This window comes from Mariniflexile ostreae (assembly GCF_042427585.1).
GTDB classification, from domain to species: Bacteria; Bacteroidota; Bacteroidia; order Flavobacteriales; family Flavobacteriaceae; genus Pseudalgibacter; species Pseudalgibacter ostreae.
The window spans coordinates 1-57,671 of sequence record NZ_JBHMFC010000074.1; the positions used below are offsets into that span (position 1 = coordinate 1).

At 37.6% G+C, this 57,671-nt stretch carries 34 protein-coding genes; 1 reads left to right on the plus strand and 33 read right to left on the minus strand.

Going from position 1 to position 57,671, the window contains the following annotated elements:
- Nucleotides 1-337: transposase (locus ACFFU9_RS11165; RefSeq protein ID WP_379861520.1), on the plus strand; the 337-nt coding region annotated here is incomplete at its 5' end.
- Between the two features lie 72 nt (nucleotides 338-409).
- On the opposite strand, the gene ACFFU9_RS11170 is transcribed toward ACFFU9_RS11165, so the two are convergent.
- The 33 genes from ACFFU9_RS11170 to ACFFU9_RS11330 all read right to left on the minus strand — a co-directional run bounded on the left by ACFFU9_RS11170 (nucleotide 410) and on the right by ACFFU9_RS11330 (nucleotide 57,670).
- A complete protein-coding gene (locus tag ACFFU9_RS11170; protein ID WP_379861521.1) occupies nucleotides 410-1,900 on the minus strand; it encodes a sulfatase family protein in 1,491 nt (496 codons plus the stop codon).
- A gap of 13 nt (nucleotides 1,901-1,913) precedes the next feature.
- Nucleotides 1,914-4,406 (minus strand): alginate lyase family protein, encoded by a 2,493-nt coding sequence (locus ACFFU9_RS11175; protein ID WP_379861522.1) that lies wholly within the window; start codon nucleotides 4,404-4,406, stop codon nucleotides 1,914-1,916.
- 64 nt (nucleotides 4,407-4,470) lie between these two features.
- Nucleotides 4,471-5,619 (minus strand): right-handed parallel beta-helix repeat-containing protein, encoded by a 1,149-nt coding sequence (locus ACFFU9_RS11180; RefSeq protein ID WP_379861523.1) that lies wholly within the window; start codon nucleotides 5,617-5,619, stop codon nucleotides 4,471-4,473.
- A 30-nt stretch (nucleotides 5,620-5,649) separates the two neighbouring features.
- Nucleotides 5,650-7,878 (minus strand): DUF7133 domain-containing protein, encoded by a 2,229-nt coding sequence (locus ACFFU9_RS11185; RefSeq protein ID WP_379861524.1) that lies wholly within the window; start codon nucleotides 7,876-7,878, stop codon nucleotides 5,650-5,652.
- Nucleotides 7,879-7,965: 87 nt separating this feature from the next.
- Complete coding sequence (locus ACFFU9_RS11190) at nucleotides 7,966-8,766, minus strand: SGNH/GDSL hydrolase family protein (RefSeq protein ID WP_379861526.1); 801 nt, start codon at nucleotides 8,764-8,766, stop codon at nucleotides 7,966-7,968.
- 11 nt (nucleotides 8,767-8,777) lie between these two features.
- Nucleotides 8,778-10,736 (minus strand): right-handed parallel beta-helix repeat-containing protein, encoded by a 1,959-nt coding sequence (locus ACFFU9_RS11195; protein ID WP_379861527.1) that lies wholly within the window; start codon nucleotides 10,734-10,736, stop codon nucleotides 8,778-8,780.
- 23 nt (nucleotides 10,737-10,759) lie between these two features.
- Nucleotides 10,760-12,526 (minus strand): arylsulfatase, encoded by a 1,767-nt coding sequence (locus tag ACFFU9_RS11200; protein ID WP_379861528.1) that lies wholly within the window; start codon nucleotides 12,524-12,526, stop codon nucleotides 10,760-10,762.
- Nucleotides 12,527-13,093: 567 nt separating this feature from the next.
- Nucleotides 13,094-15,157: a carbohydrate-binding protein gene (locus tag ACFFU9_RS11205; RefSeq protein WP_379861529.1), complete on the minus strand. Its 2,064-nt coding sequence runs from the start codon at nucleotides 15,155-15,157 to the stop codon at nucleotides 13,094-13,096.
- A 583-nt stretch (nucleotides 15,158-15,740) separates the two neighbouring features.
- Nucleotides 15,741-17,378 (minus strand): GH39 family glycosyl hydrolase, encoded by a 1,638-nt coding sequence (locus tag ACFFU9_RS11210; RefSeq protein ID WP_379861530.1) that lies wholly within the window; start codon nucleotides 17,376-17,378, stop codon nucleotides 15,741-15,743.
- Between the two features lie 40 nt (nucleotides 17,379-17,418).
- Entirely contained in the window at nucleotides 17,419-18,774 is a 1,356-nt protein-coding gene (locus tag ACFFU9_RS11215) for a family 43 glycosylhydrolase (protein WP_379861531.1), read from the minus strand.
- 41 nt (nucleotides 18,775-18,815) lie between these two features.
- Nucleotides 18,816-20,165, minus strand: coding sequence for a hypothetical protein (locus ACFFU9_RS11220; protein WP_379861532.1), 1,350 nt, complete (start codon nucleotides 20,163-20,165; stop codon nucleotides 18,816-18,818).
- Nucleotides 20,166-20,384: 219 nt separating this feature from the next.
- Nucleotides 20,385-23,477 carry a COG1470 family protein gene (locus ACFFU9_RS11225; RefSeq protein ID WP_379861533.1) on the minus strand — a complete coding sequence of 1,031 codons (3,093 nt, stop codon included), beginning with the start codon at nucleotides 23,475-23,477 and terminating at the stop codon, nucleotides 20,385-20,387.
- A gap of 24 nt (nucleotides 23,478-23,501) precedes the next feature.
- Nucleotides 23,502-23,879 (minus strand): hypothetical protein, encoded by a 378-nt coding sequence (locus tag ACFFU9_RS11230; RefSeq protein WP_379861534.1) that lies wholly within the window; start codon nucleotides 23,877-23,879, stop codon nucleotides 23,502-23,504.
- 17 nt (nucleotides 23,880-23,896) lie between these two features.
- Nucleotides 23,897-25,363 carry a right-handed parallel beta-helix repeat-containing protein gene (locus tag ACFFU9_RS11235; RefSeq protein ID WP_379861535.1) on the minus strand — a complete coding sequence of 489 codons (1,467 nt, stop codon included), beginning with the start codon at nucleotides 25,361-25,363 and terminating at the stop codon, nucleotides 23,897-23,899.
- Nucleotides 25,364-25,720: 357 nt separating this feature from the next.
- A complete protein-coding gene (locus tag ACFFU9_RS11240; protein ID WP_379861536.1) occupies nucleotides 25,721-27,178 on the minus strand; it encodes a hypothetical protein in 1,458 nt (485 codons plus the stop codon).
- A gap of 200 nt (nucleotides 27,179-27,378) precedes the next feature.
- Nucleotides 27,379-28,941, minus strand: coding sequence for a sulfatase-like hydrolase/transferase (locus ACFFU9_RS11245; RefSeq protein ID WP_379861537.1), 1,563 nt, complete (start codon nucleotides 28,939-28,941; stop codon nucleotides 27,379-27,381).
- 10 nt (nucleotides 28,942-28,951) lie between these two features.
- The gene (locus tag ACFFU9_RS11250) at nucleotides 28,952-30,601 is read right to left on the minus strand and encodes a sialate O-acetylesterase (protein WP_379861538.1); all 1,650 of its coding nucleotides are present in this window, start codon (nucleotides 30,599-30,601) and stop codon (nucleotides 28,952-28,954) included.
- A 21-nt stretch (nucleotides 30,602-30,622) separates the two neighbouring features.
- The gene (locus tag ACFFU9_RS11255; protein ID WP_379861539.1) at nucleotides 30,623-32,251 is read right to left on the minus strand and encodes a glycoside hydrolase family 172 protein; all 1,629 of its coding nucleotides are present in this window, start codon (nucleotides 32,249-32,251) and stop codon (nucleotides 30,623-30,625) included.
- Nucleotides 32,252-32,258: 7 nt separating this feature from the next.
- Complete coding sequence (locus ACFFU9_RS11260; RefSeq protein ID WP_379861540.1) at nucleotides 32,259-34,223, minus strand: SGNH/GDSL hydrolase family protein; 1,965 nt, start codon at nucleotides 34,221-34,223, stop codon at nucleotides 32,259-32,261.
- Nucleotide 34,224: 1 nt separating this feature from the next.
- Nucleotides 34,225-36,033: an arylsulfatase gene (locus ACFFU9_RS11265; RefSeq protein WP_379861541.1), complete on the minus strand. Its 1,809-nt coding sequence runs from the start codon at nucleotides 36,031-36,033 to the stop codon at nucleotides 34,225-34,227.
- 60 nt (nucleotides 36,034-36,093) lie between these two features.
- Complete coding sequence (locus ACFFU9_RS11270) at nucleotides 36,094-37,350, minus strand: putative glycoside hydrolase (RefSeq protein ID WP_379861542.1); 1,257 nt, start codon at nucleotides 37,348-37,350, stop codon at nucleotides 36,094-36,096.
- Between the two features lie 108 nt (nucleotides 37,351-37,458).
- The gene (locus tag ACFFU9_RS11275) at nucleotides 37,459-38,742 is read right to left on the minus strand and encodes a putative glycoside hydrolase (protein ID WP_379861543.1); all 1,284 of its coding nucleotides are present in this window, start codon (nucleotides 38,740-38,742) and stop codon (nucleotides 37,459-37,461) included.
- 94 nt (nucleotides 38,743-38,836) lie between these two features.
- Nucleotides 38,837-41,272 carry a carbohydrate-binding protein gene (locus ACFFU9_RS11280; protein ID WP_379861544.1) on the minus strand — a complete coding sequence of 812 codons (2,436 nt, stop codon included), beginning with the start codon at nucleotides 41,270-41,272 and terminating at the stop codon, nucleotides 38,837-38,839.
- 46 nt (nucleotides 41,273-41,318) lie between these two features.
- Nucleotides 41,319-43,820 carry a glycoside hydrolase family 95 protein gene (locus ACFFU9_RS11285; protein WP_379861545.1) on the minus strand — a complete coding sequence of 834 codons (2,502 nt, stop codon included), beginning with the start codon at nucleotides 43,818-43,820 and terminating at the stop codon, nucleotides 41,319-41,321.
- 329 nt (nucleotides 43,821-44,149) lie between these two features.
- Nucleotides 44,150-45,541 carry a right-handed parallel beta-helix repeat-containing protein gene (locus ACFFU9_RS11290; RefSeq protein WP_379861546.1) on the minus strand — a complete coding sequence of 464 codons (1,392 nt, stop codon included), beginning with the start codon at nucleotides 45,539-45,541 and terminating at the stop codon, nucleotides 44,150-44,152.
- A 52-nt stretch (nucleotides 45,542-45,593) separates the two neighbouring features.
- Nucleotides 45,594-48,068 (minus strand): sulfatase-like hydrolase/transferase, encoded by a 2,475-nt coding sequence (locus ACFFU9_RS11295; RefSeq protein ID WP_379861547.1) that lies wholly within the window; start codon nucleotides 48,066-48,068, stop codon nucleotides 45,594-45,596.
- 62 nt (nucleotides 48,069-48,130) lie between these two features.
- Nucleotides 48,131-49,483, minus strand: a complete 1,353-nt coding sequence (locus ACFFU9_RS11300; RefSeq protein ID WP_379861548.1) for a right-handed parallel beta-helix repeat-containing protein — start codon at nucleotides 49,481-49,483, stop codon at nucleotides 48,131-48,133.
- Nucleotides 49,484-49,545: 62 nt separating this feature from the next.
- Nucleotides 49,546-49,932, minus strand: a complete 387-nt coding sequence (locus ACFFU9_RS11305; RefSeq protein ID WP_379861549.1) for a hypothetical protein — start codon at nucleotides 49,930-49,932, stop codon at nucleotides 49,546-49,548.
- Nucleotides 49,933-50,070: 138 nt separating this feature from the next.
- Nucleotides 50,071-52,140, minus strand: coding sequence for a T9SS type A sorting domain-containing protein (locus ACFFU9_RS11310; protein WP_379861550.1), 2,070 nt, complete (start codon nucleotides 52,138-52,140; stop codon nucleotides 50,071-50,073).
- A 256-nt stretch (nucleotides 52,141-52,396) separates the two neighbouring features.
- Nucleotides 52,397-53,782, minus strand: coding sequence for an FAD-dependent oxidoreductase (locus ACFFU9_RS11315; protein ID WP_379861551.1), 1,386 nt, complete (start codon nucleotides 53,780-53,782; stop codon nucleotides 52,397-52,399).
- Between the two features lie 27 nt (nucleotides 53,783-53,809).
- A complete protein-coding gene (locus ACFFU9_RS11320) occupies nucleotides 53,810-55,369 on the minus strand; it encodes a sodium:solute symporter family transporter (RefSeq protein WP_379861552.1) in 1,560 nt (519 codons plus the stop codon).
- A gap of 84 nt (nucleotides 55,370-55,453) precedes the next feature.
- Nucleotides 55,454-56,215 (minus strand): SGNH/GDSL hydrolase family protein, encoded by a 762-nt coding sequence (locus ACFFU9_RS11325; protein WP_379861553.1) that lies wholly within the window; start codon nucleotides 56,213-56,215, stop codon nucleotides 55,454-55,456.
- Nucleotides 56,216-56,227: 12 nt separating this feature from the next.
- Entirely contained in the window at nucleotides 56,228-57,670 is a 1,443-nt protein-coding gene (locus ACFFU9_RS11330; protein ID WP_379861554.1) for a hypothetical protein, read from the minus strand.
- Nucleotide 57,671: the final 1 nt, after the last annotated feature.

Sequence of the window (57,671 nt, forward strand, 5' to 3'; positions counted from 1 at the left end):
GGCAACACTCGAAAAAGCTAATATAAAAGTGGAAGGCCTATTTCTGAACGCAGATGCAGGGTTTGACTCAAAAGATTTTAGAAACTCTTGTGAGAAAAAGGGTACCCATGCCAATGTGTGTTTCAACAAGCGCAATGGGAATACCGATAGGGACGAATATTTTGACCAAGAATTATATAAAGAAAGATATGCAATTGAACGGACAAACGCTTGGATGGACAGTTATCGCTCACTACTAAATAGATTTGACACAACCATTGCAAGTTGGTTGGGTTTCAACTATCTATCATTTATGGCAATATTCCTAAAGAAAATGAAAAGCAAAAAGTTTAAATGACCTCCACATAAAAAAAAGCCCTACATTCTAAAAAGAACGCAAGGCTTTTGTACGCAAAAAATCTATTTTAAATTATTTAATTTGAGGTTGATTCCATAATCTATAAGGATCCTTATACTGCTCCATTTGAGACAGCAGCAAGGCCTCCATTTCTGCAAGCTTATCAGCATATTTAGGATTTTCTGCTAAATCTGTCTCCATTTCATCTGCTCTTTTATGTTCTGGCAAGTATTCATTCGGGTTTTTGGCAATGTTAAAAAGTTGTGTTTCTCTTACCTTTCCATCCATAACATCGTACTTAATCAATTTCCAATCTCCTTTCTTAACGGACCGCATGCCCGGTTTTGTACCTCCAGCATATACGCCATACATCACATCTCTTACCGTTTCTTTTTCTCCTTTAAAAACAGGCACCATACTTTTACCATCAACCGTTTCGGGCGTATCTATCCCTGCTAAATCACATAACGTTGGCAGTACATCTAAAAGATACATATTGCCTTCTACTCGTTTTCCTGAAGGAATTCCTGGACCCTTCACTATAAAAGGCACACGCCAAGTATGTTCATACAAGTTTTGTTTGCCTTGTAACCCGTGCCTTCCAATAGCCATTCCGTGATCGGCCGTATAGATAATATACGTATTGTCTAATTCCCCCATCGCTTCCAACTTTTCAAGCACTTTACCCAGTTGGATATCTATGTTTTCTGAACACGCATACTCCCTTCCCAATTCATTTCTAATCGTATTCTCATCTCTGTTTTTCCATACACCTGACACCCGTTCTTCATCTCTAAGTTCTGGATGCCCATGAAAAAATGGATGCGCCGGAAGGTAGTTGTCTTGAAGTTGTGGTTGCTTAGCATTTGCGGGTGGAAGACTATTTTTATCCGTATGGTTTACTGCACCATATTTTTCTAATAATTCCGGAGTCCCATTACGCACGTCATGGGGGTGTGAAAAACCAAAGTAGATAAAAAACGGATCTTCTTCCTTGCCTTGCTCTCTATCTCCCAAATACTCTAAAACTTGTTTGGCATGCCATGCACTACCGGTCTCTTCTGTTCCGCCTCGTTTTGTAGCATCTCGCACTACAGAAAATTGCTTATTAGCCCCTGGGTACGAATTCCCTAACTTACACGTACGCATAGTTTTATAGCCTGCTCTATTAAAAACAGCTCCTATGGTTTGCTCGTCTAATTCATGTGCCTCTGTTTGTTGCTGAAACTCAGCACTGGGTGGTAAACGCCATAAACTCCGACCCGACATAATCATATGCCTTGAGGGTGTACATACAGCACCATTCATGGATCCCATATGCCTGGCTTGATCCACAACAAGCCCTTCGTTAGCCAGTTTGCTTATGTTTGGCGTTTCTAATATTGAATTTGGGTCATAGGTCTGTAAATCGAATGGTGACTGATCATCTACTAGAACAAACAAAAAATTTGGCCGTTTTTGTTCTTTTTCCGTTTCGTTTTTTGTTTCAGGCTTCTGCTTGCAACTCACAAAAAACAAAGATACTAGGCCTACTACTAAAAATGGTTTAAGGATGTTTTTCATATTTAAATATTGTTTATTTTGACTCATTACTTTCTATTCTTGTTATCTTATTCCCCACACGTTCTTGAATGCTGATTTTAAAATCTGATTGTTTAAAATTTTCAAATTTAACGTGTTGTGTTCGACCATCTTTTAAATAAACGGTTAATTCGTTTTCACTTTTACAGATTATTTTATCTATGTTACTTTCTCCTTGATAAGGTGCCACAACACTTAAAAACACGACTTCTTTTTCATTAACCCTTACGCCATAGGTGTTACGGTCGGGATTATTTCTAATGCCACGTTGGCTGCCACCAATTGGATAGTTACTTAACATAAGGTTTGCCTTCTTAGGCCATAACGAATAGACATCTAGCTTGTTTCCATTATCATTAAACACAACTTTACTGCCTTTATGGGTTTTATACCATTGTGCATTTTTAAAATACTTAAACGGCGAATCTGCATCTGTACTTAATTGTTCTAAAACCGAACCCTGTTTTTTAGCATCTTCGATAGATTCAAAACCAACGGGGTGCACCAACCAATCATAGGTGTGTTTTTTATCGGACTTCATATAATCGGCTATAACCACATAATCATCTGTAACAATGGCCATACGTCTTTGTTGTATGGGTTGAAAACCTTCATCATAATCGGTGTCATCCCAAGGCGGAAATTTTTCCGCATTCCATTTTGGAATTTTTCGCCATCTCGCATGGGTTTCTACGATACTGGCTTGCATCATATCCCCTTTAAAAAAGAGCAATTGTTCAGACGGCACAGCTTCTTGCTGTAACTCGTCAACAATAACCATGTTATGCGTCGCAGAGGTTTGAACACTTTCTTTGTATCCTGGTTTCCCATAGCCATACCACACCATTTCGGAACCAAAGTATTTATGGCCGTTTCTATCTAAAGCCACTAAACTCGCTCTATCAAAATGACCGTGCCACCCGCCATGAGTTCCGTATTTTAGATACGCTTGAATTTGATCTTTTGGATTGTTGGTTTTGGGCTGCGACCTTAAGGCCACCAGACCAACGTTGGGCAAAAAGCTAGATTCTGTTCTGGGATCTTCCACCTTTGGCAATTCGGGAACCCCGTACAATAAAGACACCCACGAATCTCTTTCCGTTTTATTAATGACCCAAGCTAAATCGTCTATTTTGTAGGCACGATACGCAAACTCATAAAACTCGTTAGGCTCCTTTAAATTGGAGTCATTAGTGGATACAACATAGGCGTTTTCATCCATCATTGGGATATATGGTGTTACCATGTCTTTTAAACCTATAGTGTTTTTTCCAGAAGGGCCCCAATTATCAAATTTCATTCCTGTAAACCCCTCTTTTACATCATCAAAATCTACACTCTTAAATTTTACAGGAAAACGCCTGTGATATAGATCCATTCCGTAATTTTCAAAGGCTTGAGCTACTAGAGAGTAACGCTGTGTAACCAAATAACAATAATTGGCCGTACCCTCAAACCACCAACCATCTGCCATAACCCCTTTACCTATTTGGTCTGCCATACCGCCATCGGCTTCTGTTAAAAACTCCACCTCTGGTATATCTTGTAAAAACAAGGCTACCACTATAGCCCCGGCATTCGCACTGGCCTGGTGGTTCATGATACCCAAGGCGTGCATATGACTTTTGTTTTGTTCCAGATAATAACGGAATGTAGCTTTTATGTTTTCTCGATTGGCATCGGTAAAACCAGGGGCATCAAAAACAATATCGCAAGCTGCTGCTAAAAACAAAAAGAAGTTACCTTCATGCACTTGCACACCATTGGTTGCAGCGCCAATAGACAAATAACCTTTATCTACATCGGTAACTGCCTTAATAAATGTAACTAGTTTTTCTCGATAATCAAGAAGTCCTGTTAATTTATAAGCCAAGGCCAACTTAAATGCTTTTTCACCATCACTAGCACTATAATTTAAACTAGACCACACTTTTGTTGGGCGCGGTTTTGTAACAATTTCACGCTTTGGAAATTCAAAACCATCCAGTTCTTTCAGCATATTATCTAAATTTGCTTTTGCCCAATCGTAATTTTTTATTTTTTGTTTGGTTTCTTCAAAAATAGAAGGAGTTGCCAACAAAAAAGGCCGTGGCTTAGTGCGTACTGAAGTAAACGCTAAAGTTTCCAAAGGTTTACCGTCTTTATCTTTTAATACCAGCACACTGGATTCGTACCCACCTATAGGAACCCGATCGCTAATAACCACAGAAAGTGTTCCTTTATAAGCTTTGTTAGGCTCCAATACCAGCTTTACATCGCTCAAGATATAGTTACACGCTAACGCTCTAGGCCTATCCATACTTAAATAAAACGTTTCTGTTGTGTGTTTTTTATTTTCCACATGAAATTCATATGAAATAGTATCTTGAGCTTGAGCTGTTTTTGTTTGTTGACTACTGCTTAATCTTTCATTTTTATTATTTGAAAAAGCTAACAAGCTTGTTAGCATTCCAAATACGAGTAAAAATAGTCTAGGGGTTATTTTCATTTTTAAATCATTATAAGTTTGGTGATTACACTAAAATATGTGGAATTATTAAAACTCCTTTTTATTACCACAGATACCTCACATCTGATGGCCATTGTTTGATATCTGTATAAATTTCATTTCCTTTTTTAAAGCTGTTATTCTCCATCGTAACATCGCACTTTAGCAGACCCATATCTATGTTTTTATTATCGAATGTGCTATTTATTACAAAAGAATCATTTACAGCTCGCCACATAGCGCCCCAAGTATTATTTACGATATTACAACGATTTAAAATCACTTTTTGGGGTGCATACTTTGGGTTTTCAGTGTAAAAATATTTGTTATAATAATCTTCACAAGGAAACCATAAAGCTACCCGCGCACATCCTGAAACATGGTATTTATGAAAAAACAAATATCCTGCTTCTTCATGATCTGCCTGTATTCCGTTAGTCTTAGTGTCTTTTATAGTACAACGTTGTGCCAATACATATTCACAGGACGTGTATTTATTTCCTTTACCCCTAATTGGATAAGACATATCGCAATCGGACTGTAAAATATATTTATTATACAAAAAATAAACATTGTGATATAAGCCTCCAGCCGAACCATTATACTGAAAATTACAATTATCCATCACGATGTTATCGGTTCTTTTCATATGAACACCTTGTGCAGACCAATCGGTTACATCTATATTTTGGAGCATAATACGGGTGTGCCTGCTTTCATTCCGCCCTCTAATAAGAATGCCGTTAGACTTTCCTTTTCGGGTGCCTTTTAAAGTGAGATCCTTTACAACCAGATCTGTTACTTGAGGCTTATCTTCTATATTAAAACCCGACCCTACCATATGGGGACCTTGTAAGAGTATGGTTTTTTCCCTTCCCTCTCCAACTAAGCTTATGTTAGATTTTAAGGTAAGCGTATGCTCTAAAACATGTGTTCCTTTTTTTAAAAACACAACACCGCCCCCTGCAGCATGTACCTCATCAACGGCGTGCTGAATGGATTGCCCAGGGGTTACCTTAACGACTTTGTGCAACCATTGTTTTGGATATTCCACATGCTTAAAACCATCTTGCCACTTCTCTGACATGATTGCGTATACTTCTGCCTCTACAATAACTTTTTTTAGTGCACCCAGACCTTGTTGCGCCCCTAACGTTAGCCCTAACCCAAGCATTATAAGACACATGACCGTCTGTTTTTTTATAGCATCCATTATAATCTAGTTTTTCTCTGTTTTGGTAAATTACTCTTTTTCCAACTCTTCTAAAGTCCAGTACCCCTCCTTATCTGCCGATTGTTTTCTAGCATTTGAAACCACTCTTTTATGCACACCATCTGCATCGTTCATAGCGCGCACATAGGTTAAAACATCTGCAATCCATGCATCACTATTTGTATTTAATGGCATCATAATGCCATAATCTTTCCCGTCAATTGGACCAATTAAACCATTCAGTAATATTTTACTCAACACGCCTTTATCCCCAATAACTCTAGGACTACCTATTAGTGTAGGTGCTATAACGCTCCCCTCTTCGGTTATAACCCCTTTTAAATCGGCACCATGACAGGTTATACATAATTGATTATAAGCATCATAACCTTTAACAATACTCTTTTTATCGCCGAGCGATCGATTTGAAATGCGTTCTTTTAATTGCTCTAATTTAGAATCATCTTTCTTTAAGCTTTCTGTTACAGCATGCGATACTATTTCATGATTCTCATATTTTGAATGAATAGTGTTTAAGAGGGCTGTTGCTTTTTCAGATTTACTATAACGCAAACTTAAAGCCAACTGTTTTACAACATCTATAGAAGCGTCTTGTGCAAGCTTATTCATATCTGAAAACAAATCGGTATCACCTGCTTTTAAGAAGTTTTCGCTCAATCTTATAGCAGTTGCCCTAACCCGTGGGTCCTTATCTGTAAATTTTTCTTTTATAAGATTTTTATCTACAACTCCTAGGCCTTCTAATGTCCATAGCGCGTGAACCCGTTCTATTCCAAAGTCTTTATCGCTATTGAACCATTTGTCCCAAAACGATTGGTTGTTCTGTACTAGCGCTTTTAATTCTGGCACAACAGAAAGGTCATCTTTTAAAATAATCAGTTTCTGAGCTGTATTACGGTACCATCCATTGGGATGCCCTAAATACTCTAATAATTCTGATGCTTTTTTACCTATTAAATTAGGTTTTTTATCTGGCTTGATATCTTTATGTACAATTCTGTAAATTCGTCCTTTACCTATGTTTTTATCTAAGCCTTTTCTAACAATAACGGGCCGAATGGCACTTCCTTTTTTGGTCCAGTTACTTTCTTGAATAATACCTCGATACATATCTACAATGTACAATGCACCATCTGGTCCTGTTTTAGCCTGTGTTGGCCTAAAATTCAAGTCGGTGGAAGCCATAAATTCCGCCTGATCGTACGCGTTATAAAGAACTCTTTTTCCGTCTTCCACCTTCACTTTTGCACGACGGATAAGTCTACCTACAGGTTCTGGAATAAACAAATCGCCATAGGTAGACGGTGGTAGTCTATGACCGCGAAAAATCTCTTGACCTGCAACACCTGTGAAATAATTTAAGGTATTATCTTCACGCAACCTTTTTGGGCCACCCTGAACATCTGGCGTTCCTACTATGGGCCAAGGCTCCATAAAGCCTTCAGACAGTCTCCCTTTTGGGTTATAATCGCCATACACAGCTGGCTGCTGAAAGCCATACGCTGGATTTTCGGCACCAGCAGAAGAATAGTACATAACCCCCATATCATCTTGCGTTAAGCCCCATTGGCCACTTGGCATGTTATCTAATGAATCTACAATAACCTCACCCTTTTTAAACTTAAAACGCATGGGGTTGTATGTTGTGTACACCCAGTTGTCTAAATTCCAAATCAGGCCACTTTGTTGGTGTTCTAGATTCCCGCCCCGACGCTCTGGATTATAATATACACGTTTTTTGGTATCGGCTACACCATCACCATTTGTGTCTTTATAGCTCCAAAGATCATAAGAATAAGTTTCATTAACGATGAGTTCGTTTTCTAGTGGCAAAATCATTCTAGGCAACATCAAACTATCAATAAAAACAGTGCTTTTGTCCATTTTACCATCACCGTCCAAATCTTCAAGCAATTTTATTTTACTAATAGACCTATTGGTTCCTGTTCCATCTACATCTTGCATGTAAGTATTCATTTCCGCCACGTACATTCTACCATTACCATCCCATGCAATGGTTATGGGTTCATCTACCATCGGCTCACTAGCCACAAGCTCTACTTCATAGCCCTCTGGCAAATAAAATGTTTTCATACTTTCTTCTGGCGAAAGAAAACGTGCAGATGCTTCTCTTACTATTTCCGGTTTTTCATATATTTTTTCTGAATACTCTTTGTTTTTGCAATTAAAAAAAACAAGAAGAATGCTTAATAAAGCGAGCTGATTTTTAAACCTCATTTAGTTTTAGTTTTAGTTTTAGTTTTAGTTTTAGTTTTTAAATATAGAGTTCTTTTTTTAGAATGAAATGGTTACACCCATTTAACCTTATAGATGTTGAGATATAGCCTGTGCTACTTTTTTTCCTTGCTCACTACTCCCTAAGGCATTATAATGAACATCTCCAGGGCCTTGCGCCCAGTGTTCTACGTTAGGCTTGGTAAATGCATATAAATCATTTATGGCAATATCTGGATACTTTGACAGAACATCCAAAGCAGCAGCATTAAATTTTATACTATCACCCACAAAACGCCCTTTAGCATGTTCTGGAACTGGAGTTGTTGTGGCAAAAATTAATTTAGCATCAGGCCACGTAGTCTTTAAATATTTGCAAATATTATGCAGATTTGTTTTATAGTCGCTTATAGAGGCGACTTGTTTGCCTGATTTATTTAAATTTTTCCCTTTAAGGTATTTTAAATCGTGTAAACCAATATTAAAATGAATGATATCCCATTTAAAATCCCAACCTGCCTCTAAAGTGGGCTGAAACATGGCCTCTTGCATCTTATCCATATGAGCTATAAAATCTTGACTAGCCCCCCCGTTTTTAAATAGCCGAATGACATTAGCCTTACTCTTTAAACACTCTCTAACTGTAGAAGAATACATTATAGAAATAGAATCGCCATAAATAAGCACGTGTGGCTTCCCTACTACAGGCTCTATATAATGGAAGGCATCTGTTTTATAAACCGCAGCAATATTTCCACATAATGCATCCCAGGCATTTTTACATACCATATGGTTGGTGCCCTTTGTTTTCTGAAAAGCATAAGCCCAAGGATGCAGGCCTACACCTAGCACACCTGTTCCTATAAGTTTTACAAAGGTTTTACGTTTCATATTATCCCTTTCTATTTAGACCATACTTTAATTTTATTCTCACCTATTTTTAAATTTTGAAAAGGGCCAACCCTAGGCGTTTCTGTATCTCTTTTATTTCCAAAAAAATCTTCATTTAACTCTATTGGCGATCCGTCTGCATTTTCAAATGGTGTTTCAGATTGTATAGCCATACCCATTAATGGCGTATCTACAATCTGTGTTCTTACATTCTGAAAACTCTCATCTACCGTGATATTTAGATAGTAACCATCGGTTTCTTCTATTAGTGAAATATTAGGATTTAAAGTTCTGTTTTCAATCGCATTCGATTCGATATTGGACGGTAATGCTTCATTTAAATAGAGATTTGCATCAATATGCATAGGAAACTTCTGCTTATTAATTTTGTTCAAATTCCCAGAGTATTTCTCTTCATTTTCGATGGTAGGAAAATCAGAATAGGCATCCAACCCGCTGTATTGTCCTTTATCTAAAGCCCCTTTAAAAGCAAAAATATTGTTATAGAAACGATCGTCTCCAAGGATAATCGTCATTAAACCCATAACTTGCGTAGAATGTGGAAAATGATAATGTGTAAAACGGTTGCCCGCCTCACGAGTTTGAATTTTTCCGGCCATTAAATTATTCACAATAGCCGAGCCTTGAGACGCATTTAACAAGGATAAGTCTGATAACAAAACATTGTTATCTATAATCATTGGTCCATGATTAACCTCTATAAACAGATCCTCGCTATTAGAATTGTTATATAATAAATTTCCAGTTACACGAGCCCCTTGCGCTTGCCAATCTAACCAAATCCCTCTAAAATTATCGTGAATAAAATTATTTTTAATCACTACATCTATAGCCGCATGAAGCTTTATCCCTCCTACTTCCCAGCCTCCAAATTGACGCTTTACATTTATATTATAAATTTCATTATTACTTATTTCGCTAAATACACATCCCATGTGACCAATGATACCGCCTTGCTCACAATCTTTAATAATATTGTTTCTTATAATATGCGAACCCACCATCTCTTTAGACCAGCCAAGTTGCAACGCTTTAAACACCACTTCTCGCTCTCTTTGCGTTCCGTGTTTTTGTTTGTTTATAGTCCATAAATTATGACCAGAAGCCCGCTCTTTTCCTATTACGATTCCTGAGCATTTAGAATCTGATATCACATTATTCTCAATAATCCAACCTTTACTCCAATTCGGACCAATTAAACCTTCTTGTTCTGCTGTTGGTGGTGCCCATTGTGTAGCCGCTTGACTTAGATGAAACCCACGAACTGTGATGTAGCTTATCCCTGTTTTTTTAGGAAAAAAAACTGTTGGCCTTACATTTATTTCCACCAATTCCTTATTCGGGTTTAGGCCATTAAAATTAGCATAAATAGTAGTGGTTTCTGAAGTACTTTCGGTATACCATTTGTATTTAGAGCCTTCAACATCTTTAGCTCCTTTTAAAGGTGTTTCTTCAAATACTTTAGACAAGCTATCAATCTCATAAAGGGATTTTCCGTTTATATACACCTCACCTAAATGATGCTCTCTACCGTTTTTTTGATTTAACCAATCGCCATTTAAAAGTTCCTGATACGGATTAAAATCTCCAAACATGGCATTGTTTAAAACCACTTTCCATACAGACCCCTTATGCTTTTTCCATGATTTAATTTCCTCTGACCCTTTTATCCAAACCTCTTCATTTTCGGCAGCTTGATATACAATTCTATGGATGTTATTATACCCACCGTTCGATGGGTTTACCCATTCTCTATACACGCCTTCGTGAACCGTAATCACATCTCCTGGCAATGCGATTTTCGCAGCTTTAGAAATGGTTTTAAAAGGTGCTTCTTTAGTCCCTTCGTTAAAATCGCTCCCTGCTTTAGAAACATGATACTCTTTAGCATGAACTGCCCATGACAACAAAAAAACCAATACTATTCCCCAACTTTTAATTAAACTCATCGTCATCTTATTTTAATCTTTAATTATATTTTTTCAACCGTTACATAATATGCTCCCAGCACTTCTTTTGTATCTAAAGTAAACCAGGTTTGGAGTTTGGTTTCTCCCTTTTCAAGCGCTACAGTAAATTCTACAAATTCTTTATTAGGATCGACAACTTGAGATAATTCGATATCTTGAATACTGATTTTAGCCTCTTTAATATGCAGTACTTGACCAACTTTACTTGCCCGTACACTGGTTCCTGGAATTGCAGGCCGTATGGGGGCTTCCGCATTTAAGGCGAAACCAGTTTCTTCTGGCCAGCGACGAAGTTTTAAATTATACGTGCCACTTTCGTTCACCCTTAATAACCAGTAGCCATTATCGATATAGCCTGACCGTATATGCCTTTGGTGCCATGGACTTGCCACTGCGTTGGTATGCCAATCATGGCTATATAGTGTTAATGGATTTTCTGCTGTATGCCCAATAATTATATAAGGTTGGTCTTTATAACTTGGGGCTATTTCATCCCACCACGCATCGTATTCTTTTTTCAACTCCACCATTTTATCAGGATGTTGTTCTGCAATGTTAGTTCGTTGTTCGGGATCCGTATTCAAATCGTAGAGTTCTTCACCGTTTATAAGTCTCCAATTGGCTTTCATTAATGCCGTTCTTCTCCACGGCTCAGGAACTTCGATGCGCTGAGAATTCACAACAATCATTCTCTCTTTAAACGCTTCATTATCTCCATTCATTAAAGGAACTAAGCTTCTCCCATCAAAATTTAAGTCTTCTTTAATTTCTAAATCACATAACTCTACTAGGGTTGGTAAAACATCATAATGCGCCGTTAGTTCGTTTATGTCTTTGCCAACAGAAATACCACCATCTTTCCAATGCACAAATAGAGGAACGCGATGTCCGCCTTCATACATGCTGGCTTTTATACCTCGCATTCCAGCATTATAGCCTTTAGCTATAAAACCATCCAGCCTGTCGCCCCCTTTTTCAATTTGTGCTCCTGCAGAGGTTCCATTATCTGTAGTAAAAATCAAAATGGTGTTGTCCATAAGGTCCATGGATTTTAAATACGATACCAGTTTACCAATATTTTCGTCTACATTGGCTATTAACCCATAAAATGCTGCATTAGGAACATCCTCATTGTCCTTATAGGGATTTGAATATTTATCATCAACAAAGTATGGCGTATGCGCTGCATTAGTTGATAAATAACAAAAGAAAGGTTTGTCTTTATTTGTATTGATATATTTTTTAGCATTCTCGAACCAGACATCTGTACAAAAGCCTTCATACTGTTTTAAGGTACCGTTATGCCAATAAGTATCATCAAAATAATCGTTATCCCAGTAATCCGTGGTTTGCTCAATACCACCACCGCCATGAACTAAAACCTCATCAAAACCTTTATCTCCTGGTCGGAAGGGATAATTATCGCCTAAGTGCCATTTACCAAAAATCCCTGTGGCATAACCATTATCCTTAAAAACATGAGCCATAGTGGTTTCTCGTTCTAAAATTAAGGAACGCCCGTTTACCGTGTGCCAAACCCCTGTTCTATTTGGGTGATGCCCAGTCATTAAAGCTGCTCTTGTGGGAGCACAAGTAGGAGCAACATGAAATTGTGTAAACCTAGTACTTGAATCATGAAGCGCATCGATATTTGGTGTTTTGATGTGCTGATTCCCTAAAGCCGCAATGTCACCATAGCCTTGATCATCAACCATAATGAGTATAACATTGGGTTTTTCTTTTTTCGTTTCACTTTTTTTTTCTTCCAATTTACAGGACACAAAAGCAAAAAAGCAGAATAATAAGATAAAATTTGAGACCTTCATTTTTATTAAAGATGAAAGAGTTTGATTTTTTTTATTAAAACTGAATTCCATAGTAACTATTAATATTAAAAAAGTATATTTTATGACTTACGAAACTAATTTATTTAAGAATATTGGAGTATAACTTATAGCTCATATGGTATAAACTATTGACTTTTCTAATAAAACTAAGCGAAGAACGACACCAATAACCAGTTAAAGCAAGCTATAAAGGTTTTTATATAAAACGCTTATTACAGCATATTAAAATGATTTGTGCTAGAGGTATTCCTTGTTGTTTATACCATATAAAAAAAATTTGCCGTCGCCATCTAGAAACGACTCCCATATGGAACTTATATCAACTTCAAAGTTGTCCTCAATTTTTTTTGTAATATATCTAGATAAAGCTAAATGTTTCAGTATTTAAGAGCTTTACTTTGTAAAAATAAGCCTACAAGTTAAATTACATAAAAAACATGGCATAACTTAAAAGTGAATTAAAGTTATGCCGTATTTAAGATAATAAAGCTAAATTTTAACTACTTTTTTAGTAATTGTTTTTAAGCCATCATTAATTATTAAAACATAAACCCCTTTTTCAAGATGAGACACATTAAGCGACAGGCTATTATTATGTATGGGACTTACTTCCATTACTTTCTGACCTTTTATATTATATAAAGCAACCTTAACATCGCTACTGTTTAAATTTTCATTTGGTAATAAAAGAGTAAGCTCTTTAGCAACTGGATTAGGAAATACCCGTATACTTTTATCGATTAAAACCGGCTCTTTTTTAGATAATAATGGTGATGTAAAACTAAACCAATTCACATTAAATATAGACCCTGCTCTTGAGCTTTTAAATACAAAATAAACATCATGAACACCTTCTATTCCATTTTGGATAGTTATAGAATCTGTGCCCCAATTTTGCCAGCCCCCTCTATTCGTTACGGGTATGCTCGCTATTAATGTGCCTGTTAAATTACCCAATCGCACTTCAATATATCCCCCATCATACTTACTAGCGGTTCTAGCATGTATAGATTGCATACCTGTAACATCAATACCATTAAATTTCACCCAATTATCATTTTCAATATAACCTATATTGGAACCGCCCTCTGAGCTCGTTTCTGTTTGAACGCCCAACATGCTATCGTAGCACTCTGCCTCCATTAGTGCAGCTGTTTTTGGGCATGAATTATCAATATCTTCACAATTATCAAAAGTTAATATTACGTTGTTCGTTCCATGATCTGTTACGGTACCTCCTCCACAACTTTTTATGGTATTACCACTTGTTGAGGATTCCAAAACAATATCATATTCTGTTTCATTAGTAATAGTAGAATTATTTCCCGATACAACGATGGCACGTGTTTCACTTGTATCTAAAGGGCCGTCTGTACGATGAAAGACGATATTATGGCCATTCCCTTGAACATCAGCCAAATTATGCGGCCCTATCGCATTAGGCGAGGGGATAATTGTCATTTCAATATTTTGATTAGAACGATTTAAACGGAAATCGCTTAAAGGAGCAAAAGAAAAGTTTCCACTTGACCCCGCAATTGTACCACCAGAAGGCAAGTTAAAGTTCGTATCACCACAATCTATGGCTTTACTATTGATTACTGTAGCACTAGATGCCAAATAAAGACGAATACCGCCTCGCATTTGTTTTACTGTACAGTTTTCTACAGTAACACTTCCTGTATTATTATATGAGCGAATTCCATCTTCAGAAAGCGGATACATAACATCATATGGGATAGGATAGGATTCTACAAAAGGAAGTGTTCTATAATCTTCTCCAGAAGGAAAGGTATAATTTGTTAAATAAGGCAGATCATAAGTTTCCGTATCATTATACATGTCGTCACTAAGGCGCATACGACCTTCTACATAACAGTTTTTAATTATCGTTTCTGTAGCGCCATTTTGCATAAAAATACCATGACCAAAAGCATAATGATACATGGTAACACTATCCAACGTATTTCCAACACCACCACCATCTACTCCAGTAATAAGAATTCCACAACGCTTATTTAACCCAAAAGTATTTGTAGAACCTATTCCATATTGGCTTCCATAACCATAGGGAAAAGACCCTTTAACAATCATTTCAAGACCATCTACCAGGTTTCCATTTCCAGTAATAGACATCACAGGATCTCCTTTTAACCCATATGCTAAATGGGCTCTATCATTATTATAAGCACTAAAATCGGTAACCTCTTCTAAACCGCTTTGATAATAGTCTTCAATTGCTCCATTACGAAGTTCATTATTATCTCCAGAAATAACAAAATAAACTTCACGAATAGAGCCTACTAGGGTTTTAATACGCACTCCCGTCATATCAATTATATTATTGGAGCCCGAGCAAGTAATCACTCTTGAACCACTAGGCAAGTCTTCGAGATTATAGTTGCCGGCTGTAAAGACAATGTTTTGATTACTGTTTTGAACAGCCGTACGAAACTCTGCCAAAGAACCAACAACGGTTTGTGCCTTAATATGTTGAAAAACAAATAGCACAGACACTATAAAAAATATTCTAAATAAATAAAGTTGTTTCATAATTAGTTGTGTTTTGATTATTAGGTTAATACAATATGATCCACAAACTATAACTAACTTTAATTTAAAACCTTACAAGCATTAACTTTTAAAATTATATCTGTAAAATTATAAACTCCATTTGCATCCTTATTAGGAGTAAATTTTTTGAACAGGCGCATTTAACGGTTCCTTCTGGTGAAAGAAGCTAAAACTTAAGATTAACGCTACTTAACGAACAAGCTTACAGCGCCATCTTGATTAACACTTGAAAGCCCTTGCGTTTTAGAGCTTATAACAATCCAATTATCAATATTATCGAATACTCCTGTAAATAAAAAACATCTCTTTACAAATAGACATATTTTTTATTTTTTTACAACTTTTTAGTTAGTTATAGTTGTTCAATAAAATTAACTATTACAAAATCAAATCATTATAAATTATGAATCCATATGGTTAACTTAAAACCCATTTACACCTTCATAATCTGGTTTAGTACCATTCCACACTAAAGATTACAAAACAAAACAGGCGGTCTTTTTAGACCACCTGTTTTGTAATTCTTAAAAATTTAAATTTAAAATGACGTTTGAAACAAGAATCAATTTACTTGCTCTATAAGCACCAAGCTCCAAGGAGCCAATTCGCGTTTAATTTTAACCTCTCCTTTTTTATTGGCCGTAAACAACTCCGTCTTTAAATTCTCTGCATATTGCTTCATTACTTTTATCTGCTCTCGTGTAGGAGGCTCTGGTTTCCCCATAGACTCCCAATAATTAAAAATGTTTCCACTTTCGGAGTCTAGCACTTCTACTTTAAACATCACTCCTGGCTTTAAATCTGAAATGGTAAAATCTAATTTACGACTTTCGGCTTTTTCGTATTTATCTATTTTCTTAATACTTGAGGGCACAGCTTTATAATGATCTTCAGGGTAATTATAAGCCAAAGCCACTACTTTACCATCACCTGATTTCTTACTTACAAACAAATAATCATTTTTATAAAGCTCTTGATCCCCTAACTGATGTAACATCCGGTATGCATGATAGGATGGTTTAACTAAACCTTGATAATTTATCATTCCAAAACCACCATGAAAGATACTCTCGCCCCCTCCTTTTTCTTCAAAAATATCTGTAAACGTCCAGAATGCTAAAGAGTTGGTGAGTCCAATACAATCTAAATTCACTTTAGCAATGTACGCTGCCGGAGGCAAGAAGTCGTGCATAGCATCTCTACTATTTGGGCTGGTGTTCCACTCTGTTAAATGAATCTCTGCATTTGGATAGGCACTTTTCTTTACCACGTTGTTAAGCCACTCGATATCTGTTTTTGTAGAATTCACATTACGAGAAAAATCTTTTCCTTTACCTGTTGTTGGGTTAAAGGGATAATCGGTTGGGTATGGGTGTGTAGATACAAAATCTACAGGAAGGTTTTCCTTCTCGCAGTAGCTTAAAAAATCTTCTATCCAAGCCCCTTTCCATTCTAAATCGTTAATGTTTTCTGCAGTAAATGTTATAAGGTCCCCACTTCTACTTTCTACTTCCCCATCGTAACGACCATCTGCAACAAAATTACTACTGGAAGGCCCTCCTACTTTTAAGCGATTATCGACAGCCCTTACAGCCAAAACCGATTGCTTATACAACTCAAAATATTGTGATTTCGTGCCATCAAAAAACCCATAATGCAGGTTAGGTTCATTCCAAACTTCAAAATACCATGTAAGAACCTCATCAATACCATAACGATCCACACAATGCTGAGTAAAAGCTTTAACGAGATTATGCCACTCACCAAATTTAGAATCGTCTGGTGTGATATTGGCTTTCCACCAAAACTGTGTTTTACTATCTTCGGCAGCTAAGGCTGTTGGGAAAAAGGCCAGTTCAACAAAAGGCTTTACATTAAGATCCAACATTCTATCAAACAAATCATCTATATATTGCCAATTGTACGAGTATTTTCCATCCTTTACAAATACAGGAAACATATCGTCATGGAATATACCATGAAATCTTACATACTCAAATCCGCAATTCTCTTGCACCATTTCTAGCTGCTCTAACCACCCAGCACGCAAGCCCTCATTAGCACGTCCTGCGCCGACACTTTTGCTCCAAAAGTGTTCGAATTTATCGCCAGTAGCAGATGCTTTAACATGCACTTGTTTTTGTGCGAAACCAAGTTGAACCATTAAGGTTAAAACCCCTGTTATAAGTATTTTTCTCATGTCTATATTACGTTTTAATAATTGTAGCGGTATAAAAGGTTTAATTTTCATCTTCAAAAACTTGTTCTAATTTTATATAATCCACAGCTAATTCTCCTGCTGAAGGTTTCCAGTCGGATCTGAATATCCGCACTAGGTTGTCTCCAGCTTTCAATTCAACAATTCCGAAATCGATTTCACGAAACGTTTCCGATTGAGGAAAAACAAATTCACTGTATTTATGGCTGTTTATTAATACATCATGGTTTGACTCTCCTTCGGGTGAAGCATATCTTACCTTAAAACGAAATTTTGATGGTTTTGCTACCTGTGCCAACATAGACACATGGTCGTACGGATTATCAAAATTGGTAACATAGCCTTTGCCACTGTATCCTTTTATCCACGTATCAACAAATACATTGTACAAGCTACCTCCAGCTGCAAAGCCGTTTTCTGCTTCTAAATGAATGGTCGTTCTAGTGCGCTTCGCAAGACCTAAACCCTTTTTTGAAGGCACAATCGGGATAATATTTCCTTTTTTATCATAATTTAAATAATCGGCCATTACAGAGCGCGTTTCACTTAAACCGCCCGACAACCAAGCACTGTGATAAAACATCATATCTTTTCCTTTATACGTTACAGTACCGCCGTGGTTGGTACCACTCTGACCTTCAAAATCATCTATAAAACAATCTTTAAACTCATAAGGTCCTAAAGGTTGATCTGCCACAGCATAAAACATTTTCTGTGGCCAACGTCTTGGGGTTAAACCAGGATAGGTTAAGTAATATTTCTCTTTATATTTATGAATCCAAGGCGCTTCAAAAACATGTGTTAATTGCGCTGTAAGGTCTACATAGGTTTCTGGTTTAATAGACATCAAGTCTTCGTTTAACTCTGCTGCAAAGCATTTGCGGTCGTGCCCCCAATATAAGTATGGCGTGCCATCATCATCTATAAAGACAGCTGGATCCTGACCAAATTCCACACCTTTAACATAGCCTAAATCGGTAAAAGGCCCTTGAGGCACATCACTACGTGCAATTCCCGTTCTAAAAAGCCCAATTCCAGCTTCTTTCATGCAATACACCAAATAGTATTGCCCTCTGTAGTAAACTGCATCCATGGCCCAAGCATGACTCTCTGCCCAATCTACATTTTCTAAGTGTAAAACCCGCCCGTAATCTGTCCAGTTTACCATATCGGTAGTGGAAAAAGCATGATAATCTGTCATACCATAATGGTTGTTTGAACCTGGCTCATCACGTGTTGTGTATACCCAAAGCCTGTCGTCCTCTGGCCAAACATGCGGTGCAGGGTCTGCTGTATACATATGGGTAAATATGGGGTTTTGAGAAAACCCGAATACGATATTAAAAAGCGCGATTAAAAATATTAGGTTGTTTTTCATTTTCAATAGTTTTATTCGTAATTAAACTTCACACTAAAGCATTAACGTTTAGTCACTTTTACATGCATTCCTTTATTTTCTATAATCTCACCATTAGTTTTTATGATGCTGTTTTTTGCCTGTTCCCCTATTTTTATAGACATCCCTGTGGCGTTAATCAGATTTAAATTTGTGGTTTCTGCTTGCCCAAATGGCGACATCGCTTCTCCGTGCTCTGGATGTGTATATCCCAAAAGAATTGGTAAATCAGCTTGGCGCTGTGTTTCGTTTTCACTTCTTAACACCACCGTATTATTTTCACCTTGAATGGTTGCTAGTGCATGCACTAAACGATCGGATTCTGCTGCATCAACAATTAAGTCTACATTTACATTACTACCTTCTACAAATAATAAAGGTCCATAATTGGCATCGCCTTTACAATTTTTAACCACGGTATCGTCGCCTATCCAATAGCCTCGTTCTGTACCTATAGTTTCACAATTTTCCAGAAGTGCCTTATTAAAACGAAGTTCGAATCCGCCACGGGTGTTTTTAGCTATACAGTTTTTAAATGTTATGTTTTCGCATTCACCATATGTTCGAAATCCATCTTCACAAAGCGATTTCATATAACCAGAAGTTACAACATACTCTCCTTCACGATTTTGCGTCCAAGTCTTAAAATCCACATCGAACGCCGGCCCTGATGTTTCTGCCAAAACATCATCTGTGGAGCGCATTTCGCCTTCAGCATAACAATCTTCGAAATAGACATTCTTTGGATTTTGTTGAATAAAGAAACAGTGTCCAAACGAACGATTATAGATCTTACATCTGTAAAGTTTGGTCTCGTTTCCTGTAACCAAAAGAGCACTATGCTTTCGATGTTTTATGGTGGTTTCTTTTTGCTTTCCTTTTCCAAATAAATCGCCATACCCATAAGGATAAGAGCCTGAAACGTATAAGGTAATCCCTTTAAGACTATTTGCTTCGCCTGCAACCTGAAGTACCGTACCTCCAAGTGATGTTCCTTGACCGATGCATCTTATGGTGAGTCCTAGAAAAGAATTATTTGAACCACTAACTAAAAATTCATCAGAATGTATTGGTGGATTTAATACTGTTCGAATTTCTGTATCTAATTCGATTTCTACGCCTTCAAGATTAAAAACATTATTACTTCCACTAAAGGTGATATACTGATATTGTTTGTTCGCACGACGCTCTTGAAGAATTTCAGGTGTTAATAAATCAGTTAACTTATATACACCAGGAGCCATAGTGATTGTGTGTTCGCTTTCTGTCGCATATTTTGCTAACTCTTTTAGACTACTGATTTTTATTTCTGAAGCGTTTAAATTGCTACAGAAAAACAGAAGAATGATGATTATACTTGATACTTTTTTCATTGTAAATTACAAATTGTTTTATCGTTTTCCTTATGCTATTGCAAGTATAATCACTCCTACGACATTTGAATATAAACTATGAATCATTTGCAATAACTTAAAATCCATTTAAAAAAATCAAGGCTAAATGGGTCTCTTTTAGCCTTAAAACCTGTAACAAATCAAACTAAATTTAAAAGAAAGGCTGTTAAAATAGACATTCTAAAAATTCAACTTTTATTAGTCATGAAATGTTGTTTCACGTCTTACTAATACTCCGTTTTTAAATTCTTTTACAATAACTTTTACATTACCGCCATCTTGTTCCATATCTTCTATTGTGATATTTTGCACACGTCCATCGGTTAACCTTACAGTCAATTCATTTTCACTTTTAGCTTCAACCGAGAACACCAAAGATTCATTTTCGTAAGGTTCGATTACAGAAAGATAACGTGCTTTTTTACCATGCGTTCTAACCGCCATAGATTTTAGTCGAGAGGCTTCGTCTCCTAATGGAAAATCTCCGCCAATTGTCGCTTCAAAAGCAACAGCACCCAAACCAGAAAGATCTAAACTAATGACTCCTTGTTCCTTACTATTTTCAGGCATTGCAGGTGTAGAATTCTCCATTGGCGCACCGCTAATTTTAATCGGGCCATTATAGTAATCTTTCCCTTTAGACTCAGGCTTCAATATATTTTTATATGTCGCGTTTAAATCTGAGACATACACTACAGATCCATCTGCTTTCACTAATCGTGCATCTCCCCAAAACAGGGTGTTATTTTTGTTTTTCGCTTTAGTTAATGTGGTAAGCTCTAAGGTTTTCTTATTATTAAGGTCTACTTTCACTGCTTTACTTCCTAAAATCCAAGCTCCAGTACTATCATTTACTTTTAATTGATTATCGGTTTTTACCGTATACCAAAGTTGTTTGTTCACAGAGAAACTTTCGTTAGATGTACCAATCATAACCTCAGCTTTACGTGGCCATGCATTGAACACATCTATTTTAAGCGCGCCTTCTAAACTGTGCGGCAAACGCACACCTTCGTTATCGCAATCTTCACCCCAACACATTTCAAATTTTGTACGTGATGTCCCTTCGGTGGCATACCAATTACTATCGGTTATAAACTGAGCACTACCAAGAGCATCTGTACTCATTTGATTGGTGTGTTTTATAAGTGTAGTCTTATCCGATTGAATTCCTTTAAAGCCTTTAGCTTGAAACATCCAATCGAATTGATGCTCTTTCTCTCCTTTTAAATAATCGGCCAACAGCACATAATCATCTAGAACAATCATCAATCTGCGTTGAAATACAGGTTCGGTATAGCCAGTTACCGCACCATAATCGGGAGCGTTTTCTGGTACATTAATAGAGCGGCCTTCTTCCCATACTTTTTCAGCAAAAGTTTGTTCTGTATTGTAGTGAATTCCTCCATACGGGGGGTAGCTCCATCTTGAGTTCGTTTCTACAGCAGTAGCTTGCATCATCTCTCCTGAATGAAAGAGCGTTCTATAATTCTGAACCGGTTCTTGCATTTTTTCATCTACAACCACCATGTTTTTATTAATTGATGTTTGCTTTAAGAACTTATACAAATAACTTCCGTAGCTATACCAATACATTAAGGTGCCGTAAAAACTACGGCCGTAACGCATCATACTTACCAAATTTGTTCTATCAAAATGACCATGATACCCACCATGTGATCCATAATGCATAGTCGCCTGAATTTGCTCTGATTGCTCACGTCCTTTTTTCTGAGAGCGCAACTGCACAATTCCCATATTATCGGCATATGCAGATTCCGTCATTTTTTCAGATACTACTTCTGGTAAATCTGGCACTCCGTACAATAAGTCTCGTTTTTCACTGCGCTGAATGATAGCCGCATATTCTGGATCTCGATATAAATAATAGGCCAGCTCGTAAGGCTTTCCAGAAACCATATCTTCAACAGCATCATTCACGGCTGGTAAAACACCTCTAAAATCCAGATATGGAATGGCAGCATCCCACATATCTTTTATACCTATATTATTACGTTCTATGCTTCCCCATTTTTCAAATTGCATCCCGTACAGTCCACCTTGCCGACGACTTGCTAAAAGAGAAAAATGCGGTGTTGTCCCTATTGGAAACTGTCTGTTTGTAAAATTAATACCCCAAGGTTGCAGGGCAATCGCAATTTCAGAGAATTCCATAGCCACCCAAGTATTATATCCAACGGCACATTCGTACCACCAGCCGTCGTTCATGATACCATGTTCTATATGTTTATAGACGCCCGTAGGCCCTTCTAACAATTGATCAATAAGACACCAATCTTGAAGGTTTAGCGCACAATACACAGCTGCAGTAATTTCTGCCACATTCCAATTACTAATTGCACCACGCTGATTTCCTGTTATCGTGCGGTTTACAAACAATCTAAACGTCGCTTCGGTACGTTTATGGTCTTCGGCAGTAAGCAATTTACTGTCACGAATTAAGTCGTACATCCTTCCTACACCTTGCCAAAATTTCCCTTCGGCTACAAACGAATTCCCTCCTCCAGCAAGTGTTGCACGGTACCCAGTATCTGGGTCAATTAGTCGCCGTAATACAACTAAGCATTTTGCTGCATAATCTTCATTTCCAGTTAACTGATATGCAATAGCACAATCGTACTCTTTGCTTCCATTCGAATTATAAACAGCTTGACCGAGCACACTGCCATCCTTTTCTTCTAATTTATTTCCGTTTGAAGGCTCCCAACTTTGGGCTTTTCGTTCATATTCAGCCAAAGCCTCTTTAGCCCAATCGTAATCTTTTATTTTATCTTTAACGTGTTGCCATTTCTCTTGTGTAAACACAATGTTTGGTGTTTGTACACGAACTGCAGTTGTAAACTCCAATGTCGTTACCGAAGCTCCTTGTCCGTTAGCAATCGCTTTAACCACTTGCTGTTCTCGAATTCCCTGCGGTAAATGAGCAGGAACGTTTACTGTTAATTGAATTTGTTTTTTATCGCCTGGCGCTAATTGCACTGTAGAAGTAGATAGCATTGCCTCCATAGACTCCCAACCTTTAGTCTCAATACGCAACTGGACTGCTTGAGCCTGATTGGTAGTATTCCCAATTTCCATATCGTAAGTCACTTGCTTTCCAGCTTCAATAGCTTTCCCTCGAAGTTCTGCCTCTACATAATGTGTTAAACCTTTGGTTACATTTACATTTCTGATTTTATAATCTGAATTTTCTGCTGAAGACGCCGTTAATAACACATGTTTAATGGCATACAGAGTTCCCATTTTCTGTCCAGAATCAATATTGAACATCTCCCAAGGAATATAGACGTTTCGTCAGCCTTGTCCCGAAAACTGAATTTTTGCTGTACTAATAGGCTTAAGTTCTTTATAGTCTAAAGAATCAACTTTTAATAGTGCTGTAACTGCTGTAGTCGATTCGTTTTTCACATACACTTCAAAAGACAAACCGCTATAAGGTGTCCAATCTGCAGCATCTCCAAAATAATCACGCATGATTCCAGGAAAATACACTCGGTTTTGATTAGAATAAGTATAGGAAATAGTATCCTTGTTTTTTACGATAGCTTCATTCTTTTTCACTTTAGAAACACCCGTCCAATCGGAAAAATCAGAATTCCCAATCGGTATTCCTGATTGTGCTGTCAAAATTAAAGAGAAAAACGTTAGGCAAAGTGCAATGTAATATTTCATTTTAAATGTGTGCGTTATTATTCTTTACTTAAAAGTTTTATTGCTTTAACCTTATTATTCGTTCCTGAATCTTTAATTTTCCCAACAGATTTTCCTGTAACGCTACTACTTTTATCGGATAAAACAACTGGATATTGCGTAAGATTATGTATTTCAAAATCAAAGCCTTTAAAGTCATTTTGATTTGGCAGATTACCGTGTAATAATCTGATGTTATTTTTATCTCCACCCACTTTAATTTTCAATCCTTTTTCTAGTGCTTCACTAGAGCCACGAAATGTTATTCTATGCTTACTCCCACCAATATATGCCACATTTCCAGACCCATTATAGTAAGGTTCTTTAGAGGGCAAGAGCGTAATGTCGGCATGATATGCTTTATCCCTTTCGTATGTGGAAGCGTAAGCAGGGCCATGGGTAACATCGGCTTTACAGTTCACTAAATCACCAGAACCTAACGAAAAGCCGTTTTCACAACCTATCGCAACACAACCTTCTACTCGTTTTTTTCCTGTAGCATGTGCAATAGTAACACCTGTTCGCATATTTTTTACAGTACAATTCAATACCGTTACATTGGAAGTGCCTCTTTTATAAACCTGTCCATCTATTATCGTTTCCCCTCCATCATAAGCACGAATACCAGCTTCGCCAGTACTTAACATATAGCCTTTTGGGAGTCTATAGCCCCAAACCGTCATAAAATCGACATCAAAAGCCGGGCCTGAAGTTTCTTTTAAAATAGCGTCTGTTTTCCGTACCTCGCCCTCTACATAACAACCTTCAATAATGGGGTTGTTTGCCGCTTGCATAAAAATACAGTGACCATAACTTCTATGTGTAAATTTTGAGTTCTTTAAGTGATTTGACTCTCCACGAACCAAACAGGCACTATGCTTTTGATGTGGAATAACAAACTTGCCCCCTTTACCAAAAGCATCGCCATACCCATAAGGAAAAGACCCTTTGGTTGTAACATTAAAACCTTCGACTCTATTATGTGCGCCATCCATAACAATATTGTTTGCTCTTCTAGTAGGATTGTCGTGAACAGACCCCTGATCTACCAAGGTTAAATTTTTAAGAACATTATGGTTTCCTATAATTTGGATTTCATAAACCTGAAAGTTACCAAACGCCTGAAAAACCTTGGTATCGACATTAATGGTTACTCCAGAGAAATCGTAAGTACTATTATTTCCCTCAAAAAGCAACAACACTTTACTAATGTTCTTAATCTTAGTTTCCTGCGTATACAGTCCATTTTTAACGTCTTGGGCAGTAATGGTGTATACACCCGGCTTCATTTTAACGTTAACTCCATTATCATCTAAATACGGCTTTAATTCTTGTAATGAATGCACCACAGTTTGTGCATTAAGCTTTAATCCAGATAATACAAAAACCCCTAAAAGGAGTATGCTATAAGCGTTTGAAAACGTATACTTTTTAATATTTTTTAAATTGTTAACAGATGTAGACATGTGGTTTTAGCTGAGTTTATAAGATTGCATATAAAGTGATAAAAATACTTAAGACCTTATCATTCTAATATAAATTATGATCCAATCACTATAAAACAAATACCTTAGGGTATAAAATCTTTTAATTTTAAAGAATTAGGCCTATAGACATGAAACTTTTTAACATATGGGCTTATGTAACATAGCCACTAAAACCTTTACGCCCGAATTGTTAAAGAGCTGAATTTTACATTTACTCTAAAGCAAATTCCTGAACCTTCCCTTAAGGAACTTATTTAAGCAACACTTTTTACTTATTTTTTTATGATGCTAGGCCCCAACAAACCAACTGCTACAGAGTATCAAATAACACTATTATTAAGGTTTAGCTATTTTAAAAACATGGTTATTAAAACCTTGATCGGTTACCCCTCCCACCGACACTCCTGTACAGTTTTTGCTATTATCATCTAAAACCACAGGATACCCCGTAAAGTTATGCAATACGATGTTTGAAGCTGGATAATTCTCATCTTTTTCAAGCATACCAATAGTTTTATTATCACCGCCAATATTAATTTTTAAGTTTTTATCGGCATGCTGTAGGGCATTTTTTAAAATAATTTTATGATTATTTCCTATTATTATAGCAGCATGACCACTGCCATTATAAGACTTGCCCTTGTATGGCAATAAGGTTATCTCTGCATTCATACCCGTATCATTTGGATAGTCTACACCTAATGCGGGCCCATGTTGTGTGTCGGCATAGCAATCTACAATATCACCAGAACCAATACAAAACCCTCTTTGACACCCAATAACGGTAGTACCTGAAACATGTTTTTTTCCTGTTGCATGTGTTAAGGTAACACCAGCCCTCATATTCTTAACGGTACAGTTAATAATCGTTGGGTTTGAAGTTCCTCTGTTGTATGTCACACCATCTATAATCGTTTCTCCACCATTATATGCCCTTATGCCCTCCTCGCCTAAACACATCATATACCCCTTCGGCAAGCTGTACCCAAAAACCGTTTTAAAGCGTACTTTGTCAGCATCAGATCCCGATCCTTTTTCTGTTAACATATCGTCTGTAGATCGCATTTCTCCTTCAACATAACAGCCTTCCACAATAGGCCAATCTGCAGCTTGCATAAATATGGCGTGCCCATAGGAGCGGTGTATGATGGTGCAGTTTTTTGCATGATTTTTATTTCCTCTAATTAAAAAAGAAGAATGTTTTCTATGATTAATAACACTTTTTCCACCCTTTCCAAAAGCCTCTCCATAACCATAAGGGTAAGATCCTTTTGTGGTAATATGAAAACCTTCAACCCTATTGCTTGCACCATCCATAACAATGTTTGTTGCACGCCTTGTTGGGGCATCGTAAACAGAACCGACATCGGCTATAGTCAAGTTTTTTAAAATGTTATGATTCCCGATGATTTGAATCTCATATAGCTCTTCGGTTTTACTTGGAAAAGCACTCAACACTTCTGTACTCACATTAATAACAACATCTGTAAAATCATAAGTACTGTTATTACCCGAAAAAAGAAAAAGCACATTGGCGTGGTTTTTAACAACGGTAGCGCTTGAAAAATGGCCATTATGAATATCTTTAGCTGAAATAGCGTATACGCCTGGTTTTAAAACCACATTTACATTACTCTGGCTTAAGTAAGGTAATAATTCTTTGAGTGAACTCACTTTAGTTTGGGCATTCAAAATAACGCCTATCAAAAGAAAAAAACTAAAAAAAAGTAGTCTATGAGTTTTTAATTGACCTTTATACTTATTACGTTTTAAATGTATTGAAAATGTATTCATATGTTTTAAGCTGGTTTAATAGTATTATTTTAAAGTTATAAAAATACTTAAGGGGTTAAAACCGTAGTTTAATCTAGAATTATAGACGATTCACGCCCCTCTTTTATTTCATTTTTATGAATTATCGACTCCTTAATAACGGTAATATTTACCATCGAACAATATCGATATATTATTATACTGATATCCGTTTTCTTACTTTATTGAATTGCCTTGCGGTATAAATCTTCTGTACGCGCCCTCAGCTTCTTCAAAATAACGGTATGCTCTGGACGGTTCGCCAAATTTTGCTGTTCTAGTGGGTCTTTTTCTAAATCATAGAGTTCTTCAATTTTTGGCGTATGTTCATAATACACAAAATACTTCCATCGTTCAGTTCGCACACCATGCGCTCGATAAGACTTATTACGGTCTATCAAACTTTGGTTTATTTCATCTACGTTTTTTTCATAACGTTCTTTAAACATGTCGACTAAAAACAAATCTTCCATAAAGACTGCATCACGCCATTGCGACATGTCTTGAGTTTGATTTAAAACCGCAGTAATAGCTTTTCCTTGCATCAAATTTGAGGGCTCTAAACCTGCTAAAGACACTATTGTAGAAGCCATATCTACAGATGAAACCAAGGCGTTTTCACGGCGTTGCCGTTTAGATACTGGCATGCGTCCATCATATATAATGAGTGGCGCTTTAACAGACTCTTCATACAGAAGACATTTATCGAACAATCCGTGCGACCCTTGAAAACGTCCATTATCACTAGTATAAATAATTACTGTGTTTTCAAGCATGCCTTTTTCCTTAAGCTTTTCTACCAATAATCCAACCTGATCATCTACAGTATAACCTTGTGTAGCGAAACGACGAACAAGACCTTGGTACATTTCTGGGGTAGACGACCTTTGCCTGTGCAAATACACCCCTCTAGCATTTTCTTTTACTACTTTTGGCAACACGGGATTGTCTCCCGCCACCCAGTTATCGGGTATTGAAAAATCATGATCTTTAAATTGCTCATAATGGGGCATATACACGTCCCTGTCTTTATCGTGCTTTACAGCATAAAAACTAACCGACAAGCAAAACGGTTGGTCTTTGGGTTGGGTATCTATAAAGTGAAGCATGGCCTCACCGGTTCGCAATGTTCTTCCTGAATTTTTTCGTCCCTCCTTAAAAATATCCTGTAACACCACATCATTTTCTGGCCAAACCACATGCCCCTTCCAATCGTAAGTTTCACTTCCAGCAAAATAATCGAAAGTATTGCTTAAATGTTCTTTATAAAATGGCTCTTTTGGGGTACTTGGCCGCGTTGCCTTTTCACTTACCGTAAATCCTACTTTCCCAATAAAACCTGTACGATAGCCTGCATTTTTAAGTATTGCAGGATAGCTTTGAGCAAAATCTGCTTGCGACAATGTATAATCATCAGGAGCCACAAACCCAACCCTATGATTGGAATTATAACGACCCGTCATCATGGTTACGCGACTAGGCATACATATAGCAACTGCATAAAACGCATTATCGAATGTTACGCCTTCTTCTGATAACTTATCAATGTTTGGTGTATTGAACTCTGGCCTTCCATAACAGCCCATAGTATCCCATCGTTGATCGTCTGTCATAAGAAAAATAATATTAGGTTTCGTTTTGTCTTTAGAGCCGCTTTGTTGTCTGATTGTATTTTCAGATTGCCCATGAGCCAAAAAAAACAACAGAAATAAACTAAAAAACAAGATTTTATTTACATATTGCATAAACACTGTTTTAATGCTGAGTTTTAAACAAGGAGGCTGGCAAGCCTTCTTTATTATATAGATTTGCACCTTCTGGGTTAGACGACCAAGCATACCGTACTTCTATAGGGTTTTGTATGTCGTCGTGCCATACTTCAATTTTATTTTTACTTATAATCTTAGCTTTTGCCCATTTCCATTGCCCTTCTTTTCCACAAATTTGAAAACCTTTTAAAGGAGCGTCAATTGGAACAGCAGGATTCATCAAATGCTTTTCTCCAACCATAAGGCCTGATCCAACATGATTAAAAGCAACAACAATTTTAAACCCTTTTATTTCTGAATTTTGATATAAAGGACCGCTAAACACAAGCTTTTTTCCGTACGCTTGATTTAAAGCCCATAAAGAAAGACGCTTTCCTACATCTATTTTATTCTTTGGATGAATGTCTTTTGCTTCTCCAACATCGTTCAATACCGCCATGCCAGTATTGGGCACTTTAAGTACGCGACGCATTTGATCTGATAATACGGCCCAGCCATCGTCGTCGCCCACAGGTTGCTCATTAGGCATTTTATAATTTGCTAATTGACAATAGTAGAAATACAAAGTATCTTGTCCCCACGCTGTTCTCCAGTTTTCAATAAGCGCCGAAAGCTTTAAACCATAATCTTCAGGAAAATTACTCGTATTACTCTCACCTTGATACCAAATAGCACCTTTAATGGCAAAAGGAATCAAAGGATGCACCATCGCATTATACAGTGTGGTTGGTATTTGTCTGTCACGGCTAGGATGTACAGGCTTTCGTGGTTTTATTGGTGTACGACTTCCCTCTAACTCGGACTGTTTCACTTCTGCTTCCCATGCTGTGAGTGTTTGTTGATACGTCGCATTTACTTTAGCATCTTCCCACGTAGCCAATTGCGTGCTGTAAATGGCCAGCTCTTTATTGTAAATAACTTCTAACCTTTCGTTTGATTGATAAGCACTTAACGGCATCCAGGGCTCAATTTTAGTGGCTCCTAAATTACAACTCAAAACAGCTACAGGAACATTTAGTTTACGACGTAATTCCCTTCCGAAAAAATAAGCAGTCCCCGAAAACTCATTCACCTGCCCTGGAATGGCTTTAGACCACGCCCCTCTGCCTTTTGTTTTTTCTTCAAAAACACTAAAATCTTGGCCCACTTTAAACTGTCGAAATAACGGATCGTTTGCAGTAGCCGCTTCATTACGCAAATAGTCAGCAATAGGTTCATATTTAGGTTCTACAGCTTCCCCTATTAACATCCTAAAAGGTCGGTACATGTTAGATTGTCCGCTACAAAGCCAAACTTCACCAACCAAAACATCCACTAACTTTAAAGTAGTTACCTCATTATTATACTGAGCGGTAATTGTTAAAGCTCGTGATTTGCTTGAGGCTTTTAACGCATCTAAATCAACACGCCAGTTACCCTGCGCATCTGCTTTTATTTTCTTTTTTTGTTCTGCAAAAAACACTTCGACTACCGCATGAGCTTTTGTAGTTCCCCAAACGGGTACTTTTTGACCTTGTTGTAAAACCATGCCATTAGAAAAGATACTAGGCAATTCTATTTCAAAAGCAAAAGCAGTATTGAAAATCAATACAAAAAAAACTATATAGCTGAATTTTACTTTTATACTGTTCATCATATATTATTACCTCAAATACAATTAATTTTTAGGAAATTCTTTTGGTAAAGGCGGTATGTTTAAAACCTCCTTTTCATCTGGAACTCGATTTGATGTTGTATTAGCATCGCCATACCAGTAAACGCCTACACCGTAACCCATATCGCAATCGGTGCCGCTCCACACTTCCATATCTAACTGTAAGGAACTTTCAAAAGGCATACCATCTAAGGCACGTGTTCGTGTTTCCGTACTATAACCTGACGTGTTTTTTTCGTTTGTAGTTTTAGGATTTAATTTATTATAAACATACGAACGCGGTTGTGCATGAAACGGATGTTCATAAAATTCGGTACTGCGTCCTCCCCAGGAATAGGCGTAATAATCTTCTGTTCCTGTTCCAAAAATGGATGGAAAATCTTCGCCATCAACCCAAATTTTCTCGTCACCTTCACCCCACCATCTTTTAACAGGGTTCATTATTGTTAAAGCATCACCTACATAAACACCACGTCCTTTTAAGGTAACATAATTCCAATCGGAAAACGGACGGGTTGGTACGGGGTATTGTCCGCGCCATGCGGCATTAAAATACATACTTGCACGATCCCATTTCCAATCGCCTATGGTTGCTTCAAGCTGAACATTTACTGATTTCTTTCCTAAGTTTAAAACGGTAATCTTACCCGACTTTTGATAAGGCATCACCCAACGACAAGACATAGTACCATCATCTTCTACGGTTTGATACCACCCTTTTACTGGATTTAAACCAATACCAGTTCCGAAGAAATCACCAATAGGAGTCCAAACGGTTTCTTGCCCATCGAACTCCATTTTTAAAACTACAGAGCGCATGGTTGCCGGATCTTTATAATCGTCTAGTTTAAGAACGAGAGAACGCACTGCTGCTGTTCCATTAGGCAGAGCAACGGATGCTTCTTTATTAGACTTCAGCTTCGCTTTGATTGAAACCATTTCACCTTCTTTAGTGTTTTGTGGCTTTGAAAGTTGCTTTCCAATTTTTTCTATAAGTGGTTTTGCTTTGTTAAAATCGTGCATAGTAAAGGTTTTTACAGAAGCATTTTCATCATATTCTCTATACGTATATTGAAAAAAGAAAGGCTCCTTTAATGCTGTAATTTTGCAACCTTTAGCATAAGGTATTGGAAAAAACGAAACTCCTGAGCGCAAAGAAGGGTGTGCAAACGGATAAGGGAAAAGACCTGTACCATCAAAAAGGCTAACCATATTACCTTCTAGTACGGGTTTAGGATTACCATCTAAATAAATACGAACTATTACATCACTACCTGCTTCCAATTGATTAAGCCATGGCGTCCAAACGCGTACAAGCGCCCCCGAACCAACGTGATCCATTAACACCCATTCTTTTTCACCATTAGTTTCTTCTGTTCTAATAAAATTGTGGTCTCCTTCTCCTTTATTATAATCGTGATTTGTAAACCATCCCACCGAGTCCTCTGGCTTTACAGAAGCTCTATTGTAACTACTCGCTTGTTTTAATCTAAAATTATTTTTGGGAAACCGGGCTATAGCATCCCGATCCACCATCTCTTTTAATAAAGATTCCATGGTTACTTTCTCTGCATTTTGAGCGGATGCTGAAAGTATAAAAATTAATAAAAGAATGCTTAAAACCGATTTCATTTGATTATTATTTATTTACATACACATAACGTATTCTACACGCATGTCCATTACTTTGGTTATCTTTTTCGTTAGCTATTTTTAATTCTAAAACGTGTTTTTTATTTTCTAAACCACTTGCCAGAGTAAAATACCATGGTAAATGCAACGATTTACTCCATTTTAAAAAAAGATTTCGTTTTTGCCATGGCCCTTTATCTATGCGGTATTCAATACTGCCGGCATCCTGTCCTGCTGCCACTGCAATCCCCACGGTGTTTCCCTCAAACGGGATTTTTAATAAACTACCCAGGGTTTCACTTATCAACATTGGAACATCTATATAATTGTGCCGAGTACCTTTGCCATCTTTCGGGTTCCATACGGGATCAACTTTCCAGCCTTTTCTTAATTTTAAAGTTAAAATATCCAACAAAACACCGTTTTCGTAATTAAAAGCATCTAAAGGTTTTGGTAAGTTTCTGGCGGCTATTTTATCGTCATCATCAATAGGTCCACTAAACGCATCTTCCAAAAACTGAATCATAGAATGCGCATAAATGCCTTGTCCAAACGGAGAAGGGTGCAAATTTTTAAAATCATTTTGCCATGTAAATTCCCCCTTATCGATTCTTTCAGTAACCTCCAAGGCTAAATTTATGGTGGGAATACCATAATGCTCCGCAACACGATTATGGTTGCTAATGACTTCCGGTTCTTTTCCAGAACGGTAGGTTTCCATTTTATCGGGATCTACAAAATGCATCATCACGATATCAACCTCTGGATTTGATTTGCGCATGTGCCTCACAATGCCTTCCATTCCTCTAATTTGTTCGGTTGCGGTATTCCCGTTAGTAGCATCGTTTACAGCCGCTTCTTCAAACAACAAATCAATTTTTCCTTTTGATAATACATCGCGTTCTAATCGGAATGCTCCAGGCGTTGTTCCCATAGAAGGAATGCCCGCTGCTATAAACTCAAATTCGGTTTCTGGAAATTTGTTTTTTAAATAGTTACAGATACTGTCGCGCCAACCGCCATTATGCGTAATAGACCCTCCAAGAAAAGCAACACGGCCTTTTTTATTGCGCTGAAATTGAATGTAGCTATTTTGCAATCCACTTCGGATGTTGTGGTAATTTGATGCATTCAATGGGCCGTTTTTTGTGCTGTGTTTCAGAATAAAATCGACTACCATTTCTGGGTCATCAATATCATAATGATGCCCTTTCGATTTTTGAATGCCCGAACGACACGGTGAAACCGTGGCTGTGCCACCTAAACGGATGTAATTATTCACTAATAACAACGAATTCTCATCTGGAGGAACCACTTCATCATGCAGCCCTACAGTATGCAGAATAGGCACTTTGGCTTTTGCTAGAGCTTCTAAATTATCAATGGGGTTATTTTTGTATGCTTTGGCTTCGGCATCATTTTTAAAGCCATATTCCGCTTTTAACACTTCCCATTCCTTTTTGCCTCCTTTGCTGTTACCAAAACCTGCTGGCCAACTTTTAAAATCGCATACCACAGCATCGGCATATATACAGGCCACTTTTTCGGCATTTTCTTTTGCCCAGTTGTAGATGAATAAGCCCCCACGACTGTGCCCATGTAAAGCCACTTTAGCTTGTAATTTATAAGTGCTTGTAAGATGCGTGTAAAATTCACTCCAAACGGCAACGGCTTTCGGACTTCCAAATTGATTGTCCGTATTTATATAAGCAACATGAAAGCCTTTTGCTAAAAGCATACTATCTATTTCGGCATGATAGTCTGGAAAACGCCCTCGCCATAACCATGGGTTTCCTGGTAAGGGTTTTTCAGGACGCGTTAAAAAGGCCGCTTTTCCTTCAATTTTAAAATGAAGGCGCTCAAAACCCTTCCAATTGGTTTTAACGGTTTCATCATTATTATTTTGCGCAAAACCCCACGAAAAAGTGAAAAATGCTACAAAAATGACTATAAATAGTTTTTTATCTTTCATTCTAATTTAAGGCACTTATTCTAGTTAATTTAAAATAGAAGGCACCAATTTCATTGTTATCATTATCAATAAACCATGAGGACATCGCCGTTTTACCTTTGGTAAAGTTTCCTTTAAATTTAACAGATTGGTCTTCTGCTTGCACTAATTTTTCTTCTTTCCATCCACCAATTTTCACGACAGCCTTCTTAAAGTCCATGGCTTTCCCTTCAGATATGGCTTCAACATAGGTCGTTGCTTTTCTACCGGCAACGCCTTCATTAATCTTTAAACCCGACTCAAATGGCCAGCGGCTCACTTCAATTTCATAAATACCATCACGTTCAAATTCAAGGGTGAATTCACCTCCAATGGGATTTAATTTAGCTTCTCTAACATAATCTTGATTCCATGGGATTGTAGAATCATGAACATGTACGTCATGACACGTAAGTATTATAGGGTTTTCTTTTTCTGAACCTACAATTATGACTGGAAACTGATTGAACTCGGTAGATACTGAGCGCCACCACTCTTCGTAATACCCACGCATTTTGGTAACGGTCTCTGGAAATTGAGTTGCTAAATCGTTGTTTTGACCTGGATCCGTAGCAATATCATATAATTCTGTGCCATTAACTAAGCGCATTTTATCGGACATCACGGCGCTTTTTCGCCATTTAATGGGTTCTTGAACACGCTGCGAATCTGTAATTAAATAATCGCGTTTGAAAACCGCATCTTTATTCCATAATAAAGAAGAAATATCACTACCATCTAAGTCTAATTCAGGCATTTCTAAATTACAAATTGTGGCTAATGAAGGCAATACATCTAAATGGGCTAACATGGTATTAACATCCCTTCCGCCTGAAATACCGCCCGCTGGATAGGAGATAAAAAATGGCACTCTATGCCCGCCTTCGTACTCACTATTTTTAATCCCCTTCATATTAGCATTATAACCAACCATCTCACCATTAACTTCTTGATATCCTGTAGCCGTACCATTATCTGTCATAAAGATAATGATGGTATTATCCTCTAATTTCAATTCCTTCAATTTGTCTTGAAGTCGTTTGAAATTATCATCCACATTGGTAATCATGCCATAGAACACTTTCATGTCTTCTGGAATGGCTTCATTTTTATATATGTTGTAATATTCCTTAGGAACATTAAATGGAAGATGCGGTGCATTAGCCGATATATAACAAAAGAACGGTTGGTCTTTATTCTTTTCAATATAGTTTATGGCTTCCCCAAACCAAACATCGGTACAATAGCCTTCCATTTTTTTAGGCACTCCGTTTTCAAAATAGGTATCATCAAAATAATCATTATTCCAATAATCTGGAGTTTGCCCTACACCACCACCGCCATGAGATAAGGCATATTTAAACCCTTTATCTTGTGGCCGTGACGGATAATTATCACCTAAATGCCATTTACCAAACAGAGCTGTTTCGTAACCATTGTTTTGAAAAATAGTCGCCATAGTCACTTCTTTTTCACGCAGAATGGATACACCACCAATGGTGTGCCAAACCCCTACTCTATTTGCATAACGCCCAGTCATTAATCCCGACCGAGAAGGGGCACAGGTAGGAGCGACATGAAAATCGGTTAAACGAACCGCTTTATTATAGAACTTATCTAAATGCGGTGTTTTTACAATAGGGTTTCCTGTACATGCTAAATCCCCATACCCTTGATCGTCGGTAATAACAATAATAACATTGGGTTTCTGTTTTGTTTGAGCAACTACTGCATAAAAACCTAAAAAAACAGATAAAAGCAATAGCACTTTAGATAAATTGGCCGTTTTCATTTTATATATAAATTATTTATAATTGTAATTAAACTACTTCTACCTGACCATCACTTAAAATTATTTCCAAGTAATTTTAGCTTTTCTTGTCTCGGTGTCTAACCAAACACTGGCATGTTCAAATTCGCGAGTAAAGACCCATCCTTTGGGGTTTACCCGTTTAAATGCTTCTTTAGGACTCCCTAATGGTTTATTGAGTTCAGGATAATCAATGAGGTTGCCATCTTCTAAATTCCATCCCCAGTTCCATTGAAAATATGAATACGGTTGTGCGCCAATTAGGTAGCAAGCCAAATAGTATTCTAATTGATCTTTGGATTTTTGTTCAATACCATCCGTATTTATGGCTCCAATAGTGATATCGGTTTTCCCTTTACCTTTTGCCCCAAAACGGTAAATGGACATTTTCCCTGCTTTTGCAACCATAAGCATGTCGTTCCATTCTTTAAGCAAATTTTCTTTAGTGAGGCGCGTTGGATTAGCATGTTCGAACATAAAGGCATCACAAAAAGGAAAAACAGCTGCATTGTCGGCAGCATTATTTCCAATAATTATTTTATTAGGACCCAGCTTTTCTTTTAAGGCAGCCATCATTTCTGCTTTTGCACGCCTAATTTCCGGATCTTTATCTGGAAAATACCCCGACTGGCCCGTTGGGTTCATGCGATCAATAAATATTCCATCAGCGCCTGAAACTGCAACACCTTCAAAAGCCTGTTCTACCCACCATTTTCGGAAATCAGGATTTAAATAATCAAAATAATATGTAAATGCTGGCCCATTTGTTTTTTCCATCAATTTACCCGTTTTCGGATGATTGACTAAAAATTTAGTAGTTTCCTTTTTACTAGCAACCCCTTCTGGTGTAAGATCTTTATTGAATCGTGTAAAAGGCCACGCCACAAATGAATTGTAATAAAACAGTACTTTAATACCTGGTTTTACTTTATGAAACGCTTCCACTTCTTGTTTTGTGCCCAAAACAGCATCACCAAGTAAATTAAATCCATGTGATTTTTCCATAGAAATAAAATTGGTTCTTTGTGCTATAAATTTTGTTTCTTCGGGTTTCAGAACGCTATCAATATCTCCAAAATGATAGTACATCGGTGTCGTTTTCCAACTGAATTTTGGAAAATACGCCTTCGATTTAAACGGACTGCCATCACTTGTAACATAAATGGCATTACCGGCCTCCTTTTGTGACTCTTGCGCTACCACATTAGCAGAAAACGACAACGATAGAAAAATTATAAACAATATTACGATTTTGGTAATTTGTTCTTTTGTATTACATTTAAATGTTTGTATTTTCATTTTTTATACTATTTAAAGCCTTTGTTCTTCTATAAGTTATCATTTACCCAAACCCTTACATTATGAGCAAGTAAAGCACATGCTGTTTTATTTAAATTAAGACCATGTTTATTTCCACGTAATCTTAGCTTTTTTGGCCTCTGTATCCAGCCAAACACTCGCGTGCTCGAATTCACGGGTAAAGATCCATTCTTCAGGATTAACACGCTTATAAGCTTCTTTTGGACTTCCTAGTGGCTTATTGAGTTTAGGGTAATCTACCAAATTGCCATCATCTAAATTCCAGCCCCAATTCCATTGAAAATACGAGTACGGCTGTGCACCAATAAGGTAACAAGCCAAGTAATATTCCAACTGATCCTTAGACTTTTGCTCAATACCTTCAGTACCTGTTGCACCAAGGGTAATATCTGCCTTTCCTTTGCCCTTGGCCCCGAAACGGTAAATCGACATTTTTCCTGCTTTAGAAATTCGAAGCATATCTTCCCAATCTCTTAAAAGGCTTTCTTTACTCATAACAGCATTATTATAATGCTCGAACATGAAACCGTCGCAAGAAGGGAAAACCTCTTTAGTGTTAGCGGCGTTGTTACCAATCAACAGTTTATCCGGGCCCATTTCTTTTTTCAAGTTAGCCATCATTTCACCTTTGGCTACTGCTATTTCTGCTAGTTTATCAAGAGGGTAATCTGCATTTACATCTACATTCATACGATCAATAAAAATGCCATCGGCACCAGAAATCTTCACACCCTCAACAGCGGATGCCACCCACCATTTACGAAAATCAGGATTTAAACAATCAAAATAATACGAAAAAGCAGGGCCATTCGTTTTTTCCTTGAATTTACCAGTTTCTGGATTAACTTCTAAGAATTTGGCCAGTGTTTTGTTTTTAGCGATGCCCTCTGGAGTAAGCTCATGATTAAATCTTGGGAAAGGCCAAGCTACATACGAATTGTAATAGAATAATACTTTAGACTCTGGTTTAACTTTATGAAATGCTTCCACTTCATGTTTTGTTCCTAGCACTTGGTCTCCAAGTTGGCGAAAACCGTGTGATTTTTCGATACATATAAAGTCGGTTTTATTAGCTATAAATTGAACCTCATCTGGTTCTAGAACACGGTCAATATCACCAAAATGGTAGTACATGGGTGTGGTTTCCCAACTAAATTTCGGGAATAATGGGTTCGTTTTAAAAGGGGTTCCATCACTTGTTTTTAATACGGATTTTGTAGACCCGCACGCACTTAAGCCTAAAACAATACTTAAAACACCAATCGTATTAATGATTCGCTTTTTTGTAGCTTTTAGATCGTAATTGGCATACTTTCTACCCGATTTATTTAATTGCTTCATAGTAATACTTAATTTAATTATATTTTTCATTTCTCTTAATAGCAACGCTATTACAATTCTTTTTTAAGGATTTGATGTTTCTCTTTTTACTTAAAAAACAAAATCTAGCCCAACTATATATACCTTAATTTAAAACTTGAATAAAATCCATATGGACGACGTTCTCCGATTTAGATTCCGTTTTAAAAGTTATCGTGTTTTTTCCCGATTTCAAAAAAACCGAAATGGCATGATTTTCCCAAACCTGCCAGCCTCCTGTTGATTTGATCTTGAGCCGCTCACTTTTCTCACCATTCACATAAACCCCAATATTATCACAATCTTTATTACCAGCCGCATATCGTAAAATAACGTCGTATGTCCCCATCTCTTCTGCCGTTACAGAAAAGGTTATTTTCGCCCCCTTCTTGTTATAAAACCCGCTCATATAAGCTGTTCCAGAAAAACCAGAGTAATGTTTATCCAACTTAACACGATTACTTAACTGCGCCTGTTCTGCCTCATAACGACTCCCTGAAATTGGAGCGGCATGCTGACTAGCTTTGGTAGTTAGACTTACAATTTGCGTTTTAGTGTCATAACGTTTTCCGTTTTCAAATACGATTTCCGGAATCACTTCAAGCAGATGATGATAGTTTTCTTCAACCCCAGCTGCCCTTATAATGGATAAAGCTTCATCTGGCCAATCGGCATTCGGAACCACATGTATGTCGGTTACTGTGCAATTGGGAGCACCAAGCTTCATCTCCTTAGAGGTCGTGTAAATGTTACGATAATGATTATCATGTTTATTACGCCATTTGTTCAGTTCGAAAATATCTTGATCTGGCCGCACTTCAAAAACATGGTCTTTACCTGTATACCAAGCCGTTCCCTCATCAGGGTGATACACCCCTTGAAAATGAGTGGTTGCTGCTTTTACATAGTTCCCATCTGAAGTAGAATTGGGCTGGCTGCCAAGCGTATAGTAAGCACCGCCATCATGTAACATATTCATACAATCGTACACGCGATTATAGCTAAAAACATTATTTCGAGCGGTTGTGGTTGGATTATTTGGAACTGATATTTCATCAAAATTATTCCAACCCCAGCCCACACTAACCGCAGAATAATTACTTTTTTGAATATGATTTTTAACAATCTTTAGGCCGTCTACAAAATAAGCAGTGATAGGAGCGTGGCCATAGAACATGGTCGTCATATCGTACAACACATTGTTTTCAACGAGTATATTACGACAAACCCCCTCTTCTTCTGGCGAATATCTTGCATAATCATGACTATCCCCCTCGTAAACATGCTGCGGATGGCCAACCTGAATGGCACCACCACCAATATCATAACAAAGATTCCCTACAAATTGACTATCGGTAACATCATTGATAAAACCAATACCCTCGTTACCCACATGCTTAAAGACATTGTTTTTAAATTGAATATGTTGTGCACCGCTTACATTAATGGCACTAGGCATGGCATCGTACGCTCGATACGCGGTTGTATGCCAGTTTGGTTCATCAAAACCACGAACAAATGTTGCTGCTTGCACCGTAGATTTACCCACAGAGCCCCCTACTTCAGGGAGAACAGCTTCTGTGTAAGCAAAAGTAAGTCCTTCAAAGCTGAGGTTATGTACTCGTTCTGACTTTGATTTTCCTTGAATGGTAATCAAGCTGCCATGACGAGGCGCATAGACTTCCGCCGTTTCTAAATCCTCACCCTCACGCGGCATATAAAACAAAATTTTATTTTTCCTATCAAAATAAAATTCACCGGGCTCATCAAGAAGCTCAAAGGCATTGTAAACAACCTGTTGGCCAGATGGATGATAGGCCCCATATTTAATATGGAGAGCCATGGCTCCATAAGGTTGCTGAAACTTAAAAACCCAATGGCCTTGAGAAGATGTAATATCCCGAATTCCAAGAATGTGCGAATTAAACTTCGTATTGCGTAAAATTTCTATATCCTGCTTATTCGTAAGCTCAGGAAGCTCATGCAGGGCAATTTGAACACCATCGATAGTAGAACCATCGATCCATGCCCAATCTGCTTGACCTTTTTTAACCTCAAAGGTACCCCAGCCTTCCTTCACCTTAACAGACTGACTGGCCATGTAAGCCCTTTTACCATTTATAAATAGAGAACGAAGTTTCTCTGGATGATCCAAATGCACCTGATACACCTTGCTATTAAACTTTTTCCAACCAGAAACCTTAGTAGCACCGGTAAATACAGGTTTAGCATCTTGGTAAGCGCGATATATAACACGGTGGTTGTTTTTACCTCCATCAGCAGGAGTAAACACCACCTCATCCTCAAAGACATAGTCTCCACTTGAAAAGTAGACTATAATATCGCCCGCCATGGAAGGAATCAGCTTGGATACCGCTGCCTTAGCCCTAGTAAAGGTTTGAAACGGCTGTTTTTGTGTTCCGGGATTGGCATCTGAACCATTGGGAGCTACATAAAATACTGTTTGTCCCGCAAATGAAATTAACGGAAGTAACAAAAGCATACAAATCAATAAACCATTTTGAATTTCTTTGTTTTTCATTTTATAAACCGTTGCTTAACACCTATTCTTAGCTTTTTGTTCTATTTTACTTCTTTTTTATCAAAACAATTTCTTGCCCCGCTACAGTTTCGATATCGTATAAAAACGATGGTTTTAAAACCACCTCATTTAGCTGAGCAGATTTGGAAGTTAAAGGCGCTTTGATATCAGGTGTTTGATAAAACGGATTGGCGTTTTGTCCTAAAGCCTGAACAGTATTCTCCTTGTTTTCTAATATTAATTCGCTGTAAGAACGCACACGGCAGTTACCACCTAAAGTCGATTTAATAACCGCTTTTACCACCTTTCCATTTTCCCACTCTAAAGATACAATTTCAAAACCACCCCTAGCTCGTAATCCTTTTACACTTCCATCCTTCCAAACATCAGGAAGTGCTGGAATTAACTGAATAGCACCATCATGACTTTGTACCAACATTTCGGTTAAACCAGAAGTGAAGCCAAAATTACCATCAATTTGAAAAGGAGGATGTGCATCTAGCATATTGGCATAGGTTCCTCCTTCTTTTTTAGGATTATCACTACCTACTAACTTTATTTGATCTTTCATCAGCTTATAAGCATGGTTACCATCTAACAAACGAGCCCATAAGTTAATTTTCCAGTTCATGGACCAGCCTGTTGAAGGGTCGCCTCTTTGGATGAGCGTATTTTTAGAAGCTTCAAACAATTTAGGGTTCTTATATGGTGAGATTTGATTTGAAGGGTACAGTCCATACAAATGAGATACGTGACGATGTTTATCTTCTGGATCATCCCAATCTTTCAACCATTCTTGTAATTGCCCGTGTTGACCAATTTGCATCGGAGGAAGTTTGGCAAGAGTTTGTTTAATTGTTTGGATTAATGCCGCATCTGTTCCTAACAATTTTGCTGCCTGCGCGGTTTTGGTAAGCATATCAAAAACCAATTGATTATCCATAGTTGCACCATAGGCGATATTTACCATATTAGGATGATGGGCTGGTCGATTTTCTGGCGATGTGGAAGGCGATATTACCAACCAACCGTTTTCGGGTTCTTCGCTTAAAAAGCTTAAGCAAAATTCAGAAGCCCCTTTCATTGCGGGATATACAGAGCGTAAATAGTTCAAATCACCATTAAACATGTATTTTTCCCATAAATGTTGACTTAACCAAGTACCTCCTGAGGTCCACATCCCCCACGTAGCACCATCTACAGGTCCAGAAATACGCCAGATATCTGTATTATGATGCGTTACCCACCCATCAGCTCCATACATATCTTGCGCTGTTTTACGTCCGGTTACAGAGAGGTCTTTTACCATCTCAATTAAGGGGTCGTGCATCTCGCTTAGGTTTGTTAGCTCGGCAGGCCAATAATTCATTTCGGTATTGATATTTAGCGTATAGGCACTTTTCCATGGAGGCAATAAGTCATTACACCAAAGCCCTTGTAAATTCGCTGGCTGCCCTCCAGGTTGCGAAGACGAAATAAGAAGATAGCGCCCAAATTGAAAATACAATGCCGCAAGAGCAGGATCATCACTGGTACTAAAATCTCTTATTCTAAGGTCTGTTGGTTTATTACTGGCTTCTGTTTGTCCTAAATCAAGGGCAACTCTATTAAAAAATGATTTATAAAAAGCCGTGTGACTATCCCATAAATCTTTAAACGATTTTTTTTCGGCGGCCTTAATATAATCGCTTGCTTTTTTATGTGGATTGGCACTAATATCCTGATAATTAACAAAATTGGTAGCAATAGAAACGTAAAGAATGGCAGCATTCGCATTAGAGACCGACAATGTATGGCCATTAGCGCTTACTTTCCCACCCTCTGGCACGATTTTCAATCTGGACTGAAATTCAACCTGACCTTTAATAGGCTTACCATTTTTAATTCTATTGCTCACATTATCGCTACCAAAACCAATCATTTTTAACACCTTATTTCCTTCTGTAGAAACCGTGACTTTAGAAGGCGCAGGACGATCCATGGTTGCCGAAAAATTGATTTTCCCTTTTTTATTTGCTGTTAACTTAATAACAATAACTTGATCTGTAAACGAAGTAAATATTTCACGTTGAAACTCTACACCATCTACGGTATAAGACATTTTATTAACGGCATTTTCAATATCCAATTCACGATAGTAGTTAGAAAAATGATCATGTCCTGAAAAATTAAGACGTAAATTCCCAACGGTCTCATAAGGCATACCATGAGAAATATTCGATATAAATTTATCATTAGCTAAGTTATGAGCGTCTTGATATTGATCTTTATACATTAAAGCTCTAATCGTCTCTAAAGACGCCTTAGCTTCTGGGTTGTCGTTTCGATGCGGGCCACCTGCCCACAATGTATTTTCATTCAATTGAATATTTTCCTTTGAAGGGTTTCCAAATACCATAGCCCCCAAACGTCCATTGCCTAAAGGCAAAGCTTCGTTCCAATCGGCAGCTGGTGCATCATACCAAAGTGTTAAGGCCCCCTTATCTTGAGAGTACCCTTTTCCAGTACCCAATAATGCAAAAATAAAAATGTACAAAATGCGTTTCATCTGTTTGTTTTTTAATGTTTTATAACCTAGGATATACTTTAATTCTTTTTAACACTGGAGACAACATCGTTTTTACAAAAAGTCATTTAAATTCAAAGAAACCAGAATTAACGAGATAACAAAAATAGCATACACTATCTTTTTGTTTATAAACTATAATTCATTTCCTATAAACTATCACTTTTAGTTTATAAATTAAAATTTTAAATATGTTTTGGCGACATTACTCCCTTTCTCGTTTACAAAATAAAGAAAAGCGTATTAATCACCCCCGCTCTATAGCCCAATAGCCACTGTTATCCTATTGGCACACTTGGGGGTATTTATAGTTAATCCCCTTGAACCTGTTCTATTTGAGTAATCTTATTATTAGTGCCATGATCGGTAACCTTCCCAAAACTTACAATCGTATTGTTACTTGCTGATGGCTCCAAAACAATGGGATACTCCGTTTCATTACGGATGGAAGAATGCTTACCCTTCACCACAATTGGTCTAAGATTCTGGTCTATAGGGCCTTCGCTACGGTGTAAAACAATATGATGGTTATCCCCTAAAACATCTGCAAGATTATGAGGTCCAACTGCATTTGGCGAAGGCAGTATGGTTAGCTCTATATCCTGATGTGATCTAGACAACCTAAAATCACTTAAAGGCGCATAAGTAAAATTCCCAGACGACCCCGTGATTTTTCCATTTTTAGGGAGGTTGAAGTTTGTCGCACCACAATCTACCGCTATAGAATTGGTAACCGTAGCCTTGCTGGCCAAATACACTCTTATACCCCCTCTCATCTTTTTAACTGTACAATTCTCTACTATAACACTCCCACCATGGGTATAAACCCTGATACCGTCCTCTGATAGAGGATACATAACATTTTTTGGAATTGGCTTTCCCTTGGTCATATAATCAGACCTCACGGGTAAGTCTTTAGGGTGCGTTTCCTCATACAAATCTGCGCTAGGCCGCATCCGCCCCTCTACCAGGGTGTTTTTTATAAGCGTTTCATCGGCAGGTTGTTGCATATAAATACCGTGCCCGAAAGCTTCTTGCTGCACTTCACAGCCATCTACCGTATTTCGCTTTCCATTAATTAAGATACCACAACGTTTATCCAAACCAAATACATTGTCGCGCCCAATACCATAAATACTACCATAACCGTATGGAAAAGACCCTCTTACCGTTAATTTGGTGTTTAAGATGATGTTATCATTTCCTGTAACACTTAATACCGCCTGTCCTTTTAATCCGAAAGCCAAAGTAGAACGGTCTTGATTGTAACGACTAAAATCTGTAACCTCTTTAAGTCCGTTTACATAAGCATCCTCAAAAGTTCCGCCCTTGAAAGTGTTATGATTCCCTGAAATAACGATATAGCTTTCTTTAATAGCGCCAACAGGTACTTTTACATACACACCAGACAAATCTATTAAATTGTTAGAGCCCGAACAAACAAGCTTTCTCGAACCTTCTGGAAGACTTGTAAGGGTATAGCTCCCTGGTGCCATAACAATCATTTGATTACTCTTTTGCACAGCATCGCGTAAGGCCGCTAATGTAGAGACCTCTATTTTAGAGGTGTGCATTACTGCTTTATCCTCGGCTTTAAAACTCAAGCACATTGTAGTAAAAACTAAAAGAACAACAAAAAACGACAAGCTATAGCCTATGTTATTTAGCAGTTTCCTACTAACTAGCTTCTGAAAGTTTCTCATAACATCCTGTTTTTAAATTTATATTCTATTTTCACAAACTGCTTTAACCCCATTAAAACTCCATCCACGTGAGTTGTTCCCAATTATCTTTTACAAATTCCTGTGGAACTCCTGGAGTTGATCTTCCATTTTCAATAATCTCTGTAATCTCCTTTTTTAGTTTGGTCACGACTTCAGGATACTCAAAATAGAGATTATTTGTTTCGGAAGGATCTTCTTCCATATTATAAAGCTCGTAGAGCGCTTCACCCGCTTTTGGATTTACGATTACAGGTTTCAATGAGCCCCCCGAACCTCTTAACATATTCAATTTCCATTTGCCTTTTCGTATGGCAAAATGTCCCGTAAACGAATGATGAATAACTGCTCTATCGGCATCATAACCTTTAGAATGGTCCTTTTGAAGCAAGGGATAGAGACTATAACTATCTTCTCCTGCATTATCAGGGAGTTTTGCCCCAACAATATCTGCTATGGTGGCTAGATAGTCGGTTTGACAGACCGGAGCATCAACAGTTGTTCCTGCATCAATCCCATTAGGCCACCGCATTAAAAAGGGAACACGATGGCCACCTTCGTAAATATCCCTTTTACCTCCCTTAAAATTCATAGAACTGTAATGCTGAAATGTATCGCGTTGATAAATGTAATTGCTTTCGGCACCATTATCAGAGGAAAAAATAACCAAGGTATTCTCTTCAAGTCCATTTGCTTTTAAAGCCTCTAAGACCTGACCAACGCGATAATCTGTTTCCTCCATAAAATCGCCGTAATTGCCACAATTACTTCGCCCTTGAAAATCGGGATGTGTACTATGTGGTAGGTGCGGACTTGTTAATGGCAAGTACAAAAAGAAAGGTTTTCCAGACTTAGCCTCACTTGCAGCAGCATTGATATACGCCACTGCTTTATTTGCAAAAGTTTCCAGCACCAGTTCATCATTAAAGGAAGGTGCAACCTCAACATAGCCCTTAGCTTTTTCCTCTTGATATGGCGGTGTCATCCTATACGTGCGTGGGGTAACATCCATTTTCTTTTTAGTATATAATGTGGGAGGATCTAAAACACGATCATTTTCCAGATATGTTAAAATTCCATAATTCATGGATGCTGCAATACCAAAAAAATAATCGAAGCCTTTTTCAATAGGGCCGTCTGTAAAAGGCTTCGACCAATCGCGGCCGCCTGTTTTGGAATCTCCTACAAACTCCATCTGAAGATGCCACTTACCAATCATCGCTGTACTGTATCCTTTATCTCTAAGCAAGGAAGCAATAGTCATTCGGTCCTTTTCGATTAAACACGGGCCATCTGCACGTAATACATTCTCTTTTAAGCTAGTTCTCCAGCTGTAACGCCCTGTTAGCAAACTATATCTAGAAGGTGTACAAACAGCATCACTACTATGTCCATCTGTAAAAACCACTCCCTCATTGGCTATTTTATCCATATGTGGTGTTTGAAATTTAGCATTCGGATTAAGAGCGCTTACATCACCATAACCTTGATCATCGGTATAAATAATAACCACATTAGGCCTTTGCTTAGCTGCCTTAATATTTTTAACTTTTGATGCGAGCTTTTCTCCTTTCAAATGTGAAAGCATAAAATTGGCTGCATGATTATTTATCGAATCTATAGACGGGGATATATTGGAACCGTGAAAACTATGTCCACCATTTTTAACAGTCAATAACTCGACATCTGCCTTTTTTTTCTTCGCCACCTCCATCATATAAGTAGCATTAATTATTGGCAATGTGGTATCTTGATCCCCATGCAATAATAAAATAGGAGGACTGTTTTTTTCTAGTAATTCGGTTGGACTAAGCAGCCTAGCCAATTCGGGCTTATCACTTAGTGGCGCACCTAAAAGCCGTTCAAAAAGCGTCCCATCTTCAAAAATAGACCCAGGCCTTAAGTCGTTATGCACCAGTGATGTAAAAGGAAAATAAGACGCCACACATTTAAACTGTGGAGAAACCCCTGAGAGCCGATTATCTCCCTGAAAATCAGAATCCTTACCCAAAGCAGTTACCAAACTTAAATGCCCACCTGCCGAGCCTCCCCAAATTCCATAACGTTCTTCATCCAGCTGATACTTCTCCTTGTTTTTTAGGAGAAAACGAGCGGCATCCTTAGCATCTACAACAGCATCGTAAGCATTAGTATTACCACGCGCTAGCCTATATTGTATGGAAGCACATACCACACCATGATCCAGCAAGGTTCTCAAACTGCCTAAAAACGGTTTTTTCAAAATATTATACTTACTTCCACCAGCCCATCCTCCGCCGTGCACATGAAGCATCCACGGTTGTTTTTGCTGGACTCTTTCAGCATTCGGGTAGAAAATGGTCATATCTAATGTTACACCATCTACCGTTTTATAAACTACTGTTTCTATATGCTCAAATGTGTCGAGGATCTCTTGCTCCTCGGCTGTTTGTGCAAACACAATCGATTGACAACCCAACATAAAAAAGAATAAACCTCTCTTTAACAAAAGCTCTATTTTGAACCTCATAAAATCACCCATATTCAACTTTTTACTTTAAAAAAAACTTAATAAAAAAACGTTTAAACTATTTATTTTGAAATGTCTTCAACTTTACCTTTACTTTTAATTTGTGATTTTTTTGTTCCTGGCAATAGAAGGACCTTAGCTTCTGTTTGATTATCTAACTGAATATTAGACGCCCTAACGCCTTCACCTTGATAATAAGCATATCCGTTTCTGGTTGACAATTCTATAGCAAACACCTTAGGAACAAAAGAAACCTTAGATGTTTTTATATTCACCTTATGATTTGAACCATTTATCGCGGCGAGCAAAGTGTTATTCATTCCGTCTCTACTATCCAGAATCTCAATATCCACAGAAGCATTTTTAGCACTGGTTTTCGTGATACAGAATGCCTCTGCATATTTAGCGTCGGCACTGCAATTAATAAGCACATCGTCGTTGCCCACATTAAATCCAGCTGCTATGGTGTTGGTTACTTTACAGTTAATAACCGTATCTCCAATAGCATTCAATCCCGTACAAATACCACGTCTCATGTTTGTTACTGTACAATCTTTAATGGTGGTTGCCCCTGTAAGGACACCTGGAGATGTGTCTGGATAAATGCGAATACCATCCTCACTCATAGAGAACATCTCTCCGGGCAAAAAAGTACCATCACTGGCCACCCGTGCCCCTTCAACATATCCGCCCTTTGCAGCTTTAAAATTTTTATCAAAAGCATAACCAGAGGTTTCCGCTAAAATGGCATCGGTAGTTCTTAATAAACCATCCACATGGCAATCTTCTATTAACGTATTTTGGGCACCTTGAACAAAAATAGCGTGTCCCATAGCACGCATATGAACCTTACATCCTATAAGCTTCACACCGTTAGCAGGGTATCCAATCCTAATTCCATTCATTTTACGTACGTCGTTTCCACCTAAACCATAAAAGCTACCATAGCCCCAAGGGTTTGAACCAGCAGTTCTTATTTCTGCATTTTTTAATGTTACATCCAACCCCACTAAATTGAATATTTTATTTTTACTTTGGTGCCCGTACGAGGCTCCATAAGTTTCCACATAAGGCCCTTCCATAACGCTGTGCGCTCCTGACATTTCCAGTGCACAATACAAACTTTTTTCGCTATTTCCTCTAGCTAAGCTCGTATTGGCGAATAATTTGGTATCGACCATTAAGCGTACGCCATTTAAATCGTAATGACTATTGGTTCCAGACAACTCTATAAAACGTGTACAAAAGGCTTTATCAATCTGGTACGGTCCGGGTTTGAGTCGAATGTTCACATTATCTTGAGCAGCATACCCCCTAAACTCGCTTATATTATCCACTAAAATAAACCCATCGCTATCGAGTACTGGCTTACTATTATCTTCAGTAAGTTTAATAGCAGTTATGACGTGAGACAAACCATTTACAACTGCAACATTTTTATTTTTTTCAATTCTAAAAACAAGTTGCCCCCTTACTTTTAAATTTTAAGCGCCACTGTTTTGGGGGCTGTTCCCTTACCATCATATCGCCATAATTCATTGGCCGCAGCATCTAAAAGCGTTATGGGCACAGAAGTGGCATCTCCCGTTTGAGCATAGTTAAATGTTACGGCCTTTACGGCTGTATCTAATTTGAGATGATAATACGCATACATATCTCCTGTAAGCGCACTTAGGGGGCTGGTTGTAAAGGTAAGACCACGCTGTGTTGTATGGGTTTTAAAAAACGTTTCAGCTTTAGAATCATTATAGCGGATGGTCCATTTTTCTGAAGTTTTGTTTTGAGCAAAAGATACAGTCGTGATTACTTGTACAAAAACAAGTAAAAAATATAAGGGTCTGGTTTTTAAAATCTGTGTTTTCATTGTTTTAATTTCTATTTGGACTTTTCTCATTCATGCATATCTGTTGCGGCTAAAAACGATCGGGGTTCTGCTGGGCTAAAAGAGAAGGGCTTAAAGCCTGTTCGTATTTCATCTTTAACTCAACTAAAACTTTTACAGTTATAGTTTCACGACCTTTCTTGTGATACTTTTTGAGGTATCATCAAGCTTTAAAAAATAAACCCCGCGATTTAATTGGGACACATCCAGTATGGTTTCTGAAAGGTTTTTAGGAGCTATTTCCATTACTTTCCTGCCATTAATATCATATAAAGCGATATTAATTTCATTATAATCCCAATGAATATTAGTTAAAGAAATAACCAGATTGTCCCGTACGGGGTTTGGATATAACCTTAAGGCACTACCCTTTGTATTCTTAACAGATAAAGACGCCTCGAACACCTCCACTTCGGCCAAGGACAAAGCACCGGTGCCATTCAATACTATTTTTACAATTTGTCCCTGCACACCTCCAGCGTTTAAGGTTATGGCAGGATCTGGATAATTGGTAAATACTTTAGAAAACACTAGTTCTTCATTAGAATCTAGCACATAAACCGTAAAATCACTTAATCTAGCTTTACAACAATTATCGGTTCTATTAAAAATCTTGATTTCTCCAAGTGCTGTTTCCGATTGTAATGTGACTTGCCACCAAGGATTGGCTTCTGAAAGGGTGTGCGATACAGAATTATTAACCCAAACCCCATCTGTATTGCCGTCGATTGCATTTGCCGCAAAGCCATCACTGCTGCGGGACGACGATTGTGAAGCTGTTCCCAAAACAGCTAGATTTTCATAATTACAATTACTAAACATGGTATTTTGTGTACCATTATCCGTAATTGTACCACAAGATTGTCCCGAAATATTAGAACTATCTGAATGTAAGACTATAGGAAAGTTTGTTAGATTTTTAACAACAATATCTGTTGCTGAAAAATTATTCTGCGACGCATTACTCCCGTTTAAAACCCTAAGTCCTTGTAAATCGCCAGAAACCATAATTTTCAAATTACTTGGAATAGTGGTGATATCACTTCTAAAAGTAAGATTGTGGTTTTTACCCCCTATATATGCTATTGCACCATGTCCGTTATAATACGCATCACTAGGCGGCAGAATGGTGATATCCGCTACGTATCCATTATCGCTACCATATGTGTTTTTAAAAACAGGTCCATATATAGCATCTGCACCACAATTTACAACGGTACCGCTACCGATAGAGTAGCCGTTCTCGCTACCTAAAACCGTACAGCCCTCTACATATTTTGTACCTGTAGCGTGTGCCAATGTGACACCAGTTCTAGCGTTTTTTATTGTGCAATTTAAAACGGTAGGATTATCTGTTCCCCTTTCAATCTCTACGCCATCGATATAAGTGGTCCCGCCATTATAGGCACGGATTCCCCCCTCCTGTAAACTCATCATATAACCCGCAGGAAGCTTATAGCCCCAAGTGGTCATAAAACCTACATCAAAAGCAGGTCCAGATGTTTCCGCCAACATATCATCAGTAGTGCGCATCTCACCTTCCATATAACATCCTTCTATAATAGGGTAACTAGCCGCTTGCATAAAAACAATGTGACCATAAGCGCGTGAAATAACAGTAGTATTTTTAAGATGGTTGCGCAACCCTCGTATTAAAATCCCAGAATGTTTGCGATGTTTAATAACTGCCCCCCCCCCTTTACCAAAAGCATCCCCATAGCCATATGGATACGACCCACGTACCGTTACATGAAACCCTTCAATTCTATTGTCTTTTCCATCCATGATGATGGCTTGTGCGGTTTTTTTGGGAGCTGTGCTTCCCACATCTACCATGGTTAGGTTTTTAAGAACATTGTTATTTCCCAGTATCTGTATTTCATTAACCGCTACCGAACCAAATAATGTAAACACATTAGTATCAATATTTATGGTAACTCCAGTAAAATCGTAAATACTATTAGAACCTTCAAAAAGCAACAAAGGATTGCTATATTTCCCTAACAACACATCTGATGTTGTTATATCATACACTCCAGGCGCTAATTTTACCTCCACATTATCGTTACTTAAATGGGGTAATAATTCTGCTAATGAATTTACTATGATGGGTTGTGCCTGAATGGTATGAAGAGACAAAAAGGCCAAAATAAAAAGGCCTGTTCGCATTAAAGCGTAGTTTTTTTCCACAGTGTATATCGTTTAGTTTAGTTTCACTAAAATACGACCTATGTGCAAATGTGTTTATAAATTATGATGAAATAGCTATAACTTATAGCCTGTTTCCGTTAAAATTTATACATTAATCTGCCACAGCCATGGTTTTATGGGCTTCCTACAAAAAGTTTGTCGTTTATCAGATTCTTATAAATCAAATTAAAAAAACCGACTGGTATAAATTTTTAAGAGAATGAATTAAAAATCCATTCTCTTAAAAATCACATCCTTAATCGCCTAAATAAGCACCATCTTCTTTAAGCTTGGCTTCTAATTTTGAATACTCCAGTTTCTCTGGTGTGGTATGCTCCATAACAGACAAACCTGCCAATGTTCCTGCACCTTGGCCAATAGCCATGGCAATAGGCGTAACCCTTAAGCCTGCACTAGCGTGATGATCTGCACCAATAGCCCTACCAGAAAGCACTAAATTATTTACCTCATTTACCAATAATGAATCTTTAGGAATATAATACGCTCCCTCATCTTTTAAATGCACTGTATCTGTGGTACCACCGTCTGGCGAATGCACATCCAATGGATAACCACCCACGGCAATGGGCTCTTTAAAGCGTACCTCGTTTACTAAGTCTTCTGCACATAACACATATTTTGCGTGTGGATGTCGAGATTCTCTAATACCAATATGAGGTGCGGTACTTACAAAGGTTGCATTTTCGAAACCTGGCGCATACTTTCTTACAAAATTATAAATTTCAACACATTGCTTACGTCCCATAGTTTCGGCCTTACTTAAGTCGAACGGGTTTAAGGGGTTAAAACCTAATACACGAGAGGTGTTAAAAATAAACTCACCTTCCGTATTCGTTTCAAAAAACAACACGTTATCTCTAGGGATCGTAACTTCTCCTTTAGCTTTTGCTGCATTCCATAAATCATAAAAGCCCCATGTAGAAATACGTTTCGTGCGTTTTAAAACCTCAGCCCTATCCTCTGCTCTCTCATCGGCATCAAATTGATCCCAATTATTAATCATATACTCCCTAAGCTTTTCAGTATCGACATTACCAACCTTAATATTAGTGGTCATGGGTTGCGATTTATTATCTTCTTTTCTACCTTCGGTAAATGGCACTCCAGAAAGTTTTACAATTTCACTATCGCCGCTGGCATCTACAAAAACTTTTGCAGGAATTTCTTGAATTCCGCCTCTATTATGAATAAAAATAGATTTTATTTCTTTTCCTTCTTTCGAAATATCAATAAAACGGGTATGGTATAAAATTTCGGCTCCTGCTTCTATCACCATATCTTCCAGGGTTACTTTCAACATTTCAGCATCAAAAGGTGTTACCGTAGAACAATAGCCCGTGCCATCTAAAATATGTCCCGGGCTTGCCCCTTTCGCTACTAATCTACTAACCATCTCGTTTGGTGTACCAAAAACCAATTGCCGTCCTGCTTTATTGTGAAACGTCATCATGGGGCCAACGCCCATCGCTGTTAAAGACCCTCCTAAAAACCCGAATTGTTCTATTAATAAGGTTTTTGCCCCTGTTTTTGCCGACGCGATTGCTGCATGGCTTCCTGATACGCCTCCCCCTACTACAATGACGTCGTATCCTTCTACTAATGTTGTTTTAAATGTTTTCATCTCTCTTTTTTTTCATATTGAAACACCTTACACATTTGATGCTTCTTTTTTTAATTTATTATTAATTTTTGAATGTACCAATGCCACCACAATAACGACCAAAGCCCCCACTGGGAACCACCAAAAGAAACTGATGCCCTCGTAATGCATTCCAGCAATAACGAAAATAGTGGTTATAGCCCCTACTAATATTCCTGTAAACGTTCCTTTTCGCATTAATGCTAAAAACGCTATCCCTATTAAAGTTCCATAAGCATAACCTGGCACTTTAAATCCTAATGCCAGTAAGCCACCATCTTGAAAAAAACTAAACCCATACGCTAACATTGCCAAAACAACTCCCCAAACAATAATGGCTATTTTTGATATTTTTACCACTTTATTTTCATCCATGGTTTTTAGCTTAGGATAAACCAATGTGCCAACCCCCATGACACTCGTTTGAGAAAGCGCTGTTAAGGCAGAGTCCAGAGTTGAAATACCGGCAGCGAACATGGCGGCTATAATGAGTCCTGAAATACCATTTGGCAATTCGTTGACCACAAAATATGGAAATATCCTATCGGGCTCTGTGCTTATGGAGCTGCTTACCACATCAGACAGCGGGTAGATATCGTAATACACGACCAACCCAATGCCTACAAAAGCCATAATCCACGTTGTTGCTACCCCCACAACAGAAAAAGCGACCGCTTTACGTGCTTCTTTTAAATTCTTACAACATAAGGCACGCTGTGTTACCACTTGATCTACGGCGTTAGAGCCAAACTCAAAAAACGTGCAACCTAAAATACCCACCCATAAGGTATATGTTTTATGAGGATCCAAAGATAAATCCCATAATACTAATTTAGCTTTTTCGTCGGCTATAGCCATCATCTGACCAAAACCACCAGGTATGTCGCCCACAGCATAAAAAAGTGCAAAACAAGCGCCGAAAATAAAAATCACAAATTGAATGGCATCTGTCCAAACCACCGTGGTTATACCCCCTATATAAGACCACAGTACCGCAAACAACGCTATAATACCAATGCAAACCATGGTACTTTGCCCCGTAATAACACTCAATACTAAAGCTGTACCCAATAAACGCACCCCTTGGCTCATGGTGGCACCAATCATAAAAAATGTACGCGATAACTGACTGGTTTTTATGCCCAACCTATTTTGTATAAAATCATAGGGACTAAAAACACCTTCTTCATAATATTCCTTTAACAAAACATATACAAACAGAATATTACCCAAAGCAAAACCAATGGTCATTTGCAAATAGGTTAAATTTCCATGCATTGAAAACACAAAGGCTGGTACTGCAATAAAAGTTGCGACACTGGTTTTTGTTGCTATTAATGATAAGGAAACAGCCCACCAAGGCAGATTGTTACCACCTTTAAAAAAGGCATCTAAGCCTTTATCTTTATTTTTTACCAACTCGCCAATAAGTGTTGTTCCTAATAAAAAGACAATTAACACGATCCAGTTTACGGTAGAAAAATGACTGGATGCTATCTCGTTACCTCCCTGTGCAAACACAGAAAAACAACAAAATAAACCTACAATAACCACAATAAATTTTTTCATTATTTCACATTTTGTTGTTTAGCATTATTCTATTTAAAAAGTTTGTGATGTTTCTTCACTATTTAAATTGAAAGTATTTTTAGTCTAGTTTGAGGTAAGCATCGTGTATAAAAATGAGGGATAATTTTCGCCTGAAATAGTTCCTGCTCCCGAAGCACCAGACCCTTTAGTTAAAGAGTCGCCAAAGCATATGATTCTTTTATAAGTATTTAACAAACCATTATCTTTCAAGTAGTTAAAAACATTGTCTGCTATAAACTTATAACCTAGAGGTTTTAAATGCACGCCATCCTTTACATTACTGTTTTTCTCATTTCTTATATAGTCATCTTGATTATGGGCAGGTAAATTATTTGCTTTAAATGCAGCATTAATATCTACAAAAAGAACTTGATTGTCCTGAGCGACTTGTTCTACTATCTGTCCTGCTTTTTGAAGTTTTACATTTGGCGTATCTTTAAACAAGGCTTTATCATGACGCATATACAGGTATATACTATCTACTGTTGGCGGACTCATTAAAAGGATCTGCGCTTTATTTTCTTTTATACGCTTTACTATTTGATCAAGATTGGACCGATACGTTTCATAAGACACAAACTTCTTGGAATTCAACATATCATTAGTACCAACCATTAGGATTACCAAGTCTGGCTTTTCCCTTAAGACTTCTTTTTCTAATCTAGAAATTAAGTTTAGCGTGGTATTTCCCGCAACGCCCATGTTTTCGAGTGTCAACTCTTTTTTAACAAAAGTGTTATTCTCGGTTTTAATTTGAGTCGTTTTACAGGCGCTAAAAAGCAACAAAGCCATTAGTGATCGTGATAATTGTTTCGTTATATTCATGACTTTTTTTATTTAATTAAACTGATTATCGCTTCCAAGATCTTCTAATAACGCTCCATTGGATATCACTTTGCAATTCGCCGATAATGCTTTAAAAACGATAGGCATCCCGGTTTCATTGGTTAATGTAATGTTGTAGGCTCCAGAAAACGCTTTAGGATCGGTATTGGGTTGTCTATAAGCATGAACATCCGACCAAAAAGATTCTCCAAAAACAATTGGAACACTGTGACCCCTTTGTTCATTTTTATAGTTTTTTAAGGTTATTTTATGTCCAGTCCCATTAATTTCCGCCAAACGCTTAACGGGATATGCGCCAACCGTATTTATGAGTTCCAGCTCTATATCACAATTTTCAGTATTGTTATTGTGAAAACTTAGTAATGGCCCATATTTAGCATCGCCTTTTGAATTTTTGATAATAGCATTTTTCGATACCGAATAGCCTTTTTCTTGACATTCGAGCGCTGTACAACCGTCAATTATAGTTTCGCCCACATGAGCACTTAAATCGAAACCCGACCTCATGTGCTTTACAGTGGTATTTATAACCGTAATATGCTCCGTTTTTCTTCCAACAAAATACCCATAAGGATACGATCTTACGCCATCTTCGGCCAATGATTTCATTTCATTAGGTAGTATTTTACCTGGAGGATAATCACTCTTAAAACCGGTTTCAAAAGCAGGCCCCGACGTTTCCGCAAGCATATCGGTTGTAGAACGCATTTCACCTTCCACATAGCAGTCCTTTATATAGGTATTAACGGCACCTTGCATAACAATCCCATGGCCAAACGCTTTAGTATACACTTTGCAACCTATAAGCTTTGTATCTTTTCCTGTAACCAAAAGCGAGGAATGCTTTTGAGGCTTAACGATAGTTCTCTTTCCTTTTCCCAATAAATGGCCGTAACCATAAGGATAAGACCCTTGAATGTGAAGGGTGGTGTTCAAGATGGTATTACCATCGCCCATAACGTGCATCATGATAGCACCCCGAGTAGGTGCTTCATGTTTATGAGCGCTATCGTAAACCTCTACCCCATCGATCGTGTTATGGTTGCCCGAGACAAAAAGTTCGAAAATTTGACGCTCACCAAAAACTTTATGCAATTTGGCGTCTATATTTATAATAACATTTGTTAAAATATAGTGACTATTATTCCCAGAAAAGTTGAGCAATGACGCTATAGGAAAATCTGATATATGTGTATCCCCTTCTAATCTTTTTAATATTGAGGTTTGACTTAGTTTAATGTCATCGAGGTTGTACGTTCCTGGTTTTAACTTTACAACCACGTGGTCTTTTGACAAGTATCTTGAAAACTCTTGTAAATTTTCAACTACAATAGTTTTTTCCGTTAACGCTTGGTCTTTTTTATAGGGTTTACAAGATAAAAACACAGTTACTCCAATTAATAATAATCGCAATAAAATAGGTAATTTAATCATA

Excerpts from the sequence above, each read along its gene's own strand:
- ACFFU9_RS11170 (WP_379861521.1), bottom strand. The coding sequence starts at position 1,900 with ATGAAAAACATCCTTAAACCATTTTTAGTAGTAGGCCTAGTATCTTTG.
- ACFFU9_RS11175 (WP_379861522.1), bottom strand. The coding sequence starts at position 4,406 with ATGAAAATAACCCCTAGACTATTTTTACTCGTATTTGGAATGCTAACA.
- ACFFU9_RS11180 (WP_379861523.1), bottom strand. The coding sequence starts at position 5,619 with ATGGATGCTATAAAAAAACAGACGGTCATGTGTCTTATAATGCTTGGG.
- ACFFU9_RS11185 (WP_379861524.1), bottom strand. The coding sequence starts at position 7,878 with ATGAGGTTTAAAAATCAGCTCGCTTTATTAAGCATTCTTCTTGTTTTT.
- ACFFU9_RS11190 (WP_379861526.1), bottom strand. The coding sequence starts at position 8,766 with ATGAAACGTAAAACCTTTGTAAAACTTATAGGAACAGGTGTGCTAGGT.
- ACFFU9_RS11195 (WP_379861527.1), bottom strand. The coding sequence starts at position 10,736 with ATGAGTTTAATTAAAAGTTGGGGAATAGTATTGGTTTTTTTGTTGTCA.
- ACFFU9_RS11205 (WP_379861529.1), bottom strand. The coding sequence starts at position 15,157 with ATGAAACAACTTTATTTATTTAGAATATTTTTTATAGTGTCTGTGCTA.
- ACFFU9_RS11210 (WP_379861530.1), bottom strand. The coding sequence starts at position 17,378 with ATGAGAAAAATACTTATAACAGGGGTTTTAACCTTAATGGTTCAACTT.
- ACFFU9_RS11215 (WP_379861531.1), bottom strand. The coding sequence starts at position 18,774 with ATGAAAAACAACCTAATATTTTTAATCGCGCTTTTTAATATCGTATTC.
- ACFFU9_RS11220 (WP_379861532.1), bottom strand. The coding sequence starts at position 20,165 with ATGAAAAAAGTATCAAGTATAATCATCATTCTTCTGTTTTTCTGTAGC.
- ACFFU9_RS11225 (WP_379861533.1), bottom strand. The coding sequence starts at position 23,477 with ATGTTCAATATTGATTCTGGACAGAAAATGGGAACTCTGTATGCCATT.
- ACFFU9_RS11230 (WP_379861534.1), bottom strand. The coding sequence starts at position 23,879 with ATGAAATATTACATTGCACTTTGCCTAACGTTTTTCTCTTTAATTTTG.
- ACFFU9_RS11235 (WP_379861535.1), bottom strand. The coding sequence starts at position 25,363 with ATGTCTACATCTGTTAACAATTTAAAAAATATTAAAAAGTATACGTTT.
- ACFFU9_RS11240 (WP_379861536.1), bottom strand. The coding sequence starts at position 27,178 with ATGAATACATTTTCAATACATTTAAAACGTAATAAGTATAAAGGTCAA.
- ACFFU9_RS11245 (WP_379861537.1), bottom strand. The coding sequence starts at position 28,941 with ATGCAATATGTAAATAAAATCTTGTTTTTTAGTTTATTTCTGTTGTTT.
- ACFFU9_RS11250 (WP_379861538.1), bottom strand. The coding sequence starts at position 30,601 with ATGATGAACAGTATAAAAGTAAAATTCAGCTATATAGTTTTTTTTGTA.
- ACFFU9_RS11255 (WP_379861539.1), bottom strand. The coding sequence starts at position 32,251 with ATGAAATCGGTTTTAAGCATTCTTTTATTAATTTTTATACTTTCAGCA.
- ACFFU9_RS11260 (WP_379861540.1), bottom strand. The coding sequence starts at position 34,223 with ATGAAAGATAAAAAACTATTTATAGTCATTTTTGTAGCATTTTTCACT.
- ACFFU9_RS11265 (WP_379861541.1), bottom strand. The coding sequence starts at position 36,033 with ATGAAAACGGCCAATTTATCTAAAGTGCTATTGCTTTTATCTGTTTTT.
- ACFFU9_RS11270 (WP_379861542.1), bottom strand. The coding sequence starts at position 37,350 with ATGAAAATACAAACATTTAAATGTAATACAAAAGAACAAATTACCAAA.
- ACFFU9_RS11275 (WP_379861543.1), bottom strand. The coding sequence starts at position 38,742 with ATGAAAAATATAATTAAATTAAGTATTACTATGAAGCAATTAAATAAA.
- ACFFU9_RS11280 (WP_379861544.1), bottom strand. The coding sequence starts at position 41,272 with ATGAAAAACAAAGAAATTCAAAATGGTTTATTGATTTGTATGCTTTTG.
- ACFFU9_RS11285 (WP_379861545.1), bottom strand. The coding sequence starts at position 43,820 with ATGAAACGCATTTTGTACATTTTTATTTTTGCATTATTGGGTACTGGA.
- ACFFU9_RS11290 (WP_379861546.1), bottom strand. The coding sequence starts at position 45,541 with ATGAGAAACTTTCAGAAGCTAGTTAGTAGGAAACTGCTAAATAACATA.
- ACFFU9_RS11295 (WP_379861547.1), bottom strand. The coding sequence starts at position 48,068 with ATGAGGTTCAAAATAGAGCTTTTGTTAAAGAGAGGTTTATTCTTTTTT.
- ACFFU9_RS11305 (WP_379861549.1), bottom strand. The coding sequence starts at position 49,932 with ATGAAAACACAGATTTTAAAAACCAGACCCTTATATTTTTTACTTGTT.
- ACFFU9_RS11315 (WP_379861551.1), bottom strand. The coding sequence starts at position 53,782 with ATGAAAACATTTAAAACAACATTAGTAGAAGGATACGACGTCATTGTA.
- ACFFU9_RS11320 (WP_379861552.1), bottom strand. The coding sequence starts at position 55,369 with ATGAAAAAATTTATTGTGGTTATTGTAGGTTTATTTTGTTGTTTTTCT.
- ACFFU9_RS11325 (WP_379861553.1), bottom strand. The coding sequence starts at position 56,215 with ATGAATATAACGAAACAATTATCACGATCACTAATGGCTTTGTTGCTT.
- ACFFU9_RS11330 (WP_379861554.1), bottom strand. The coding sequence starts at position 57,670 with ATGATTAAATTACCTATTTTATTGCGATTATTATTAATTGGAGTAACT.